The organism is Paenibacillus sp. NPDC055715 (assembly GCF_053617595.1).
The window spans coordinates 1-57,065 of the sequence record NZ_JBSHGA010000017.1 but is presented as its reverse complement, the minus strand read 5'-3'; the positions used below and the strand labels follow the sequence as shown (position 1 = coordinate 57,065).

Here is a 57,065-nt window from a genome sequence, read left to right as displayed (position 1 = left end):
TGATACATTGGCCTTTACGCGCTGATGATTAGGGATCGTAAAGGATGGCTTTTTTGTTGTATAAAAAGCCTGTTTTTTTCACACGTTATCAGATGTGGAGGTGCTGGCATGAATCGAGAAATGACAGTAGATCAGCAAAAGCTGGTAGAAGCCTGGCAGGAACAACTGGCGAGACTTTTGAATTCAGGGGATAAATCACAGGTACAAGCAGATGAAGCAGACAACCGCACTATACGCATCCATATCGAGGTAGAGGGCAGACAAATGTACTCCTTTGATTTTGCATGTACTTATGTAGATTCTCGGGAAGTGAAGGTTAGCTTGGTCGATGTGGAACGGGACGAACAGTCTGTGGATGAACGAACAGATATCATTCAACAGCTGGTGTCCGACTATACTCGGCATATTCATCAGTGTGCTCAGTCGTTGCAGTCATTGACACATTCGTAGTCATGAAGGTATGAGGGGGGAAGCTACATGACAAAAGCCAAAAACGGACTGGATAAAAACCTGTCTAACATTGTGGATGATTTGGAGCAGCGTCCGGTTAACAGTCATCAGGCACAACAAGTACAGCAGGACCGTAATGACCGCCGTCATCAGGATGCACTTAACCATGATAGAACAGAAGACCCGTACCATCAATAGTCCTACTTTAAATGGTAATAAACAGATTTGCTGATGGATCAAAATTTAGTCTGAGAACGGAGGATGCATAAATGAGCAAGCCTAAAGCCATTCCTGTTCCCGAGGCACAGGACGCCGGTGGAGGAAATGAAAAGCGTGAGCGCAATCATCAACAGGAGCCGCTGTCCGGTTCCAAAAAGGTAAAACAACGGAATCACGTAGACCATCACAACAGAGAAGGATCATAAACGGTTAGACTTGTTGCCTAAAAAATATAGTGAAGTACAGGACACCCTGGGTTAAATAGCCGGGGTGTCTTCGTGCTTATTGTAAGAAAATTTTCCAATAAGTGTTTCATTACCCGCGGGTATGCGGTAAAATAAAGGGGTGTATTTTTTTGTTAGCATTATAGAAGGGGTTAATTATGAGGGGAGAGAATCTAACAATGAGTAAAAAGTTATCCGTCTTGGTACTCACTATGGTGTTGCTTTTGACGGTAGCCCTGGTAGGTTGTAGCAAGAAGTTAGAACCGAAGGAAGCTGTTACGAACGGTACGGCTAATGCAATGAAATTGACTTCTTATGAATCCAAAAGTCAATTTACGGTTAAGGATCTGGCGATCACATCTGCTTCCGTTCCAAGCCAGCAAAGTTCAATGGTAACCAGTATGCTGAAAAATGCGGACATTACGCTGGATAGTGTATATCAAAAAGAACCTTTACAATCTGAAATGACGCTGGGCATTCATTTGAAAGGTGACCTTTCCACCAGCTTCACGATTCCAATGGTTATGACCAAGGATAAATTGTACGTTAAAATTCCAAACATTCCATTTTACCCGCTTCCACAGGACGTTGTGGGTAAATTCCTGATTGTTGATCCGCAGGAGCTGGCTAAAAAGTCCGGACAAGAATTTAACCCTGCATCAATGGATCAGGAAAAATCGCAGAAATTTGCGAATGAAGTGATTGCTGCTATTCTGGGTGAGTATGATCAAGCTACGTACTTCTTTGATATTGATCCTAAAGACGCTAAATTGCCACAAGGCGTTAAAGCTAAACAAGTAGTACAATTTAAAGTGACAAATGACAACGTGAAGCCAGCTGTCGATACTTTTGTTACTAAGGCAATCCCTAAAGCGATTGATGTGATGTCAAAAGATGAGTACATCAGCTTGTTTCACTTGAAAAAAGAAGATCTCACCGCAGCAAAACTTGCGGTGGAAACCAACACCAGCGATTTCAGAAAAAAGCTGGATGAGTTGAAAAATTACTTGACTGTGAAACAGTTCGACATTAACACAGCCTTGAACAAGGATGATATTCCTGTGTATCAAGATCTGAATGCGAATGTAGAGATGAATGATCCGTCCACAAAAGACAATGTGAAATTGTCTGTAACTGGCTACACGCAATACAGCAAAATCAATGAAAAAGCAACATTTAAAGTGGGTATCCCAACAGGCGACCAAGTCCTGACGACCGAACAACTTCAACAAAAAATGCAAACTGTTGCTCCTTAAGTAAAGGAATGACGTGATCGTAAAGGCATTATCCGGATGATGTGATGTAATGCGACAAAAACCGCTTGCCTTAGAGCTAGGCGGTTTTTGTCATATATAGCTCTGAACAGATTGTGTAGCGGTTCAGGTCTGCCACACGTTATCCTTGGCTAAAAGCCCGAACATCTGATGATCCTGCCACGTCCCTTGAATTTGTACCGGCTTGCGGGCAATACCTTCAGGCTGAAAGCCGCACTTTTGCAGCACACGCTGTGAGCGCTCATTATGCAGCAAGGTACCGGCTTGAAGACGGTGAAGCGATAGGGCGCGGAAGGCAAATTGTATGGCCAGCTTCAAAGCTGCGGTCATATGCCCTTTGCCTTGTTCGTGTTGATCCATCATGTAGCCGATATCGGCAAATTGTCCCATACTACGCACAAGATTAAAAATAGGATATACCCGATGAGACGCTCGTCCTCCAAGAGAAAGATACTGAACGAATATCCCCGATCCTCCTCTGCTTGGCGCAATTTCTGACGGATATATTCCTGCTGTTCTTCCAGAGTGAAAAATGAATCGCCGTGAAGTGGCTCGTACGGCGCATAACACTCCCTATTTGTAAGCCTGAGGGTTCCACTATCCGCCAGGCTAAATGGCCGTAACAATATACCTTGAGGCGTGTTATACAAGCTCATAGGCATGGGCTGATCTCTTTCCATGGAAATTAGCAATGAGACGACGTAAATAACGGCTGCACCAGTGGTTGTGTATAGTAAGCGATCCTAACTCCCATCCTCAGGATGAAGATGGTGGGGAAGACAACTTGGCAGCGGCTCTTTTCTGCCGGAGCTGACGGAAAAAATCTGTCAGCATCGAGGCGCATTCCTCTTGAAGAACGCCGCTGATCACCTCAGTGCAATGATTGAATCGAGGCTCCTGTAGTAAATTCATCAGTGTACCCGCACAGCCTGCTTTCGGATCGGTGGTGCCATAGATCAAATAGGGAACCCGTGATTGTACAATGGCTCCGGCGCACATGGGACACGGCTCCAGAGTGACATACAGCCTGCAATCCAGCAGGCGCCAGGCCCCCAGATGCTCGCTGGCCTGACGAATGGCGACCATTTCGGCATGTGCTGTCGGGTCAGCGTCCGTCTCGCGCAAGTTGTAACCGCGTCCTATGATTTCATTATCTTTTACGATGACAGCTCCGATGGGCACTTCACCCAACGCTTCTGCCTTGTACGCTTCTTGAATAGCTTTTTCCATCCAATAAGCGTGATCTATTGTGGTCACTGGTAAAAATGCTCCTTTCAAATGCGAATTATCCAACGAACAAACATTCCGTTGTTAACATGATGTGAATAATTTTGTGGATAACACGACACTTGTCCACAGATTTATACACAGTCTATAATAAAAGCTGTGTATTTGTGGACGACTTGTGGATGATTATCTTATTATATTGTAGGCAAACGTTCGCATATTGACAACTGTATACAAGTTGCGTGTATTTATGTTTATCCGTGAAATGTAAATGCTGGTATCACAGGCGCTATTACGGTATCATTGAATTAGCAATTGCCAGTAATCGCCAGCATACGGCAAGAGGTGAGAAATCAATGTGTCGATAAAAATCAAAATTACGATTATTTTGACGGGGTCCGTTCTGTTTATCCTTTTGTTAAATATTGCACTCAACTATTACACGACCCACGAAAATTTAAGAAGTGACAGCAAAACGAAAATGGTTCTGACGGCCAAGATTATTGGAGGAGCTATTGAACAAACTCAACAAAGCTGGGTGGCCGTCGACAAGCAGCTTGGATATAATTTGTGGCTCTCTGCCACACTGGCTGCCAACCAGCTTGATCCTGATATTGACCATATTACGCAGGAACAACTCGAACAGCTGACCAAGCGCAGCGGGGATATTGATATTTCCTTGTTAGTGCGTGATGGGAAGAGGTACAAAGTTGCCAAATCGTCCAATCCGAGGGAGATCATGTCTGGCGTTCCGTTGACAGGCTATTGGAAAAAAGAAGTTGATCAATTATATGAGCATGGACAGGCTGGAATGGTGCATGGTCAAAGTCTGGATCATTTTTGGACAGGAGCATTTGATTATACAGGCTCAGATGCCACCTATATTAACAAATGGGGATTTTATTATGACCAGAAGCGCAACTATATGATCCGAATCTCCTTTCAGGACGGTAAAGTGCAAAATTTTATGCCGATCCTCAGCCCCGATGAAATCGTAAAGCAAACCCAACAAGTGGATTACCGCATCATGGAGATAACAGGAATTAACCCCACAACCTTCGGTGGCGCTACGATGGACAACCATGGAAACGACCGGAAATATCATTACATGTACAATAAACCTATCCGATTCGGCACTTATCAACTAGCGAGGGTACAGGAGGATCGTTTGGCTGTTTCCAAGGCCATTTTCTCCGGGGAGAGTATTGTACAGGACTGCTATATTCAAGGCGAACGGGTCCTCGTCAGTTACATACCATTTTATCTGGCAAACCGTGATGCCTATGTCATTCGTATTGTTATGAATTATGATACGATCTCTTCTGTTATTTATAAGCAATTAATCAGTCTGATTGCCATCTCTATTGTCTTACTAGAGGTTGTGATTATTGGCAGCTATGTGCTGGCAAGTCTGTTTGTCCGTCCAATTCAGTCGATATTGGGAAAAGTGAACGAGATGGCTGACGGCCATTTTGACACACGGCTACAGATTAAGGGTGGTCATGAGCTTGCACAGCTAGGTGAGCGCATCAACGCGATGGCCTACAACCTTGGGATGTACACACGGAGACTCGAACAGATGTATGAGGAGAACCGTTCTGTCAAAGAGCATTTGGAGTCTGTCATTAATCAGACCGCTGATGCGATCCATGTGACCGATCAGGAAGAGCGTATCATCCGGGTCAATCATGCTTTTGAGGCTCTATATGGCTGGACCCAAAAAGAATTGGTCGGGCGTAAGCTCCATTTCGTACCGATAGAGCAAGAGAAAGAGTACGAATTTCAGAAGGAAAGATTGCTTCAGGGAGAGAGTATGGTGTCAATTGAGTCCATCAGAACGCGTAAGGACGGAAGTACGGTAGAGATTAGTATGAGTACATCGCCCATTCTGGATGAAGAAGGCGAGATTGTGGGGTTCACCAGTGTCTCGCGGGATATTACAAGCCGCAACCGGATGGAGGAATTGCTGCGCAGATCGGAGAAACTGACGACGGTAGGACAACTGGCGGCAGGGGTGGCGCACGAAATTCGTAATCCGCTGACCACGCTGCGCGGGTTTCTCCAGTTACAGCAGCAAAATAAAGTGCTGAATCTGAAGCATAATGATATTATGCTTTCCGAGCTGGATCGTATCAATCTGATCGTCAGCGAGTTTTTAATATTGGCGAAGCCGCAGGCTGTACATTTTCAGAAGAAAGATGTGCGCTATATTGTGAGTGATGTCATCTCCTTGCTCGATAGTCAGGCGCATCTGCTGGGCATTGTGTTCAATCTTCAAGTAACGGAGGAGCCTGCCCTCGTATATGCCGAAGAAAATCAGTTAAAACAGGTATTCATTAATTTGCTTAAGAATAGTATGGAGGCCATGAGCAAGGGAGGGACGATAACGATTCATTTGTTCTTGGAGGGAGAAAGCGTTAAAATCTTCATACGGGATCAAGGGATGGGCATTCCGGCAGAAATGCTGTCCAAGCTGGGGGAACCTTTTTTCACAAACAAAGAAACAGGTACAGGACTCGGACTTATGGTCAGCCAGCGTATTATACAGAGTCATAAAGGCACACTGGACATTGAAAGCATAGAGGGAGAGGGAACGACAGCCCTTGTGCAGCTTCCAACTGCCGAGCCTGAACAACTGGATGGGCAGCAGAAAGAAGCGTGACAGTAGAAATGGAGGGTACACAGGTTGCGCATTAACAAGTTTATCAGCGAAACCGGTTTTTGCTCGCGCCGGGAGGCGGACAAGCTGGTAGAGAGCGGCCGCGTGACGATTAACGGCGAGGTGGCGATGCTGGGCAGTCAAGCGGAGGAGGGCGATGATGTCCGTGTGAACGGCAAGCCACTCCGCGAGAAGTCCGGTCACGTATATATTGCTTTGAACAAGCCGGTGGGTATTACAAGCACGACAGAGAGCCACATTCGAGGGAATGTTGTTGACTTTGTGGGGCACCCGCAGCGGATTTTTCCAATCGGACGCCTGGATAAAGATTCGGAAGGCCTCATTTTACTTACCAATGACGGAGACATTGTGAATAAGATTTTACGGGCAGAAGGAAAGCATGAGAAGGAATATATCGTAACGGTGGATCGACCCGTCACACCATCTTTCGTGCAGGGGATGTCCACAGGTGTAAAAATACTCGGTCAGCGGACGCTCCCCTGCGAAGTGACGCGTGTATCTGAGTACGTATTCCGCGTCATATTGACGGAAGGGAAAAACCGTCAGATCCGGCGCATGTGTGCTGCCTTCGGCTATGAAGTGAAGAAGCTGCAACGTCTGCGGATTATGAATATTCTTTTGGGGTCGCTTCAGAGAGGCGCCTGGCGGGACCTGACAGAGACGGAGAAGCAGGAACTAGGTGAGATGCTGAATTATAGGCTCAGCTAAACCTGAGGGCTTCTCATGGCTGATAGAAGGCAGGGCAATGAAAAGGCACCGGCTGCATAAAAAATGCGGCGGTGCCTTTGTTTATTTAGATATGCATAATCAACCTTCATTCGAGCTTGAGGTAGGACTGATAACTTGTGTGCCGTTCTGATATTTGCGTAGTACGGAAATTTCGACACGTCGGTTTTTGGAGCGTCCTTGATCATACTGATTGCTTGCTAGTGGACGATACTCACCATAACCGATGGATACAAATTTGGTTGGATCAAGCTGCGGATTGAGCAGCAAAATGCGCAAGAAATTCAGAGATCGTTTGGCACTCAAATCAAAGTTGGACGGATACTGACTATTGGAAATCGGGACATTATCTGTATGGCCGGATATGATGACATCATATCCGGGAAATTGCTGTAGCATGCTGGAGATGGACTTAGCCAGCTTTCGTGCTTCCGGTTTTACCTCAGCCTGACCCGATGAAAACAAGGCGTTATCACTAATGGTGATCATGAGCTGGGATTGGTTCAGCTTTGTATTGAGTAACGTAGACAGGCCATTACTTTCAATATACTGATCCATTTGCTTTTTGAGCTTCTTCAAATCTTCTTCTTCCCGCTGGGCAAGTTGCTTTTGCAGCTCCGCCGTAGAGGTTGCTTTCGATTTTACCGGTTCTGATACCTGTTCCTTGTTCTTACCCATATCATTGGCTGAAGTGGTCGGATTAGCTGAAGAGTGCTCCAGAATCCCTGAGCCCCCGTTAAAGGTTGAACTCATGGATTGCGCCATTTCCTCGAATTTTCTGGCGTCGAGCGAACTCATCCCGAATAAGACGATGAAAAGAGCTAGCAGAAGGGTCATCAAGTCGGAATATGGCAACAGCCAGCTTTCGTCGGCATGCTCCTCGTGCGGTTCATGTCTTTTTTTACTCACCGGAATCCCCATCCTTCTCGGCCAGGGTAGCCCGTTCGGTCGGAGTCAGGAATATCATCAGCTTCTGGCTGATCGCAATGGTGGATATGCCTGATTGAATCGAGAGCAGGCCTTCGACCATCATCAATTTAAGTTCTACTTCTTTTTTGGATAACCGTTTCAGCTTATTGGACATTGGATGCCACAGGACATAACCTGTAAAAATACCGAGCAACGTTGCAATAAAGGCTGCCGCGATGGCATGAGACAGCTTTTCCATGTTACTAAGGTCGGCTAGAGCGGCGATCAGGCCTACAACTGCGCCGAGTACCCCGAGCGTCGGAGCGTACATACCAGCTTGAGAGAAAACCAGCGCACCCGAGCGGTGTCGATCCTCGGTAGCGTTAATGTCCTCCATCAGAACATCCCGTACGAATTCCTGATCATTACCATCAATAATCATACGCATACCCCCACGCATAAAGGGGTCGTCGATCTCCTCTACCTTGGATTCCAGAGCAAGCAGACCTTCGCGACGGGTAATGGATGCCCATTCGGTAAACGTGCCGATGAGCTCTTTACGTTCCAAAAGCTTTTGTTCCGTGAAAATAATCTTGAACAGTTTTGGAATCCGTTTAATTTCTGCCATCGGGAAGGCCATAAAAATACTTGCTGCCGTTCCGACAAAAATAATCATGTAAGCAGCGGGGTTGTTGACCAAGTTGACCACTGGCGCGCCTTTGAGAATCATCCCGACGACCAATGATATAATCCCGAGTACAAGTCCGATAATGGTTGAAATTTGCATGATACACCTCATCCATGAGAATAGATTTTGAATCCTTTCATGCCGCTGGGAGCCGTCCTTGCCCCAGGCACGTCATTACAAGACGGATTATAGTATTTATCGACAAAACTCTCTTTTTTGTTAAGTACGAATTTCCGGTATAATAAGGTGATTATGTAATGAATGGTGGAATAATTGGAGGAAATGGCATGGGAGTGAAGCACGGACGGGAGTATGAACAAATTTTGAACGATTTGACAGAGGCTTTGGGGAGCATTCCGGATAGCTATGAATTTTTCGAAATGGAAGCAGAAGATTGGGACAGGCTGGATCCGGCAGGGCGTCAGGAAGTCAATGAAGCTCTGGCGGAAGACCTGTTTTATGCGCTGGGTACAGAGCCCGTTATCGCTGTGGGCAGCGGCGTTGTCATCAATGAACCGGAGCAGCACCGTATCTATGTACTCATTGGAGATGAGGAGCTGATGTCGGTACCTTTGATTTGAACAGGCCGTCTTATGGATTTATCAACGGGGAGGAGTCGTATCATGCCTTTTACACAAGAAGAGATTGAAGCACATCTGGAAAAGCTGGAGGGTTGGGAACTGGAGGAAGGACGCTGGATTGTCCGGAAATATAATTTTTTCAGTTTTATGAAAGGGATTGCATTCGTAGATGAAGTTGCTGCTATATCAGAAGCATTTAATCATCATCCATTTATTACAATTGATTACAAGACCGTGACCCTGCGCTTAACCTCCTGGGATGACGGTGGCATTATGGCCGTGGATATTAAGGAAGCCCAACAATATAATGAAGCTTTTGAGAAAATGCGTAGCAGTCATTGAGCCGATCATGGTCTGCCGTATGATAAAAGCGCCTTCGATATACAACAATGCAGTTGTATGCTGAAGGCGCTTTATCATAGAACACGAGGCTGGTGGTCGGGATGATATACCATACAATGAAATGACTTCTTGCCATCGGGAGTCTGACGTTCATAGGTATCCGTAAGCTCAAATTCGGCTGCCTTGTAAGCCCGGATGGCGCGCCTATTCCAGGTCAGCACCTCCAGATCAATTTCATTCTCCGGGTTGCGTCGTTTGGCTTCCTCGGCAATGGCACGGACAAAATCGGCGCCTCTGCCATGTCCACACAATTCGGGGTGCATTCCCAGACCTAGCCGGGTCACGCCAATCATCGGGAAATATTGAGCAAATCCGGTTAGTGTGTTCTCGTCATCCAGTACGGCAACATATTGCTCTTGGCGAAGCGTGGGGCTTCCAAATTCGACTTCAAGCGCCTTCATTTGTTCCCAAGGTAGCCAGCTGTATATGTTGTAGGGTGGATCATAGCGCCATTCACAGATTGCAGCCGCCTGATGCTCGTCCATCGGGACGATCCGGTAGTTAGATACTGAGGCCGGCATGTCTTCCCATCTCCTTTTATAGGTACCTAAACTATTAACAACAGATTGTAGACAAGTTATTGGGGATTGGCAAGCGTGTTTATTTCATACCCAATTCGGGCATACATTCAAATAAGAAGGACTTACTGCTCATATGCTCCCCCAGCCGTGACGGTAAAACCGACGATGTTCGCAAAAATTGAAACCTTCTGAGGTGTCAGTTCGTCAGTAACGATAACGTTTCTGATGTTGTGGACATAAAAAAACCGCAATTCGATTCCAGCCAGAATCAAATTGCGGCTCAGGGTTAGCTTGCTGTTCGTTAGTTATTCTACGTTATCGTCATCAGGAGTTTCAGAAGCTACGGCGTGGTAAGCGTCTGTGCTCATAATTCTTCTTGCACCGATATAACGGTTAGCATAATAATTTTCATTCAGTGAGCTAACTACTACACCACGTGAAGATGAGGAGTGGGCAAATTTCCCTTCACCTATGAAGATACCTACATGGGAAATGCCTCTCCCTGTGGTGTTAAAGAACACCAAGTCTCCAGGTCTCATTTCATCGTGGGATACGGAAGATCCCATTTTAAATTGTGATCCGGATTGATGGGGCAGATTAATCCCCAATTTTTGATATACATACATTGTGAAGCCGGAGCAATCAAACCCGTCGAGTGTAGTGCCTCCGCTTCTGTAGTTCGTTCCTTTGGCATCTTGGATGACCTGGTCCATCTTGGAGTCTGCAAATGCACTGCCGCCACCGAATGTAAAAGATGTAAAGGCAATGGCAAGTCCCATGGCTGCGATCGTTAGCTTCTTCTTCAAAAAAAATATACCCCTTCCAATGCCTGCGAGGTTAGCTTAAGGATTCGGTAGAAGGTTCCCCTATGACCACTCTGTTGCGAGATCAATTCACCCAAACTGGTTCCCCCGCTTCCCAGGTGCCAGGAATTAGGCTTAACTTAAGATGTGCACCTTGGAGAGCAGTATTCACGATAACGATGTTTTTAAGGCAAAGATTACAATAAAGATTACAAAGTTGTTACTATCAGTTCACTGCAATTATTGTAACAAAGCCGGCTGGATTTGGCAAATGTTTCATTGCAAAAAGTTACAACAAAATCTGCTCCCTTTATCGCGGGAACAGATTTTGTTAAGAGTATTCAGTTATATGCCGTTTGCCTGGATATGAATGGAGATGGATAGTTGCCTGTCGACAGCCAGAGATTGTTCGGGAGGAACGGAGTGAAGGTTCAACCTCTGCCGGAGATATCGGTATGCCATAGTCGGTACTGTGAACTGATGTGCCATAGCCTGACCAAACTGGTAACAAAATGATACGTTTGCTGGAGAATGAGTGCCAGCATGCCCGTCCAAATCATCGCCACCGTGCCGAACAGACCAAGGACGAGCAGCATGCCTGCGCCGAGCAGAAGCGAAATACCGATGGCCGGGAGGATTTGGCGAAAGAAGGCGAGCAGCGACGACAGTATGGCGTGACCACCTACGGTGCCTAGCTGCATGTACAGGATGCACTGACAGATGAACCAGCCATAAGCGATCCAACCGATGGCATAAGGCAGTACATGTAGGAGATAGGCGGGAGATTGCAGCGCCCCTGCTACGATAGGGTAGAGCTTTGGCACCACCCAGAAAGCAGGGAGCAGCAGGAGTCCAAGCTCGATGACGTAATAGATCATTGATGACAAGCCATGACGTTTCATCCCACGGAAGAAGGACAGACTTTGCGGCTCGGTCGCATGGGTATGCAGACTTTGGTATATTCCCGCCCGGATGAAGGGGGTAATCAGTGTACGCAGCACCGTTGTCCCCAGTAGTATCCACAGGTACATATGGACCTCTCGGTTGTCCGTCAGGGCAATCTGGCTCTCCATCCAAAACAAGGTCTGTCCCAGTTCATTTTGACCCTGATCGGGGTAGCGCAGCAGTAGGGGAGTAACGGCGGATTGTACCAGCCGATAGAGGAAAACGCCCCATAGCAGTCGATACAGAAACAGAATGATGACAATATAAAATTGTATGCGCACAAGCGCCCAGCCTTCTTTTATTACAGTACGCATCTATAGGCACCTCACCATGACAGACTTCCAAGCAGTGTCTCCAGCAGCTTGGTTACACTTATGCTCCAACGGGTCTGGTTTTTTTCGTTCAGTTCGGCCTTCAGGCTGTTGTTGATATGCTTGTTCTCCAGCGCAATCGTGTACAGCGGATCAACAACCACATGGGAGACCGCAGATGCACTTTTGAGTCGATAGGTGATGCTTTTGCCAGTGCCGTCCCATGCCTTGAATATCGTTGTGCCGTCCTTGAAGGTGAATTGAACAGGGACCTTGGGATAATCCGCCCCTTTTTTGCTGAGTGTAATGGTTGCTTCGTATCCGTTGGCCAGCTTGCGGTTCGTAATGCGGTCCACTGAAAAATCCGCCATCTGGCCGTCGTATACATATTGTTCAAAATAATGGCTCCACGAACGTCCGGTGACTCTTTCGACGATACGCTGAAAATCCTGTGAGAATGGATGCTTGAATCGGTAGGTCTGGACGTAGGTACGCATAATGCGGTCCATTTTTTTCGCGCCGACCTGGCGTTCAATGCCACGTAGTACCAGCTTGCCCCGAGAATAAGCATTTTGTGCATATTTAGCAGCCGAGCCGTACTTCCAGGACTCACGGTTTAACGGCTGAGGGGATGATACCTGTCCAGACTGTAACGGCAAGTTAGGGATGAGCCCATATTCCTGCTCCATGAGTCGTTCCTCTGCATAAGAGGTAAAGCCTTCATCCAGCCATGGTTCCTCGAATTCGTTGTTGGCCACCATTCCATAAAAATATTGATGCCCAATCTCATGAACCACCGTCCGTTCCAGACTATAGCCGGGATTCAGATTATCCGCCGCTGCGGCCGTAATGAGTGTGGGATACTCCATGCCGCCCGCGCCGCTGCCTGCTTTGGGTGGTACAACGATGGACAGGGTTGAATATGGATAAGGCCCGTACCACTTGCTGTAATAGGAAAGGGCGGCCTTGGCTGCGCTCATATAGCGCCCCTTGAGCTCCTTGTGCGATGGGTCGAGATACAGCTTGATTTTGACACCCGGCACCTCGGCAGAAGAAAATGGCTCTTCTACGGCTACAAAATTCGGTGAAGCGGCCCATGCAAAGTCGTGCACGTCATCGGCATAGAATTGATATATTTTTTGTCCATTTTGCCGGACTGCTCCACGGGTGGGAAATCCGGTTGCGGCCACGATGTGTGTTTCGGGCACTCGAATCCGCACACTGTAAATTCCGAAATCTGCGTAAAACTCGGAGTTTCCATGATACTGATGCAGATTCCAGCCTTCCTCGGCGCGTCCGCGCTGTCCGGCGGTTTCGTAGACGCTGAGTTTGGGAAACCACTGACCTGCCATGACGAAATCATCTGTTGCGCCCATACGTGCGAAGATGGCGGGTAGCTTTACCTCAAACTTCATATATAATGTAATGCTTTCACCGCCTCGGACCGGCTTGGGGAGACGTACCTTCATGAGCGAGCGGTCGTTCACGTTACCGTCATCCGGCTGCACGTATTGAGTCCGGTGCATGAGGGATAAACCGTCTTCCGTTTTAAGTTCAGTTAGTGTCATGGAGCCAAAGCCGTTCTTGGGCATGGTGTCGCCGCGCAGCTTGCCCCCGGATTCCTTCATGAAGGTGGTTTCCATGGAAGAGAAGGCATTGGGGTACAGATGCAGGTACAGATCGTTCACGGTTTTGGTGCCCGGATGCTTCCATGTAAGCGTCTCGGTGCCCCTCAAAACCTGTCCTTCTTCCAGGGACACGTCAATGTGGTATTCCACCACACGCTTACTAAGAATTTCTGAAGCGGGCTGTGGAGGACTTTTGGGCACGTCAGGCGGGATGTTTGCCCCCAAGGGCTTGCCTATGTTTGGCGCAAGCGTAGACTCTGACTGGGGCTGCCAGGCAAACCATAACGTCCCTGCGAGGAGACCGAGGGCTAGTGTAGACAATAAAACGATTTTGGTGCGTGCTGTGGTCATACAATGGATACCTCCCGTTGACAAGCATCTACAGCATGTATATGTTTGCTTTCGGGAGATTATTAGTTAAAATATTTATAGTGTAGAATGAGTGTGAAGACGGAAAATGGAGGCTTAGTGACGCATGAGTGAAAATCAGCCGGACGGCAAAAAACAGATTGCACTGAACATTGTCAGTGGCAAGAGTAAACATAAGGGCTTCGGCGCAGGCTCAATCGACTTGAACAGTATGTCCCCGGTCATTATTGATCGCGGTGAGGCAAAAATTGATATCGGTGCTATGCATGCCAAAAGTAAGGTAGAACGCGGGATTAAGTTTTCTACCAATAAAGAGGATGTACCGAACGGACGCCAGGTATGGCTGGTATGGGTAGCCGTGGATCGCACGCCCGAAGGACGTGTGTACGGTGGCGCAACGGCCTGCGAGATGCGGATTGACGATGAAGCCAAACGCGGCTGGAAAATCCTCGCCGATCACGTCAACCGCATGGATTACGCGCTCAAGCGCCGTTTCATGCTGGACGATCTCGGTAGCGAGGATAGAGCAGCGCTCAAAAGCCTGCTGATCTCGCATAACGAGGAATGGTGGGACGCTTCGCCTGAGGAATTGAAGCAGGCGCTGGAAGGGTAATAACTTTGGTTAAACGGTTAAAAGACGGCTGCTGAATGGATCAGTAGTCGTCTTTTTGTGCCTAGCAGCTTCTTCTATTCACATATTTCAGATATGCGTTGATTACAATTATCTTCGTAAAGCCCTCCATGAAAACAAATCACTTTTTTAATATCGTATGTTAACAAATTTCTAAGAGATTCTTTCGCCATATTGAAATCACAGCAGTATTGCGGGTCTGGCGCCAGTAGCTCGCCGCTTACTACGCGCAGAGCATCTCCTGCAATCAGGATTTGGCTTGGCTTATGGTAAAAACTTAGGTGTCCCGGTGTATGACCAGGAGTATCTATAGCCACGATCCCTCCACAGAAGGGCAATTCCTCTCCAGCAACGATGATGGAATTGACTACAGCTCTTGGGGGATTTTCAAGCGTACGCTGAAATGCATTTTTCCACTCTAACGGAACAGATTCAGGCATAGAGTTTACAGCTTGAGCTATCGCCTCGGGCGTCAGTTTTATAAGTTGCTTCTCACCCTGTATGTAGGGCTTTTCAATAGAGCTGGCAAGCACTTGAATTGCGGCTGGGCAAGCTTGTATCACATCTGGTAAGCTGCCGATATGATCAAGATCTTGATGTGTAATTAATATCAATGTAAGTTTATCAATTGTAAATCCGATTTTTGAAATAGCCTCTTGTAAAAGCGGTAGTTGCCCGGGGTAAGCTGTGTCTACTAGAATGACGTTATCTGTGTCCCAAATCAAAGTGGGGTAAATGCTCTCCGTCTTTCCCATAATAGTAGGAGAAAGCTGAAGCATGTATATTCCCTTGTCCAAATGCATCGAATCCCTCCAAAAAGAGTTGATGTAATCCAAGGGAGATCGTATCATGAAAACAAAATTTGTAAACCTATATTATAACACAAAAATAATTATTTGTAAATATGTAGCATTTTAAATTTGTGTGACAATATCAGTAATATAAACCTTTTAGCTAACCAGCCAAGATTTGGTTTAAGCAAACACCATCTTTTAATGCCAACCGGGTGATTTGTTGGAGTATATAAGAGTAACGAAATCATAATTCAAATCAAAAACGTGATTTTTCTTTATGTGGCAGGAAAAATCGCATTTTTGTGCTTCTTAATTTTGGTAGGAATAAGTTGTTGAACTGTGTGGTTATTTGACTGATAGCGCCTTGACATCATAGAAAGGCATTCACTATAATTCAGGTAGAAATCTGTTCCAATTAGGTTTTAATTTTCTCCTTTGTGGAACCGGTTCCTATGAAGAGGAAAGTTAAGTCTTATTCACTGTTTATGAATGTAATCTGTAAATAAGGTGGTGTTAGTAGAATGTTTAAATGGTTGAAAAAGAAAGCAAATCCACGTGTTGAAGAATTCGACATTGTAGCGCCGATTAAAGGACAAATTGTTTCCCTTGAAGAGGTTCCAGATCCTGCGTTCTCTACGAAGGCAATGGGAGACGGTATCGCCATTCATCCGTCTGAAGGAAAGGTTACGGCTCCTTTTACGGGCAAAGTGGTTCATGTGATGGAGAAAAGTAAGCACGCCCTGATACTTGAGCATGAATGCGGTGTACAAGTTTTGATACATGTCGGGATTAATACGGTCTCTCTCAAAGGACAGGGCTTTAACCCTTATGTCCAAACAGGAGACAACGTTAAAATAGGGCAATTATTGATGGAATTTGATATGGATTCTATCCAACAGGCCGAATTGCCTCTAATTACTCCGGTCATCATTCCAGACGGGCAAGAGATGATCAGCCATGTGGAAATATTGGAAGATGCGTCTGTTTCTCCAGATGCACCTGTGTTAAGAGTCCATTTGAAAGGCTAGTCAGCATTTAAGTACCTGTTACGCAGGATTATCGGATGAATTTACAGGGTCTAACAGAAGAATGTTTGGGATCAGGCTAACCGGGGTTTCTGGTTGGTCTTTTCTTTTTTATGAGCAATACCATTCGACAGGACAGTAAGTATATGTAACTTGTAAGCTCTGGCTAAACATATTGGTTCAGCAGGTCATGGAGTTTATTTTTTATTTGTTCACGTACTACTTGGGGTTGCTTTACGTTTGCTTCCATGCCAAGCCCTAGAAAAAAATGTACCGCCCATGTCGTAAATGATGAACTCATTTTTGTACGAATCGTGCCTGAGCCATTTTCATGCAATTCGATGGACGGTGCTAACCACAAGTCTGACTGACATCGTCTTATACCTCCGGGTGTTAAATCTACTTCCAATTCCAGCATATCACTTTCATCCATGCGCATAACCCATTGCTCAATATGATCCCCGTTCATATCAATTTGCTTACTTTGATCCCCTTCATCAGAGAAATCTTTCACTCGGTCCATGCGAAACACTCGATAATCCTCTGCAAGAAAACAATAAGCCTGGCAATACCATAATCCGTTCATGGTATAAATACCGAGTGGCTGGATCATCCTTTCTCGACGCGTGGCTGCTTCGTAAACAATCGTAACGACGCGTTGTTCCAGCGCACCTTCCAGTAAATTTCTCAAAAAAGGCACTTCTATGTCATGTGGAGGTATCCAGAAGATGAGCCGTTGCTGCATTTGCTCCATTTTTTGCTTAAGTTCACTAGATAGATAATGAAAAAACTTGTGCAGGGCCATGTCCACTTCGTTTGTGAAGGGGAGGGATTTGTAATTGCGTAATGATTGGCAGGCAAAAAACAAAGCCATCGTTTCATGCTCTGTGAAACTGATTGGTGGTAGGACCTTCTCGCGCAGCACACGATAGCCACCTCCAGGCCCTGTCTGTGAATATAGGGGAACTCCGAGTTCACTTAGCTCCATCAGATCACGAATCATGGTTCGACGTGAAACGCCACATTCGTCGGCTAACTCCTGTATGGTAAATTTTTTACGTTCATTTACTAACATGATGAGCTGAACGAGCCGTTGTGCTTTGTGCATAATTTGCTCCTTCTTTTAAAAGAAAATAAATAATAGTGACAATAGTTGGCACTATTATTACGTATGCTTAACCTCGAAGTCAAGGTACACACATCTGGAATAACAGTGAGTCAGACTTATTTCGCATTAAATGACTGTGATATAAGGTGTGAGGATGTTTTTTGAATGAAGAGGATGAGGAGAGTTTTAAGATGAAGAATGAGCAATATGTCATGGAGTTAGTACTATTCAAGTTAAAGGAGGGGACGGATAAGGACTCTTTTCGTAAAGCTGCCAATGAATTGAGTGGCGTGCTACAAACCCAATTGCCGGGATTTAAAGAGCGTCAACTGCTACATACCTCTGACGAAACACAATGGACAGACATTGTATATTGGTCTGATATGCAAATGGCAGTGGCGGCGATGGAAAAGCTCAAATCTGTGCCTGCTTTCCAAACGTTTGCCTCTATGATTGATTTTAAAGACATTCATTTACTACATCTGATTCCAGTGAATCTGGAAACGTAAAGAAAAGAGAATGGAGAATGTGAATAATATGAACAGCGTATCTGTAATAGGTTTGGGCTCTATGGGCGTTGCAATCGCTCAATCGTTACTTCAAAGTGGTTATAGAGTTACGGTATGGAATCGGACAAGTGAGAAGGCTGAACTGATTGTGAAGGCAGGCGCGGTTTTGGCCCCTAATGCAGCAGCAGCAATAAGCGCGAGCGCAGTGTCCATTATCTGTGTATCTGATTATGCAGCTTCGTATGATATTCTGGACACGGACGAAGTGAAAGTGGATATGGCAGGACGGATTCTCATCCAGTTAAGCACTGGAAGCCCACAGCAGGCGCGAGATTACGAAGCGTGGACTCAAAAGCATCATGCTGAATATATAGACGGAGCTATAGTAGCTTCTCCTACCCAGATGGGACAGCCAGAAGCTACGATTTTTTCATCCGGTTCTCCTGCTGCATTTCAGAAGTGTGAGCCGCTACTTAAAAGCTTGGCTGGAAATGTATTGTACTTGGGAGGGCAGGTTAGCGCAGCTTCTACGACTGACTTAGCATTTCTTTCGTATCTATTTGGTTCGTATCTCGGTTTTTTCCACGCTGCACGTATTCTTGAATCAGATGATCTTCGTGTGGATACCTTTGGGGCCATGATTGCCCAGATATCTCCCGTTATTGGCGGGGTAATAAAGTATGAGAGTGAGTTAATTCAGAGCGGAGCTTACGATAAGCCACAGAGTTCTGTGAATATGAGTATGGTTACCGTGGATCTTCTCATGGAACAGGCTCGTGAAGCAGGGATGAATAATGAATTCCCCGTATTTGCCCAAGGTCTCTTTAAAAAGGCTTTGGATGCAGGGTACGGTGAAGAGGAAGTGTGTGCTCTAATCAAGGTGATGCGTTAGGATCAGGAACAGTCGGGAGTTAGGTTCAACAATAGACCACTATCATAGGTAGCGGTCTATTGCCTTTTGTATAAAATCTAATGTAACCAATGGTCTGGAATGCTTAGAGAAGGGGGTAATTTGGTTTTACAATTGCCTTTAGCCGAATTTAATTGTGCTTGTGTAAGAAAAATACTTCCTTCGAGATTAGCTCCACTTAAATCAGCGTCTCTGAAATCTGCACCGATCAGGTCGGTCATTCTCATATCAGCTTCTCGGAGGTCAGCAGCAATTAGTAAAACGCCTCTCAAGTTGGCACCTCTAAGATTAGCGCCTCTTAAATTTGCACCCATAAGGTCTCTACCCCTAATTTTTTCACTATATTTACTGTGTTCCATGTTTTTCTTAACTTTTTCACGCACTAACTCACTTGTTTGTAGGAGTAAATCATTAACAAGTGCCCTATGGGTTGGTACATGAAGATTTATGAGGGATTTTGGAGTTTGATCCGTAAGTTGCTCGGTTTTCGCCATAGCTTTTTGTAAGTCTGCATAGATGGGTTGAGCTTCTTCTAAGCTCAGGGCTTCATTTAAGTAATAAAGCATTTCGTAAAGCTGTTGCATGATGGGAAATACATTGAATATTTCCTCAGCTATTGCTGGGTTGTCTCGCCAACTTTTTCCGTTGTACATCACTTGAGAAATCTTTTGACCTGCCCCAAAGCAATCATATACAGTACAGCCTCGTAAGCCGTTATTTCTTAGATTCTTATGAATCCCACAACGATAATCCGCTTGCAAGTTTTGACAAGGAGTCCCTCCAGCCTTGTTAAAAGCAAAATCAGCTGATTTTGCATAAGGTAAAGCTACACAACATAAACCAAAACATGTTTCACAATCTGCACTGAATTTTTTTTGAATATTGCTGTTATTGCTTGATTTATTAGACAATTTTACACATCCTTCTACTAACAAATATAAAATTTGATATTATCATCAAAAAAAGATGGAATATTATTTTAATTGGACCCGTATGATTTTTATTCAATATAACATGCTGTAATTTGTCTGGAACGGAATCGCGAATTTGTTGAAAGTATGGATCACATCGGGGCGGTCTATTTCTTTTTCATGTAAGATAGCCATGAAGGTTTGACCTTTTAGAGCGAATACAGCATGTAACACGGTTCCATCCTCTTGATAAACGGAAATCCGCTGCTTGCGATTGGTTCGTCTATAGGAGGTACGTATATCGTTCATTACAACGTAACCAATCCATCAGGCTTGGCGGCAGATAAAGTCACACGTCAGGCCGTTGTTAAGCCGATCCCTATGTATTACAAAAGCCCCCCGTTAAAGGAAGGCTTTTGCATTTTGACGCTGAGTATGGCAACTCAGCGTTAATTGTAAATGTAACTAGACATACAGTCAATACCTACTAAGGTCAAACGTTGGTGATAAATTGATCATATGCCACAGCTAATTCAGAGTCATAGTGAAGTATCCATTACCGGACTGGCTTTTGATAATGGCTTTTGAGTAAAAACGCTCGTCTCTATCCGAATCTTAATCCTTCGATTGCAGATGATATACGTCCAAATAAGACTATTATAGATGAAGGCAAAAGGAATGGCGGTGGTATGGGTATTCGCCCAGTCCACGGGCTGATGTCCCGCATAGGATACATCAGCCTAGAACACAAGGAGTGAAACACATGTCTTTACTGCCACAAGTCCCTTTCGGAACGCAACCAGGGACTCCAGGTTCATTCACGCCGTCAGGTCCTTCGATTCCACAATTTCCTGGTACAACACAGGGGGCGTTCCCATCGCCAAACCCTTTGTCACCACAGGGACCTTTTGGCCCGCCAACAGGGCCAGGGTCGTTTTCGCCGCCGCCGGGATCATTCGGTCCGCAAGGACCCTTTGGCCCTCAGGGGCCGGGAACCCAAGGTCCGTTGGGACCGCAAGGGGGGCCACAAGGCGTTCAGGCGCCGACTGCCCCACCCCCGCAATTTACACCACCGAAGCCGCTGGTGTCGGCCTATGCTATTGATCCCTTAGCCATTTCCGGCTGTTTGTTCCGCAACACGTTTATATGGCTGACGAATGGAGAGCGCTTCTGGATGTATCCGGTCTTTGTAGGTAGAACATCAGTGGCGGGATTTCGGTGGAACGGACGTTTTTGGACATATTTTGGGATAGACACCAACCGCATTGAGTCGTTTAGCTGCTATTGGTAAGCACGATATCGGCAGAAACGCAGGTTTAACCGGATGAATGCAGGTGAAAGCTGTAAGAGAACTAACTAGGTAGATGTAAAAAAGGAAGCAAAAAGACTGAAGGAGCGCTGATAGCATTCCTTCAGTCTTTTTTTGTGGTCATTCTATCCACCATCGCTTGAAATTGCCCCACCATGACTTCTTCTCTGCCTGCCGCTCCGCTTGGCCATTTGGCGTGACTTCCGGCGGTTTGCCCTGCCCCGACAGTGTTTCCTTCGGTTCTGTCCCGCTTACGAACACTTCCAGCCGCTTGTCGGGACTGTCCGGCGCAGCCAGCTTGCCGCTGGCCGGATCAATGTAGGCGCTGACGACGCCGTCAGGAATGGGAAAAATTTTGGGCGGCACATTCTCCAGCGCTTTCTCCGTATACTGCGCAAAAATCGGTGCCGCCCGCCGGGCATCCTGCGTGCTGATGGCCTTGCCCTTGTCGTAGCCGACCCAGACGGCGGTGGAAAGCTCGGGTGTGAAGCCGACCATCCACGCATCGGTGTTGGTCGTGCCGCTCTTGCCGGCAACCGGGCGCTTGATCAGCTTCGCGACCCGGTTGCCGGTGCCGCCTTCCTCGAACACGCCTTCCATGAGGCGTGTGAGGACGTAGGCGGAGGCGGGCTTCACCACCTGCTCGGGCGCGGCCTGCGGCGCTTCATAGAGCGACCGCCCGGCCGCATCGGTGATGCGCAGCACCGCCACCGGGGCGACCTTTTGCCCGCCGCTGCCGATGACCGAGAAGGCCGAGGCCATCTCGAACGGGCTAACGGGCGACACGCCCAGCGCCAGTGACGGCACGGGCTTCAGCTCGCTTGTGATGCCCATTTTGCGGGCGAGATCCATGACCTTATCCGTCCCCACCTTCAAAATGGTGCTTACGGCATAAATATTATCGGACGCCGCAATCGCGCGTCGCAGATCAATTTCACCCAAATATTTATCTCCAAAATTTTTGGGCTTATAGGTTTTGCGGTTGTTGTCGTAGTGAAACAACGTCGGTCGGCTTTCGAACTTGGACGTACTCGTCAATTCGCCGGAATCCAGTGCGCTCAGATACATAATCGGCTTGAAGGACGATCCGGGCTGCCGGGTTGTGGCGAGCGCGTGGTTGTACTGGTTGGCGACATAGTTGGCTCCGCCGACCATCGCCTTGACCTGTCCGCTACGCGGGTCGATGGAGATCAGTGCCGTCTCCAGACCGTTACTGCTCTTCATGCCTTCGCTTACTGCCGCCACGGCTGCCTGCTGCATGTGCATGTCCAGCGTGGTATAAATGCTCAGACCGCCATGCTCCAGCACGCCCTCGCTAATCCCAAGCTGTTGAATCACGAGCTGGCGAACGTAGTCACGGAACCAGGGGGCGGCTTCAACTGTCCGGCGCTGGCTCTCGGGCCGCAGGGCAAGCATTTCCCCGTAGGCCTTGGTGGCTTCAGCCTGAGTGATTTTGCCTGTGAGTGCCATGGAGTCCAGTACAACCTTTTGCCGATCCTTCGCGTTTTTCATATGACTATACGGCGAATAGTAGGTCGGTCCTTTTGGAATACCTGCCAGCAGGGCGCTTTCAGCCAGATCCAAATCTTTTGCGGGTTTGCCAAAATACATCTGGGAAGCCGCTTCAATGCCGTAGGCACCGTGACCATAGTAAATTTCATTCAAATACATTTGCAGCAGCTCGTCCTTGGTGTACTTCATTTCCAACTGTGCCGTGTAGATGGCTTCCTTGGCCTTGCGTGTCCATGTTTTTTCATGGGATAGATACAAATTACGTGCAAGCTGTTGTGTCAGCGTGCTGGCCCCTTGCGACATGTCCCAATGGGTCACATTGACGAGAATCGCCCGGCCCAGACCTTTGAAATCAAAGCCGAAATGATCATAAAACTTCCGGTCTTCCACAGCCAGCGTAGCCGCAATCAGATCGGGTGAAATGTGCTCCAGCTGGACAGGAATGGATTCCTTGCCTCCGGAAGAGAAGGTGGCAATGACTTGGCCCTGGCTATCGAGCAGCCGCGAATTTCGGTCCGTATCCGCGAGCGGGAGACTGGTGGTATATAAATAGGCGAGCAGAACGCAGGCGGCGATGACCGTCAGAATGGTGAGTGACAGCAGTCCCTGAAACCATCGAAGCCAGAGCGATTTGCGCTTGGGGGATTGTCCAGTTGTACCGGCCATCATGCCACCTCCTTCCTTGGTTCATGTTCTCAGTATTGTCAATCCGAAAGCGTCTATTCATCAAGTGCGCGTACGTGTACATTTTATACGAGATCGAGTCTGAAAAAGGCTTTTGCAGGCTATTTATGTATCGCTTATACTGCAAAAAAGTGTGATAGCGCAGTGTGTTTGGTTACAATAAATATAGCAAACTCGGCGTTAATGTGTTATAGATTCGTGTTATAGATACAATGAAGTCGCTGTTTATATTGCCACGACCAGAAAAGCAAGGGCGCGACCTGGACGATAAAAGGATTGTCGGACACATACTTTGATGAGAAAGAAGGTTGAAATCGACGGTAAGGTGATCGAATATTCCAGCGTTGAAGGAAGATGGCATCTTTGTGGCCTGTTTTCGGGTGAAAAAGAGCGCTACAGGCGCTTTTTTGGTTTAAAAAAAAGGGATAAACGAGTGTGAGAGCATACGGGGCAAGAGATTTCCTTTTAAAATAAAAGAAGGAAATTTAAGGATTATGTAGAATATACATAAAAACCAAACATTAGACAGAATTGAAATATCAACTAGGGAAGGTTTGGTTATGTAAACCCATAAATATGATGTGCGAAAGAGGAGGGAACCTTTGTGATCAGACGCTCTTTTTATTATCTGTGGGGGTCTCAGACGATCTCCAACGTAGCGGATATCATCTACATGTTGAGTGTAGTGGTATTGGTGTTCACCTCAAGCAACTCTTTAATGACGACCATTTTAATTCCGTTGTTCCGCCTGTCTGCGCAGGTGCTTAGTGGGTTGGTGGCTCCCGTGGTTCTCAGTCGCTTCCGGCTGACGAGGATTTTGCTGTTTTCTCAATTTGGGCAGTTTGTCATTTTTACACTGCTGCTGCTCTATCTGTGGATCACGCCTGAGCAGAGGTCATTTCTGTTCATTATTGTAATGGTGTTCGGCATGTCATTTCTGGATGGCTGGACCAACCCGGCACGCAATGCGCTTGTACCCCGATTGGCAACCGGCGAAGGACTAATGCGTGCGAACGGCATGATGGCGGTCAGTGATCAAGTGGTTAAATGTGCAGGCTGGGCGTTGAGCGGGATGATTGTGGCATGGCTCGGTTCCCTGAATACGCTGGTGATCGCATCCTGTTGTTATTTGGTGACTGTAACGGTTACATCCTTCATTCGTGACCCGCTGGATCAAAAGGAATTAAGCCCCGAATCTTCAGAATCCTCGACCCATCGGGCAGAAACAGCAACAGCAAAAGAAAAAGGCTCTCACTGGAAGGAGCTTGGGGAAGGTTGGCAAATCATTTGGCATAACCGCCGTATTCGGTCTCTGATGATCGTGGACAGTGTGGACAGCATTGGAGGAATCTCCTGGCTGGGTGTATTTATTTTGGCATATGTTACTCAGGTACTGCATCAGGATGCAAGCTGGTGGGGCTTTATGAATGCTTCCTTTTTCTCCGGTATGATTCTGGGCGGGCTGCTCGTCGTGGGCTTGGTCAAGCGGCTGCAAAAGAACAGCTTTCTGTACATGCTCGGAGCGTTGCTTGTGTATGTGCTGATTACGGTGGTGTTTGCGCTCAATACGATCCCGGTCGCTGCGCTTGTTCTTTTTGCTGTATCCGGTTTACCCGTCCAAATGGCTGGTATTATTCGCCGCACCTTGCTGCAAACGAGCGCCCCGGCAGCTCAGCTTCCCAAAGTGATGGCGAGTATTGATGTGCTTACGAATCTCGCTTTTGGCCTGTCTTTACTGTTCCTGGGCTGGTATGCAGACCGCTTTGGTATGGTGCAGGTATACCTGCTGGCTGCGGCTATGACCACCATTGCCGTCTTGATTGGTTGGTTCTATCGCCGCGATTTTCAGGAAAGTGAGCAAGTGGACCAACCAACCGCTCCGGGCGCAGGAATTTGAAGCTGAGGCATTTGTTGATGAGACCCCTACAATAACCTTTTTAGTTGAGATACACGGCCTTGTGACACCCCAAGCCATTTTGCATATTCATTCTGTGTTGCATTAGGATATCTGTGCGCAAGTTCTTTTAGGCTTTCGATCAATTTTTGTGATGACTGATATGTTCTCTTTTTTCTATGCGTATGTTCCTTAACAACAGGTACCGGTATTGGACTAACGCCTATGTTCTCCTTCAATTCGACCGTACAGCTTTTACATAAAAGAGAACCCCTGAAATACGTTAGATTTTCAGTTGAGCTACACAGCTTACAGGAAGCCCCAACAAATTTTTGCATACCCAAAAAGCCTGTTTCATAATCGGCAAAAAATTCCACTGGATCATCCATATCCAAGTTCATAGTTGCACGGATTTCCTTGGGAATAACGATACGGTTTAATGAGTCCAATCGGCGTAGCATACCTGTATTTTTCAAATGATAACCCCTCCTGAAATTGTATTTTTTGAGAATGATCGTTCCCTTCTCTGTATCTGCAAAAATTTCATGTAAAAAATATCCTATAATAAAGATAAAAAGCAATAAAATATAGCTATTCTTTATTGTTCCAAAAGATGGTAGTATTATGGATAGGCAAATAAATCATTATATTATAGGTTTTCCAACTATAGGGTTTGTTCAGATGAGCATCATATTACAGTTCACGCTGAAAGGGTGGTTTACCGTGGAAAACACACCTACGATAAGAGCAGAATTGGAAAAATACCTGCAACAAAAAGGGTTGAGCAAGACCGCGTTTGGACATATCTCAGGATTGAATCCGGGCACCGTCAGTGGTATTGTGACGGGGAATAAGTCCATTTCCGTGAATCAATTGGATCTGATTACGCTAGGAATGAGCTTACCACCGGATCACTTTTATGAGCGCTATTTTGAAGAGTATATTATAGATGAACCGCTGAACTGGCGAAAAATTAGGCCGTTCTTGTACCGATGTGTGGAGCTTCGTCGGCTGGATTGTTTGAAGAGAGTGGTCTATCTTTTGCTAGACTATGTGACCTACCCACCTTTACTCTTTAAAGTAGCCGAAAATGCTTTCAAAGACGGGTACAATGAATCCGCTGCTTTTCTGTATACAAAAGTGGCTGAGAGTGAGAAGCACCAGCATTCAGAACGACTTGCCGTGTGCCAGTATCGCTTGTTCACGATAAATATTGGACAAGATCAAGCTGTTAATCTTGAAGCAGCGGTCAGATTTGAATCGTTTGTCAACCGGTTGAACGAAATCGATCAACTGGATGCTTTGAAAGACTTAGCGAACGTATACAGATCAATGGGCTATTGGGACAAGACATATACGTTTGCTAAGGAAATGGGACGGCTAGGGAAAATACAATATGACATGGTTTACAACTCTGGACGTAAGGAACAAGGGCTACGAAAGAAACCGAGTGATGGACCCCTGTTTGCATACATAGCCTACGCTGATCTGCTGTGTGCAAATGCATGTGATGCAAAAGGAAATTATGCACAAGGTTTAGAGCATATTCGTGCTTATACTGATTTAAGCTGGGTAAAGGAGCAGGATTCAGATACACTCCATTGGCTCGGCTTGTTTCAACGTTGGGCGAAAATTAATACGTACGTGAATAGGCTGATGTCTGGAGATGTTAGCGTGCTGCCAGATTACGTAGAGTATATGGTGGGTGAGCAACAAATTTTTGCCGAACTCTTGAACGTCATCGAAGCTGCTAATCGGTACGATATGGATGTGGATCATATTCTCCAGCGCTTTGAGCCTCAAATTGCAGCCTATCAGGAACCATCGTCTGCTGACCTGTATACACAGCAGGTTTTACCGGAACAGTACGTACGGTTTTGGTATAAGATGGCTAAGTACAGCCTAATTAAAGGGAGATATCCATATGGTTTCAAATGTTTAGTAACCGCTTTTGAAAAAGCTGTTACAATAAACCATGCACTACTCATTTCCAATTGTTCAGGTTTGTTTGGCCGTTTCAGAGTGCATGCTGCTCCTGAAACAATGTCTTGGTACGAAAAAACGTCTCAGGAGGTGTGGGAAAAAAATGATCAAAAAGATGGCTTTGTTCTTGACGGTAACTAGCTTCTTACTGGTATTTGCACTACCAGCCCAAGCTAATCATCAATTTCATGGCACAGTCCAACTTCAGGATCACCTTGGTGGATTTTGATCCAGGTTGCAACTTATCTACCATTGACCAGCTTAAAATGCTGGTCTTTTTTTGTCTGTTTACAGATTTTTTTGGTTGAAAAAAATAACGATTCGAATTTGCTCAATCCCTCCTAAAATGAGATTCATTAGGAGGGAATGTCGATGAATACGGATGAAACGTTACAACAACAAATGGAAAATGCTCGGCAGCAGCTTCATGATCTATTTGAACAATACGGTTTGGGACATGCGTGTGTTCTTGAGCAGTCTATGTTATTGGATGAACTTATTAATCAGTACAACCGTATGTTCCAGACCAAAAAACCTACGGAAATGCCCAACTGATGTAGCCAGATCACACTGCTTTCAGTTCGCGTATACATGGAATACAGACGAAGGAATCTCCATAAGGCATCAAACTATGATTAGAGCCACACAACTTACATTGTTTTTTGTTGATTTCAATTAGGATGATGCCTTGTTCTTGTAGAGAAAACTCTAAACCATCTTGTTTTTCAATGCCCAATTCTCTCCTGACGTCTATCGGTAACACGATTCTTCCCAAATGATCTAATCTCCTAATCCATCCTGCTCTATGCAAAACTGATCCTCCCATCACATAACGAGTATGATTATAACACCATATCTATAAAATGACTTATTTGATATAAAAATACATACTCATGTCATAAAATGTAATAAATTAGTGCAAAGGAGTGTAAGTGTGAAATACAATATTAATTTATTTGGCAATAACTTTGATTGTGAATTGCATGTGCAAGATAGCGCCTTGTCCATTGCATTGGATGAGGACAACAAAGCTGGCAATCACCGCCACTCACCTACTCACTAGAATTATTGAAGAGGAGTATCAAAGAGTCAAAGGGACTGGGCAGGACTCGAAAGGAGTCCTGTTTTTACGCTTTAAACAGTCTAGTCAGGCAATTATGTAGGTGAAGACTCTCGGTGATAGAAAAAGAATGGTAGCGATATTGATTGGTATTTCTTTCGACCTGATCCATATAAAAAAGATGACTCCTGATGAATACAGGAACCATCTACTAACAGCATAATCTAGCTCTTTTCTTTTATGTGTCCACAAATAGGGTTACAGTCCACTTTCAGACCGCGCCCTTTTTTTGTTTTTTGGAGAAGGGATGTATTTTTTTATTTTTTAAAATCAGTCGCTTCCATAGGCACCTTTCCTTTTATTAGGAACCATTTTTTGTTTTTGTAATTTTGAATCATTCCAATATCAAAAATGATTGAATTTACATTGTTTTTTGAAAGGATGTCTCTGGAAATATCAGCCTCTAATGTATACTTAACGGAGTTATCGTCTATCTTTTGATGAGAAAACTTTATATTAGATGCATACTTTCTAATTTGGGATGGGAATATATATTCTATTTTGGAGTTCCTATCTTGAGGAAGTATGATATCTGTCAGCAAGTGTCCATCTTTGAATTTTAAATGGAAATTATTAATTTCAAGGATTTCTTTATCAAATTCATTTAGACTGTCTTCCTTAAAATTTTCGAAATAGTATTGACCGGAATTTAACCGTACAGTGTTTCCATCCTTGAGAACCACTTCGACAGCATCAAATTCACGAATAAAATTGATAGCTACAGTCAATTCATTTTCATGGATCTGAACAATTTTTACATTATCTGATACAACTTCATTCTTTAACAATAAAGAAGCCTTTTTAATATTTAAACCTTCTACTTTATAGGGGAAACTAATTTTAATTTTTTGAGGGCTATCATCATGAGAATTGAAAATGAAATAACTATTCTCTCGTACACTTACTTGTTGTATATACTTCAACTGAGTGTTTTTACTTTTATTTGATTCATTTATAACCTTTTCTTGATTATTGTTTGTACATCCAAATAAAAACATAGAATTAGTCAGCAGCAACATGATGATTAGAATAAAACGTAGTCTCAATATGTAGTCACCTCTTTTTGTAATTGGTAAACCCTCCTCATATCGAGGAGGGTTATGTAATCGGTTTATTTTAAATTAGCTTGCGTTATCATAACTTGAAGCTGTGTATTTAGTATCGCCGAACCATCCCGTATTTGTATACTCATAATTTCTTTTTATACCTCTTGCAGCGCTTTTTAGTTCAGCAGTATGCCAAGGTTTAATGGTCACGTCAATGGAAACTTTCTTTCTGTATTCCTGACCGATCTTTAAACTCATCTCACCTTCTGCAACTGCTGAAAAACCATATTTAATAGTTCCAGTTACTTCGCCAGTCATTTTTGATTCCGTTTCCAAATTCATTTTTACACTTTGATTACTTCCATTGTTAAATCTGTCGTAATCATTACCTGTATAATAATTACTTGAATTCACAAATGTCCATTTATTAGTGCCCATCGGTTGAACTAGATTATTCTCTCTGTTTAGAGTTAGGGTATCTTCTTTTTGCTCTTTATCCAATTTTTTAATGTCCTCAGAAGAATAATATGGAACACCATCAATATACAACTGATCTCCTACATTACTTTCGACTGGGTGTTTGAAATTCCCTTCTAATTCGCTCTGATCTGAGGCAGCCTGTGCAGTCAACGCTGATAGATTTAGCATTAAACCCAAAATAAGTGCTGATTTTATTAATTTATTTAAATTATTTCACTCCTTATATTTTTTATATTTTATTCAAATGAATCATATAATTTATACATAAATGGGACAATTCTACACAGGACCTAAGTTTAATGATTTTCTGTTTCACAAATTCCCACTCAGTAGTTCTCTATAAGAAACATAATGTCGTAAGCTCTTGAATAATTAAGAGCTTACGACATTATGTTTAGATCTCCCTAATTCTCAGCAGTAATGGTCTTTAACGATTGGCGGTATTTAAGCGGGCTAGTGCCCCTCCAGCGCCTGAACTGTCTGCTGAAACGAGCCAAGCTGAAGTATCCAAGCAGAGAAGCCACCTTGTTCAGCGACAGATTGGGCTGCTGGATCAGCACTTTCGCCTCGTGCAGCTTCGTCTCCGATAGGTAGTGACGCGGCGGATAGCCGTATACCTTACGGAATACCTCCTGTGCGTATCCGGGACTAATACCGAGGGAGGCTGCCACATCCTCAATACGGAACGTCGGCTTGGTAGATTCATCATCCCGATAAGGCTTGAACCTTGATTGAATGGCCTCCATAATGGCTTTGGCATACTGAACGGATGAGGGCGAAAGTGTAGGCTCAGGGAATACAGTTGTTGAAATTAAAAATGGAGTAGCACGAGCTGTTTGGCAATTTAGAGATGGTCAAAGTATCGAAAATATTGTTGAAAAAGCAGGGATCAGACCTGCGTATGAATATGTAAGTTGGATTCCAGATATTCAGATGTACAATGATGGAAAAGGACAAATCGGTATTTCTTATAAGGATGATAAGGGGCAGCAACAAAGTTTTAAGGCTAGTTCTCAATCTTATTCCTAACGAGACTAAAAAATAATAACATCTTTAAAAAAGACGATCCTTCCTACTGGGGTATGACCAGACCAACTTAAAATGCTGATCTTTTTTTGTCTGTTTTACGATTTTTTTGGTTGAAAAAAATAACGATTCGAATTTGCTCATTCCATCCTAAAATGAGATTCATTAGGAGGGGGTGTCGATGAATACGGATGAAACGTTACACCAATAAATGGAAAATGCTCGGCAGCAGCTTCATGATCTGTTTGGGCAATACGGTTTGGGACATGCATGTGTTCTTGAGCAGTCTATGTTATTGGATGAACTTATTAATCAGTACAATCGTATCTTTAGACCCAAAAAACCTACGGAAATGCCCAACTGATGTAGCCAGATCACACTGCTTTCAGTTCGCGTATACATGGAATGCAGACGAAGGAATCTCCATAAGGCATCAAACTATGATTAGAGCCACACAACTTACATTGTTTTTTGTTGATTTCAATTAGGATGATGCCTTGTTCTTGTAGAGAAAACTCTAAACCATCTTGTTTTTCAATGCCCAATTCTCTCCTGACGTCTATCGGTAACACGATTCTTCCCAAATGATCTAATCTCCTAATCCATCCTGCTCTATGCAAAACTGATCCCCCCATCACATAACGAGTATGATTATAACACCATATCTATAAAATGACTTATTTGATATAAAAATACATACTCATGTCATAAAATGTAATAAATTAATCGAAAAACAAGCTCTATGTATCACGGCACACGCAGGCTGACCGCGCCAAAAGGCAGTGATCAGTGCTTCTCCAATTTTGATAGCCGGCGGCAGGGCGATAGAGAGAACCGACCTGCTAACACTGGAATTTTAACCATAAAAAAAAGAAGATGGAAATTAATCATGCGGGTGTACAATGTCAGAGTTGTTGCCGTCACTTAGGTAACGAGTAAGAGAGGAGCTAAGAGATTGAGAGCGAAGAAAGTAAAAGATTTATCCAACCAGGAGTTAGTAGATGAATATGGCTATATTGCTGCAAAAGAAGCTACATGGATACCGGGTCCAAACGGGAGAGGAATCAAACAATTTGAACAGACTATGCAGCAAAGCCAACTGCTACGGATCGAACTCTTGAGCCGATTGGGTGAGTCGAAGGAATCCGATTTCTCATATACTTGGGAACAGGAAACATGGGCAGATGATGCCAAACGGTCTAGCAAGTTACAAGAGCACCTGAATCATTGGGCAACCGATAAAAAGTGCGTGCTCACGCTCACGGATGCCCTTGAGGAAGCTATTTATTTGTTGGGTACATTTGATGAAACGGGGGGACAGAGGGAAACAGCTCGTAAGGAAATGCGCCTGATCCGGTCTTTTATACGTAAATATAAGCGTCTTTTGTCCTAAAATGAGATAGGCTTTCTAAGCCTTGATTTTCAACTGTTCTACTTGCTAATTACAAAGCTTTATATACGAAATATGGAGCTGGTCAATTTGCATGGTACCAAGTGATAATGAAACGCAAGAGAGAATCATCCACGAGAAAAAAATATGGAACATTAATATTTTGGCCAACACGGGAAACAGAAGCAAATAGAGCAGAAGCCGTGCTGCAATCTTTTGACGGAACCATGCTCACCTACAAAATGCGGTCTATGGGCAGCTATTCTGGGCGCTCATTGTCTATGTCCTGCTCAAACGACGTGGCCCAAACATGCTATTCTTTCCTTTGCCCGATTTTCTCGTCTATTTCTTCTGCAAAAACTACCGGTGGAATGGCTGATTCAGATCCAGCATGTTCTTCTCAACCGTGGTTCTAATCCTATTAATTAAATCACTTATTATGGATATTCAACAGGCGTGCCGTCCTAGGCTGGGGGGCTTTTTTGGGTTCTGAAAAGCGAAGGCCGCCGATTCCGGAGAAGAATCAAGCGGCCTTCTGTGTAAGCGAAACAGAGGACTTGCCTCACGCTAATGTTGTATCATAATGGAATAGTTCTGGCGCGGACGTCATCGGCAGCTCTCGCGGTTGTTCACTTTTCCGAATGGCGTAAAGTATCGCGCCGTCCGTATAGAGCTGTCATAAAACTCTACTTCCTTCTCCCATATAATGGTTTTATATTCTTACCCCACTTACCTAATTTGCCAGGTGACTTAAAAAAGCCCAGCTTACTTTTAAATTTTGGTGTTCTTTTTTTCGACACTAGAGTACGTCTTGACTTAGATGTACCTTGGGTACTATCTACAAGCTCTAATGTGTAGTTTTCGGAATTGCCAACATTGATCTCATCGAACCCTACACTTCTACAGCCCTGGCATCTTTCTATCCAGCACATTGTGAAAGCCGTTGTAGGAACATAGGTGTAGAAATTACCATCCCACGAATTACCAAAACTGTCATATCCATAGATATAAAACGATTGGTTTGCGGCTGATCCAGTCACAAGAAGTGAACGCCTACCAGGGGCTATACGGTACCAACCCTTCTTAACATAGGTGATAGGGCTACAACCAGAATCATAGTACCCGACAGCAACGAATATGGGGTTAGGCGTACTGTTTCGAACATAAAAACCCATTGTTATCACTCCATTCTTTAAAGGTATGATAGTAATATATGAAAATTTTTTGAAAAAGAAATAGACATATGGATGATTGAAAAGTCCAAAAAAAGAGAACTCAATAACGGATTTACTGGAGTTCGCCTTTTGTCAATTCATACCTCTGTGGTGTAGGGAAAAATGACCGAAAACGCAGAACAGCGATTCTCCCGTTATTGGAAAATCGCTGTTCTGCTGTCTTTTTGCGGTTTTTTAAAAAACCGGACTGTCGCATTCGTAGGAAAATCCACTTATGAGACAGCCTCTTATCCCCTCAACCTGCTATGCTAGGCCGTAGTGAACTGACTGTTATAGAGCGAGGCATAATGCCCCCCGCTTGCAAGCAGACCCTCATGGGTTCCGCTTTCGACCACATCGCCGTTTTGCATGTATAAAATCAGATCCGCTTCGCGGATGGTCGATAGTCGGTGGGCGATTACAAAGCTGGTGCGTCCGGCAATCATTTTCATAAACGCCTTTTGAATACGCGCTTCTGTCAGGGTGTCAATGCTGCTGGTCGCTTCATCTAGAATGAGCATAGGTGGATCAACGAGGATTACCCGCGCGATGGTGAGCAGTTGCTTTTGACCTTGCGACAGGCTGTCGCCTGAACCGCTGATGACCGTATCGTAGCCATGAGGCAGGCGCTTGATGAAGCTATGTGCATTGGCAGCCGTCGCAGCCGCGATCACTTCTTCTTCCGTCGCTTCCGGCTTTCCGTAAGCGATATTGTCCCGAATCGTACCGCTGAACAGCCATGTATCCTGAAGCACCATGCCAAAGTTAGTCCGCAGGCTGTCCCGGCTCATGTCATTGATATTCACCCCGTCGATGGATATCGACCCACTATCTACATCATAGAATCGCATGAGCAGGTTGACGAGTGTTGTTTTGCCTGCTCCGGTCTGCCCGACAATCGCAACACGGGTGCCCGGTTTAACCTCCAGACTAAAGTCCGTAATGAGCGTGCGTTCCGGGTTATAGGAGAATTTGACATGATCAAAAAGAATCGTGCCTTTGCTGCGTTCCCAATGTACGGTGTTTGATTGTTCCGGCTGTTCAGGCGGCGAGTCCAAAATAGCAAATATGCGCTGGGCGGAAGCTGTAGCCGACTGGAACTGGGTCAGCACACCCGTAATTTCGTTAAAAGGCTTGGCAAACAGATTCGCATAGATCAGAAAGCTCGACAATCCCCCTACCGAGATGACGCCCAGAATGATGGAGATACAGCCGATCATCGCCGTGACCGAGAAAGTCATGTTGTTCACCAGCCGCGTGGAGGGATTGGACAATGATCCGTAAAACTGTGATTTAACCCCGGCTTGATACAACTGTTCGTTTTTGGCGGCAAATTCCTCGAACGAGCGGTTTTCATAGTGAAAGGCTGTTACTATCCGCTGTCCGCCGATCATTTCCTCTACATAACCATTCAGACTTCCTAAAATTTGGGCCTGTTCGCGGAACATGCGTTGGGATCGTGTGGTAATAAACCATGCCACGCCATACGTAACCGGGGCTGACACCAGTACGACCAATGCCATCATCGGACTGATATACAGCATGAGTACAATCGAGCCTATAATCGTAATCATCCCGGTAGTCAAGGTAGAGAAACCTTGCAACAGTCCATCCGACACAGCATCCATATCGTTCACAAAACGGCTGATGCTGTCACCTTGCGGGTGATTGTCGTGGAAGCTTAACGGGAGGATATTAAAATGATCAAATAACTCCCGTCGCATATCATTGACCGTCTGAAAAGCAATACGGTTCGTCCAATAGGTGAGCAGCCAGCTACACAAGCTGCCTACGGCGTACACCATGCCTAATCCGGCTAGAATCTGCGCGATCCCCCTAAAATCGACTGCACCTTTAACCACCATATGGTCGATGGCCTGACCGATCATATAGGGACCGATCAGATTGGAAAGCACGCTGAGAATCGCACTGACGATGACCCAAAACGCGGTTGTTTTATATTGACCCACATGGGTTAGCAATCTTCTCCAGGTTTCCTTGCCGCTCATTGGTCTACCTCCTGCGTTGAGAGCTGGGAATGATTAATTTCCTGATATACATCTGAGCTGCTCATCAACTGTTCGTGTGTGCCGACACCGACAATCCGCCCTTCATCAAACACAATAATTTTATCAGCATGCTGTACGCTGCTCACCCGTTGCGAGACAAGCAGGACGGTCATGCTGCCGCTATTTTCCCGTAGCGATGTACGCAAGGCGGCATCGGTTGCGAGATCAAGTGCACTTGAGGAATCATCCAAAATGAGGATTTGCGGATTCCCAACAATAGCTCTGGCAATAGTGAGACGTTGCTTTTGGCCTCCCGACAGATTAAGGCCCCCTCGGGCAATCGGAGCATCGTATTTTTCGGGCAGATTGGCAATGAACTCATCGGCTTGCGCAATGGCTGCGGCCCGAGCGACTTCCTCATCGGTGGCGTGTTCATGACCCCAACGAATATTATCCGCTATGGTGCCGGTGAACAGCAGCGCCTTCTGTGGAACAATCCCAATTTTTTGCCGCAATGGCTCAAGCTTATATTGGCGAACGTCGATGCCATCGACCTGAACACGCCCCTCCACCGCATCATAGAACCGGGGAATGAGATTTACAAATGTAGATTTCCCCGAACCCGTCCCTCCGATGATGCCGACCGTTTCACCAGGGTTGATGTCTACGGTAACATCGCTAAGCGCCAATTGTCCCGTTTGGTTGTATCCAAAGGAGACGTGATCAAAAGCAATGGTCGGTACGGTGTCCTGTTCATTTGATTCAGACCGATCAGTAGTCGTAGTCACATCGGAAATCGAAGCTTGTGTGTCCAGAACCTCCTGAATCCGTGCTGCCGAGGTTGCGGCCTTGGTGAACAGAATGATTAAGTTGGTCACCACGATCAGAGCCAGCAAGATCTGCGTGATATAATTAATAAAAGCAATAATCTCCCCTTGCGTAAGAGATCCATATTGAATATGAATGCCGCCGACCCACAGGATCGCAATAGTGGCTCCGTTGACCACCAGCAGTGTGACCGGGCTGAGCAAAGCGGAAATGCGCCCAACACGGATGGCAGTTTGGGTCAGGTCATCCGAAGCCGTATTGAACTTGACTCGTTCGGTTCCTCTTTTGGCAAAGGCCCGTATGACCCTTACCCCTGTAAGATTTTCGCTTAGTACAAGAGCGATGTTGTCCAGCCTTTTCTGATACTGGCGGTACAGCGGCGAAGCCTTCGTGATCACCAGATACAGGATCAAAGCCAGAATCGGCGTAGCTGCCAACAGCACCAAAGCAAGGCGGAAGTCCAAGATCATCGACATGATAATAGCCCCAATACAAATAAAAGGAGCGCGAATGACCAGACGAATCAGCATCGCCACAGCCGTCTGGAGCTGATTCACATCGTTCGTGATCCGATTAATGAGTGAGGGCGTACCAAACTTATCCAGATCGGCATAAGAGAACGATGAAATGTGCTTAAACATCGTATTGCGTAACGTGGTTCCGAATCCCTGTGAGGCCCGGGCTGCGTAGAACTGGCACACCATTGAACTGCCAAAGCCCAGCACGGTCATAAGCAGCATCAAAAGACCCATCTGCCAAACATAATGGGTATCTCCTTCGCCAACGCCATGATTGATCATTAGTGCTACCATGGTAGGCAGCAACAATTCGAAAACCGCCTCAATCAGTTTAAACAGAGGCCCAAGAATACTTTCCTTTTTATAAGGCTTCAAAAAAGCAACAAATTTCAGCAAATAAACCATCACCTAACCTGAATAATGTATAACGACCGTTGACTCAACCTGATCACTGAATATGATTATGGCATATGCTGAACCATATGTCCGTTTCTTCTTCCGGCGTAGCCCTGATGAAAGACAGGCTTTCCGAATTCCACAAAACCTATGCGGGCGTAAAGTTTGAAATTCATGAGGGAAACACGAAGCTTTAGCCAAGCCCCCGATGGAGTCACTCCACGGTAGTTGTTTTTTGTGGATGAAAGCATCTTTTTGTAAAATCTCATTTGAATTGCAAACGGGAACTGGATATAGTAGTACAGTAGGATAGCAATAGAATGGAGTTTGAACACATGCCACACAATGCAAAGGTCCAAATTCGTCTTCATAGTCATCACGACGGAGAAGATTTGGTGCAGGAGCTTCCCGGAGAAGCCATCATGCGTGGGAAGCATCTATATATAAGGTACGATGAGCCGCAAGAGGGGCCTGAGGGCGGAACGACACGGAATACAGTCAAAATCGGACCGGATGAGTTGAAGCTGATCCGTCACGGCGAGGTCCAGTCGGAGCAGTCATTTGCGCTGGGGCGAAGATTGCCGGGATTTTACCGCTCGCCTTATTTAAGCCTGAACATGTCTGCGCATACGCAGAAGCTCGATATTCGAATGGACGGACTTACCGGACATGTGAGCTGGACTTATGATCTGTACGTATTTGAGGATTTCTCGGGGCATTTTGCCATCAGTTTGCATATACAGGAGGAGCAACAATCATGACAAGTAATCCACTGGAACTCATTAATCAAAAGGTGACCTCAGCGATCGAGGCAGCAGTACTGGCTACCGGAATCGTGAGCCGCGAAGAGCTGCCGACGATCACGCTGGAGGTGCCGAAGGACAAGTCGCACGGTGATTTGGCTACCAACGCTGCGATGCAGCTCACCCGCGTTGCGAAGAAAAACCCGCGTCAAATTGCAGAAGATTTGATCGCGAATATGGACTTGGCTGCCGCTTCGATTGAAAGTGCGGAAATTGCCGGACCGGGCTTTATTAACTTCCGTCTGAACAAGAGCTACCTCTATGCTGTTATTCAGCAAGTGCAGGAGCAGGGAGTAGATTACGGACGTGTGCAGGAAGGTGCCGGCAAAAAGGTGCAAATCGAGTTTGTCAGTGCGAACCCGACAGGTAGCCTGCACTTGGGCCATGCGCGCGGTGCGGCAGTAGGGGATGCCCTCTGCAACGTGCTTGATTTTGCCGGATACAAAGTAACGCGTGAATACTACATTAATGATGCGGGTAACCAAATTTACAACATGAGCCGCTCGATTGAGGCGCGTTATTTGCAAGAGCTGGGACAGCCTGCGGAGATGCCGGAGGACGGGTATCACGGTGAGGACATCATCGGGTTTGCCAAGGAGCTGGTGGCTGAGAAGGGCGATTCCCTACTGTCTTTGACACCGGGCGACCGCGCCGCCTATTTCCGTGACTACGGCCTGGAAAAGGAACTGAACAAGATCAAGCGTGATCTGGAGCTGTTCCGTGTACCTTTTGACTCCTGGTTCAGTGAAACATCGTTGTATGAAAACGGTGAAGTGCTTAAAGCGCTGAGTGAGCTGCGTGACCGTGAGGAGATCTACGAGAAGGACGGAGCTACATGGCTGAACACAACCAAGTACGGCGACGATAAAGACCGTGTCTTGATCAAAAATGACGGTACATACACGTACCTGACCCCGGATATCGCTTACCATCGCGACAAATACGCCCGTGGGTATGACACGATCATCAACATTTGGGGAGCGGATCACCACGGCTACATTCCACGGATGAAAGCAGCTATGGAAGCACTGGGCAATGACCCGGATAAGCTCAAAGTGCTGATTGCCCAAATGGTCAGCCTGTTCCAAAACGGGGAAAAGGTGAAAATGTCCAAACGTACCGGCAAGGCCGTGACGATGGAAGACCTGATGGAAGAAGTGGGCGTGGACGCGATCCGTTACTTCTTCACGATGCGCAGCATGGATTCGCATTTGGATTTTGACATGGATTTGGCGATTTCCACTTCCAATGAAAATCCGGTATTCTATGTACAGTATGCCCACGCGCGGGCGTGCAGCGTATACCGTCAAGCTGAGGAGCAGGGCATTGCCGTACTGCCGTTGGCAGAGGTTGATCTGTCCAAACTGACGGCTGAGCATGAATACGACCTGTTGCGCAAAATAGGCGAGTTGCCGGAGGAAATATCGGTAGCGGCTGCGAACTTTGCGCCACACCGGATGATTCGTTACGTCTACGAGCTGGCATCGTTGTTCCACAGCTACTATAAGGCAGAACGCGTTATCACTGAGGATGCCGCTCAAACGCAGGCCCGTTTGGCGCTGTTTGGCGCGGTACGCACTACCATTGCCAACGTGCTGAAGCTGGTAGGCGTGTCTGCACCGGAACGCATGTAAGCCAACCACTTTAACGATAAAAGGAACCGTCCGTACCATCCCCAGCAGGGTGGCACGTGCGGTTCCTTTTTTTTGTTCGAGCAGCTTAGTAGCGTTCCAGCACCAAATTTGTTTTCAGGGAATCTGCAGGAACCAGCCATCCTTTGGATTGCAGCAGATGGATCAGCTTGGTGCGATTGCTGGAGGCAACGCTGTAGTCCGAGGTTTTGAAGGAGATTTCAATGATGGTATCTGTACCTGATCCGTTCGCACTGCGGATAGGCCAGACTTCAATGTCAGCATCCAATCCTTGAAAGCTACCTTCATATTTGCTGACCTGTACAGGGCCGCGCACTCTGGAGTCAGCCAGGGTTTGTTTGCCCCAATTGCTGCTTTTCCAGTTTTGCAGCTTGCCCGGAAGATTGTTCAGTAGTTGCTTTAACGCCTGACCCGGAGAAGGAAGAGTTAATCCTTTGGAAGCGCTCGTTTTTTTATCATTGGAAAAGCTCAGTGTCTGTTTGCTATAACCCCAATCCACCTCAGCATCGTAGTTATCGTCGGATGCGCTGAAGCCTTCTTTATTCGCTTGGGTGAGAGCCGCGTTGATATCTCCGTTCGTGACCGTGTACCGTTTTTTGTAGGTTAATTCATAATTCTTTTTATCCTCTTTTTTGCGAAATCTTACGTTCCAGCCCTCGTTGTTCAATTGCAGTTGATCCGTGTCAAAATATTCGATGCTCAATCGTTGCGCATCTTCACTAATTTGAAACTCGTTGGCTACGCTGCTTTTCAAAGAACCGTCCGCATTGAGGACCTGAGCTGTATTCAGCAGCAGCTTTACCTCATAGCTTGGTGTGGCATTGGCAGCAGCCTGTGCAGACTCGACACCATTCCACCCCGTTACAAGCAGCACTGCACTCAGGGTTAGTACCGATAAAGCTTTGGTGATACGAAGACCAGTTTTCATCCAATCATCTCCTGTTCGTCCGAATGGGGGTACACGCTACACTTTACGGGTGTATTGTCAGTCGTATGTCAAGGCAAGCTGGTATTTAGTTTAAATAATAACATAATTTCTATATTAAAGGTAAGATTTAATCTTAGTTCCATGCTAAATATTCAGCAAATTGACGGATTAGCGCCGAGCGGTGGCGGTCCTTATTGTTGACCATATAAATGTACTGCTCCCCACGCTGGCCCGGGAATGGGCCATATGACCAGCATCCCGCGTTCGACCTCGGACTGCACAGCTATGCGGGAGACGAAAGAGACATTTTCTCCCAGCATGACCGCCTGCTTGATCGCCTCCAGCGAATCCAGCTCCAGATAAGAGGGAAGGCGGCGTCCGCTATGCTCCAGCCATTGGTCGTTCATTTGGCGTGTGCTGGAATCTTTGCCGTGCAGCACGAAGAAGAAAGAAGCGATGCGCTCGGGTGTTAAATCGGTTTCGCTTGCGAGCGGGTGATCAGGTGCGCAGATCAGTACCAGTTCACACTCGCCAGGATCAAGTGGATCAGCAGGACAAGCCGGACCGACCGATCAGAAGCTGGTTGTCTACAGCGCAGGCCCGGACAGGCTGGTGAAAAAGCTGGTAGCGGGGTATGAGGCGCAAAGCGGAGTGAAGGTCGAGCTGTTCCAGGGGACGACAGGTAAAATTTGGATCGGATGGGAGCCGAGAAGGCGATATGGATAATGCCTATGGCATGGATATAGACCCGCAGGCTGTGAAGCTGGAGCGGCTGCGGGCCGGGATGGAACAGATATTGTCTTCTGGTGGTCATGTGCTGCACAGTGGCCGGATCTTTGTGCCTCGTGATGCTGCGGAGCGATTGCGGCTGCTGGAACAGAATGCTGCGGTTATGATCGTAACCGGGGATGGCATGATGGATTCGCCACGGGCACGCTGGTACTATCAGTATCTATTAGATCATCCGCCGAGTGCGGGGGATGGCGAAGGTAGCGGAAAAAGTAATCATAACGGTGTACTTTTGACGGGACATGCTTCAAGCGGTTCTTTTGGTAAACATCTGCTGGATTGTACAAATCAAAAAACGGGTCAGAAAACAGACCGAACACGAAAGCTCTGTAAAAGCCATTCACTCTTTGGAGCCGGGTGCGACGTTAAACGCTTAGATGTAATTCATTTATTTCATCCGTTATTTCGTACCCTCCTGCATCAGTCGGAAGGCATCGACTTCTCCAAGTTTCGTTGATATAGAGTTGCGCCCCGTGCTTTTAAGAAGGCGCAGCGGTGTAGCGGTACGCTTGAGTAGTGCTTTGATTTCTCCAGGCTCCATCTCCGGTCTCAGTGAAAGGAGCAGGGCAATGCTTCCGGTCACATGGGAAGTAGCCATAGACGTACCGCTCATTTCGTGATGCTTACCGTGTATCCATGAGGAAATGATCTTTTCACCCGGCGCGTACACGTCTACGAATTGTCCACGGTTGCTGAAAGACGCGATGCGTCTGTATTTATCGGTAGCTCCGACTGAAATGGTTTGGGAATAGCGTGCCGGGTAGTCAATACTCCGGCGCTTACCCTCGTTTCCCGAGGAAGCTACGATCACGATACCGTTTTGATACGCTTTGTTCACCATATCAAGCAGCGCCTTGCTGCGTGATTTCATGCCGAAGCTCATATTGATGATATCGACACGATTCAATACACACCAGTCGATGCCGAGAATAATATCCGAGACGTAGGCGGCCCCGTTATGGTCAAACGCTTTTACAGGATGAATCAGCGCCTGTGGTGCTACACCGACCATGCCCTCATCATAGTTAGATGCTGCGATGGTGCCGGCAATGTGAGTGCCATGACCGTTATCGTCATAGGGCAGCATAGTCCGGTTAAGCAAATTGATGCCTCTGGCGAGAGAATGCCGAAGATCAGGATGTTGGAAATCCGCTCCCGTGTCGATCACACCAATCCTGACTCGGTTTCCTGTAGAGAAAGGCCAAGCCTTGTATGCCCGTACCTGCTTCACCCCCCACGGCATGGGCAGGTTTTTCTCCCTCCTCGGCATGTGAACCGCTCCTCCATGTACCCTCATGCGCGTATCTTCTTCAACGGTAAGACCGTTGTGATATTTGCCCAGCCTGTCTCCCCCTGGAAGCGGGGCGATCAGAGCGCGAATCAGTCGAGCCGATTGTACTTGCCGCAATCCCGCAAGCTCGGGTTTCAGCTTCCTGAGATAGGACAGGCATTCCCGGTATTGATGAGGCTTATCGAACGTAATGATCTGTTTGTGCCTTCCACTGCCGGATGGCTCCGAAATTCCCTCGTGCAAACGCTGCAAAAAACCCGGATAGTCCATTTGAGACAGTCCCCCTCCGATGAGCCATGCTGAGGTATTGTATGAGCAAGCGTCAGCGGCGGCATGGGAAACCTGCCTCTTTTTTATGGAAATAGGCCTGCTTGTCGTGTCAAAGTGATCGTGGACACATACGATACATAGGAGGGCATAAGCTCTTGTGCAACAACTTTGGGGGACTTCTCCCGGAGCGGGTACAGTCGAAAGGCGGGGGGGACCCCGTCTTTTTAACGTGCGCCGCCTTGTTCAAGGCATACTACTGCAAATTGTACGGATACCCATGATTAACTTGCAATTTGCTTCCAAATAGGTTTTACTTAGTTTTGATAATGGATATGTTAGTATTGCATGTATCGTGTATGCTCTGAAACATGTTCTTGTGAATTACGCGTGAGAGGAAGTGTCCCTAGGTGAGTACCCCACTCAACTTGAAGATTGACCCGGAGAAAGTAAACGAGACTCCAATGGTGGATTTGGCATTTATGGTATTGAAAGCGGCCAATACTCCATATTATTACCGTGACCTGATGAATGAAGTTGCCAAATTGCGCGGCATGTCCGACGAAGAAATTAATGACGTTATCGCCCAGCTATATACTGAAATCAACATTGACGGGCGTTTCGCCTGTGTCGGTACGAATCTGTGGGGCTTGAAGCGTTGGTATCCAGTGGATAAATCCGAAGACACTCTGACAGGCGCCAAGCGTCCTCGTATTATTAATGACGAAGACGATGACGACGAAGAGGACTATCGTGAGGAAGAAGAAGCTTACAGCGCCGATGACGACTTCGATGCAGACAGTGAAGACGAGGATGGCGAAGAAGAGCTGTTCGACGGTGAAGATGATGATAGTGATGAAGACGTGGTTATAGACGATGAAGACCTCAGTGATGAGGAAGATACAGAAGATGAAAATGACGACGAGTCGACGGAAGAAGACGATGATTCGCTTCGTTAAGATCAGGCTGTAAGGGGAGATGTATTCTCCCCTTTTTCATGACCATTTTCTTGAAACTGCCTTCTGATTTGAAGCTTTCAGATGGATTCCCTCTAATTTTGTTCAATGGGCAAATGAACACAGATAACTCCCTTGACAGCGGATTGGACACGGGGTAAACTATTGCTTGGGCTTATGATTGATTCACTTATATGTTTGCTTTTTGTATAAAAGTGCCCCGTACTACGGGAGTGCTTTTTTTTTTTTATAGGGTGTTTGCACTCATGAAAGAGGGCTAAGGGCGGCGGGCATGGAAAATGATTCCGCTGCCTTCTTCATGGATGATAATCCGTGTAAACGGGTTACGATAACATCATAATGTCGCCTGAATTTTGGACTTTATTTAGGAGGGTTTTAAACAGTGACAAAGTATATTTTTGTGACAGGCGGGGTTGTGTCTTCCTTGGGCAAAGGGATTACGGCAGCTTCACTGGGAAGGCTTTTGAAGAACAGGGGACTGAAGGTAACGATTCAAAAATTCGATCCTTACCTTAATGTCGATCCGGGGACCATGAGTCCTTACCAGCACGGTGAAGTGTTTGTAACGGATGACGGTGCGGAAACGGATCTCGACTTGGGACACTATGAGCGCTTTATTGATATTAATCTGTCCAAGAACAGCAATGTCACGACAGGCAAAGTATACTCCAGCGTAATCAGCAAAGAGCGTCGCGGGGAGTATTTGGGTGGTACGGTGCAGGTCATTCCTCATATTACGAACGAAATCAAGGAGCGTGTATATCGTGCTGGCCGTGAAGCAGGTTCGGACGTAATTATCACAGAAATCGGCGGTACTGTGGGCGATATCGAGAGCTTGCCATTTTTGGAAGCGATCCGTCAGCTCAAAAGTGAGGTTGGACGTGAGAATGTAATGTACATTCACGTAACCCTCATTCCTTATATTAAAGCTGCTGGTGAGGTTAAAACCAAACCAACTCAGCACAGTGTAAAAGAACTACGCAGCATCGGCATTCAGCCGAATGTCATTGTTTGCCGTACAGAGCATGAACTTTCCTCCGATATGAAGGCCAAAATCGCGCTGTTCTGCGATATTGATGCTAACGCAGTAGTAGAATGCCGCGATGCGTCGACTTTGTACGAGGTTCCATTGAACCTTCGTGAAGAAGGCTTGGACGAGATTGTAGTCAATCACCTCAAGCTGACAACACCTGCACCGGATATGACGGAGTGGGAAGGGCTTGTTGAACGGATCAGAAAGCTGGATAAAACGGTTGAAATCGCCATTGTTGGTAAATACGTTGCACTGCATGATGCTTATTTAAGTGTGGTCGAATCCCTTTCGCACGCTGGATTTGATGCCAATGCGGATGTGAAAATCCGTTGGGTGAACGCAGAGGAAGTAACGGACGAGAACGTAGCGGACATGCTGGGCGGCATTGGCGGTATTCTCGTACCAGGTGGTTTCGGCGATCGCGGAATTGAAGGTAAAATCAGCACCATTCGTTATGCGCGCGAACAGAAAATCCCGTTCTTCGGTATTTGTCTTGGTATGCAGGTATCTGTCATTGAGGTTGCCCGTTCCTTGGCTGGTCTCGAAGGAGCCAACAGCTCGGAAATCAATCCCGCTACGGATTACCCGGTCATCGACTTGCTGCCTGACCAAAAGGACATCGAAGATATGGGTGGCACGATGCGTCTCGGATTGTATCCGTGCAAACTGACGGAGGGTTCGCTGGCTTCGGCTTGTTACAACGATGAGCTGGTATATGAGAGACACCGTCATCGGTATGAATTCAATAACGAATATCGTGAAGTTATTGAAAAAGCAGGTCTTCGCATTACTGGTACTTCACCGGACGGACGTTTGGTGGAAATTGTGGAACTGCCTGAGCATCCATGGTTCCTGGCGGTACAATTCCATCCGGAATTCACTTCCCGTCCGAACCGTCCACAGCCGTTGTTCCGTGAATTTGTTAAGGCGGCATTGCAGCTTCAAGGCTAATGCTGCGGCCTGTAAGACCTCCTCAGGGAGGTCTTTTTTCTATTCCACGCTTCCTGATTATGAAAGAATATTCCACAATTATGTACAAGAGAAGGATTTTCTTTTTGCAGGAGCGAATATAGTTTAGGGTATGGGACGGATATTGTACGTCATCGGACGCTGTTATGGCAATAGCTGCATGATCCTCGTTTTAAGATCTTAGGAGGTTAAAACATTGGAAAAGAAAAAAGTGTTAATCGTCGATGACCAGAATGGAATACGAATTTTGCTGATGGAAGTGTTCGGAAGTGAGGGTTACGAGACCTTTCAGGCAGCAAACGGAAAAATTGCACTTGAAATTGTTGAAAAGGAACCGCCTGATCTGGTTCTGCTCGATATGAAAATTCCGGGTATGGACGGACTTGAAATCTTGAAGCATCTAAAAACCATGAATCCCGATATCAAGGTTATTATGATGACAGCTTATGGAGAGCTGGACATGATTAAAGAGGCGACGGAACTGGGAGCACTCATGCACTTTACGAAGCCCTTTGATATTGATGAAATACGAATCGCCGTAAACAAGCAACTCAGGGGCGATGAAGCGAGTCACTTTGGTTGAAAACTCTGTTAACACAACAGGGTTTTTTGTTTGTGTTTATGGGAAATACTTAAATTAAATCCTTTCCTTATACAATTCTATGAAAAAACGGCGTCCTGGGCGTGATTTTCGTATGTGTTGATGTGCAAAAGCTTGTTTAGTATTTAACATGGGTTGTGGTATAATAAGCCCGTATGTGATGTCGGCTAAAATATAGATAAACCCAAAGACCCTTAGGAGGACTCTAACCATGCCATTAGTATCTATGACAGACATGTTGAACAAAGCACTTGAAGGAAAATACGCGGTAGGTCAGTACAACATTAACAACCTGGAGTGGACTCAAGCTATTCTGGGCGCTGCTGAAGAAGAAAAATCCCCGGTAATCCTGGGCGTATCTGAAGGCGCAGCGCGTCACATGGGGGGTTTCTACACTGTTGTTAAAATGGTAGAAGGTCTTATGCATGACATGAAAATTACAGTCCCGGTTGCGATCCATTTGGACCACGGTTCCAGCTTTGAAAAATGTAAAGAAGCTATCGACGCTGGTTTCACATCCGTTATGATTGATGATTCCCACAGCCCAATCGACACCAACATTGCAACAACGATGAAAGTGGTTGAATATGCTCATTCCAAAGGCGTTTCCGTTGAAGCTGAAGTTGGAATGGTTGGCGGTCAAGAGGATGATGTTGTAGGTGACGTAATGTACGCTAAGCTTGACGACTGTCTGCGTATCGTTAACGAAACAGGTATCGACACACTGGCTCCAGCACTGGGTTCCGTTCATGGACCTTACAAAGGTGAGCCGAACCTTGGCTTCAAAGAAATGGAAGAGATTTGCAATGCAATCAAACTTCCACTCGTTCTGCATGGTGGCACTGGTATCCCAACGCATGACATCAAAAAAGCAATCTCGCTGGGAACTTCCAAGATCAATGTAAACACTGAGAACCAAATCGCGTTCGCGAAAGTGGTTCGTGAAGTGCTTGCTGAGAAACCGAATGCTTATGACCCACGTACATTTATCGCTCCAGGTCGTGAAGCGATTAAACAAGCCGTTATCGGTAAAATCCGTGAGTTCGGTTCCAACAACCAAGCGTAAGAATAAGGTGGTTTACCGTGCATCTGCATGGTCAATGTATCTCTTGATTGTAATTGTAATTGTAGTTCTGCACAGGAGATTTGAATCTGTTCAGTTGAATAGTTTGACCTGGAAAGCACACCGCTTAGCCGGTGTCTTTCCATTTTAACCACCAAAAAGTTGAAAGTTTATTATTTGACCGACTGCAAAACAAGTAGGGGGACCCTCAAGCTTATGGAAAAATTGATGATCACCGGTGGACGGCCGCTTCAAGGCACAGTTTCCATCAGCGGTGCCAAAAACAGTGCCATCGCCTTGATTCCCGCCGCCATTTTGGCAGAGTCGGAAGTCATTTTGGACAATTTGCCGCTGTTGAGTGATGTGGCGGTGTATTCCGAAATACTGGAGGAACTTGGTGCAACTGTTGCCTGGGAAGGCAGCCAGATGAGAATAGATCCATCCTCCATTAAATCCATTCCTATGCCGAATGGACCTGTTAAGAAATTACGAGCATCCTATTATATGATGGGAGCCATGCTAGGCCGCTTCAAGGAAGCGATCATCGGCTTGCCAGGAGGGTGTAATTTTGAACCTCGGCCCATTGATCAGCATATCAAAGGTTTTGAAGCACTGGGTGCTACGGTTACGAATGAGCACGGTGCTATTCATTTGCATGCCAAAGAGCTGCGCGGTACCAAGATTTATTTGGATGTCAGCAGTGTAGGAGCTACGATTAACATTATGCTGGCGGCTGCACGTGCCAAAGGCGCCACAATTATCGAAAATGCGGCTAAAGAGCCTGAGATTATAGATGTAGCAACCTTGCTAAACTCCATGGGAGCCATTATTAAGGGTGCCGGAACGGAAACGATCCGGATTGAAGGTGTGTCCGAGCTACATGGCTGCCGTCACTCCATCATACCTGACCGCATACAAGCGGGCACATATATGATTGCTGCTGCGGCCACTCGTGGTAATGTTTTGATTGACAACGTAATTCCCAAGCACATGGAGGCCCTGACTGCAAAAATGCAGGAAATGGGTATCGGTATAGAGGAATATGATGAAAGCATTCGTGTACTGGGCTCGCTTTCATATGAGCATGTTGATGTTAAAGCCTTAATTTACCCCGGGTTTGCCACGGACTTGCAATCTCCTATGACCAGTTTGCTTACTCAGGCGCAAGGGGTTAGTGTACTGAGCGATTTTGTTTATAGCAATCGTTTTAAACACGTCCCAGAACTTTTGCGAATGGGGGCTAAAATCCGCGTGGAAGGTCGTACGGCTATTATTGAGGGCGGCAAGCTAAATGCGGCTAGAGTCAAAGCGGCCGATCTGCGTGCTGGTGCAGCGCTTGTCATCGCCGGACTTACGGTAAGTGAAGGCGTAACCGAGGTGTCAGGTGTCGAATACATCGACCGTGGTTATGATCATCTTGTCTCCAATCTTCGTCTTTTGGGCGCGGACGTATGGCGACAGGCAGAATAACAAACTTCGTACATTTTTTGAACTCTCGGAACGGATGAACAATAGAATGGATAGGTTCTATGCAGCCGCTGCATGATACAAGATATAGGTTCACACCTAACAATCTTTTATCGGAAAACTGAAATAATTCGGTATAATCCAAGCAGATGGCTGCATAAATTTATTTTTTTTGGTTAAAATTATGTTAATGACGTTTACGATATCATTGTCTATCATTTAGTTTTGAATGGACTTAATAATTGAATAGGTGGTTATTATATGGATCTGCAAATTTCCGATCTGGAAGAAATGAAGCTGACCGATCTGTACAAGCTGGCCAAGCAATACCAGATCCCGTACTACGGAACGCTTAAGAAGAAAGAATTAGTTTTTGCCATCCTGCGTGCACAAGCCGAGAAGAGCGGATTGATGTTTATGCAGGGGGTTCTGGAAATACTTCCTGAAGGTTACGGCTTTCTGAGGCCGATCAATTATCTCCCGAGTACCGAAGATATTTACATCTCTGCTTCACAAATCCGCAAGTTTGACTTGAGAACAGGCGATCTAGTATCCGGTAAATGCCGGACTCCGAAAGAGAATGAACGATATTTTGGATTGCTTCAAGTTAACGCCGTCAATGGAAGAAGTCCTGAACAAGCTGCTGAGCGGTTACACTTTCCTGCACTGACTGCACTTTACCCACAAACCAAGTTAGTTCTTGAAACTACCCCCAATAATTTGTCTACGAGAATAATGGATATACTGGCCCCTGTCGGACTTGGACAGCGTGGACTCATTGTGGCACCTCCCAAAGCTGGTAAGACACTTCTCCTCAAAGAAATTGCCAATAGCATTTCTACCAACAATCCCGAGATTGAGCTGTTTGTCTTGTTGATTGATGAACGTCCGGAAGAAGTGACCGACATGCAGCGTTCTGTTAAAGGTGAAGTTGTTGCTTCCACTTTTGATGAACTGCCTGAGAATCATATCAAGGTAGTGGAATTGGTTCTAGAGCGTGCCCTTCGCCTCGTAGAGCATAAAAAAGACGTGGTTATCCTGCTGGATAGCATTACTCGTCTTGCACGTGCCTACAACTTGGTTATTCCAGCTTCCGGTCGTACGCTTAGTGGGGGGATTGATCCAGGAGCATTCCACCGTCCGAAACGTTTTTTTGGTGCGGCGCGGAATGTGGAAGAGGGCGGAAGTCTTACCATTTTAGCCACAGCGCTCATTGATACGGGATCGCGGATGGATGACATTATCTATGAAGAGTTTAAAAGCACAGGCAACATGGAGCTTCATTTGGACCGCAAGCTTGCGGAACGCCGCATATTCCCGGCTATTGATATTCGTCGCTCCGGTACCCGGCGTGAGGAAATGTTGTTAGGTAAGGAAGAATTGGATACCATTTGGGCCATTCGTAAAAATATGACGGAAAGCCACGATTTTGTGGAAGGTTTCCTAAAAAAATTGCGGAACAGCAGCAACAACGCAGAGTTTTTGGCCTCGTTTGATACAACGGCACCGTCCAGTGGATCACAAAGCAGCTCAAGCACTCCGCAACGGAGAACCACGCGTTCCACTGCAGCATCGGTTCCTGCTTCAACCAACTAAAACCAGCAGCATAGCTGTCTTGAATAACAATGATCGGCCTATGGCTAATCGTAATTTCCACGATAGGTATTTATCTGTTCCCTCAAGCAGGCAGCCGTCACGGTTCAGTTTGTTTCAGGCGTGCGCTTGACGGAACGAAAGGAGCCCCACAATGTATTTGGTGTATGCCGACGAACAAGGCAATGTATATGATCATGCTTCTTTGTATGGGCTTGCCCGCAGTGCGGACATGATTGTCGAAATCATGGAAGATGAGCTTATTCCGCTACCGGAAGGAGCTACGCTGGTGAGTCTGCCCAACACACGCCCGGTCGGTATGAATCCTGAATCCGGGGAAATGGTTTCCTTGCCAGGTGATATGCAGGCAGTGGGGGCCTTGTTACCTCAAGGCTTTACACGCTTGTGCCTGCCAGGGTATGTGAAGACCGATAAGGAGTACAAGCTCCCCTTGTTCGGCTATTCGGCCGTGGTCTGGAAAGATGGAGCCTTCTATGTAACGGCAGAGCGGAGTGATAATCCGTCCAAATGGAATCCGGAAAACTGTGATCGTCACGAGGTAAAACAGGGCGTGCAGCGGATGACAGAGCGGTACCCGGAAAATCGGCTTTACCAACATTTGTCCAACTGTGCCTTAGGCTATGAGTGCCTTACCTCCTCGAACACGTTCCTGAATCGCTGGGAGGGTGGAGTTCCAGTATCTTACTCTTGTAATGCCGGATGCTTTGGCTGCATATCGGAACAGCCGGATGACAGTGGTTTTGTATCCCCTCAGACGAGAATGAACTTCCGCCCTCATGTCGATGAGATTGTGGAAGTCATGTTGGAGCATTTGAAAACACCGGAGTCCATTATTAGTTTTGGTCAAGGGTGTGAAGGTGAGCCTTCTACTCAGGCCAAGTTGATTATAGAATCGATCAAAGAGGTCCGTTCCGTTACAGATATGGGATACATCAATATTAATACGAATGCAGGATTGAACGATCATATCCGGGGAATCGTAGATGCTGGACTTGATCTGATGCGGGTCAGCACGATTAGCGCGCTGGACGATCATTACAATGCGTATTACAAGCCGCGTGGTTACACATTAGCCAATGTGGAAAAATCACTTCGTTATGCTTCCGAGCAGGGTGTATATACGTCGATTAACTATTTGATTTTTCCGGGCGTGACAGACCGTGAGGAAGAAATCGAAGCGATGATTGAATTTGCCAAACGCACAAAGCTCAAGCTTATTCAGATGCGCAACCTGAATATTGATCCTGAAAGCTATCTGGAGCTGATTCCACCTGCCCAGGGAGAGATTCTTGGCATGAAGCAAATGCTTGAGATTTACCGGGAGGAACTGCCCGGTGTTGTTATCGGGTCTTACACCCACGTACCGCCTCAAGGGCTGGCGCGTCCCAAATTCGCCAAGGCCTAAAACGGTCAATAGTGGGTTGAACTGCACATGTTTTACACCATTTTTGGATACACAAAAGAGTTGTTGAAACGGTCATATCCAGGTGCTATAATGTGAACATGTGTTCATACAACTCTGGGCTGATAGGACGTTCAGGGCGGAAAGAGGTGAAAGTTCAATGCAACAAGCTATTCAACCGAAATTTAACGTAACTAATGTCACTTGTGCTTGCGGAAATACGTTCGAAACCGGTTCTGTGAAAGGTTCTCTGCGCGTGGAGATTTGCTCCGCTTGCCACCCATTCTTCACAGGGAAGCAGAAATTCCTTGATGCTGGCGGCCGTGTGGATCGTTTCAAAAAGAAATACGGTATCTAATCGATTACCGCAGGTTATAAAGTTATTAGAGCCTTCTGCTATTGCAGAAGGCTCTTTTTGTTGTGGATGTTTGCTTTTTGTGCGGCCTTGAGATATACTTATTTTCACCGTGCTAGATGGGGAGGTAGCGGTGCCCTGTAACTCGCAATCCGCTATAGCGAGGTTGAATTCCTGTTAGAGGTGTTGTTGATGTGAGGCTGGTCCCTGCGCACAATGTTGACGGTTGGGTCCTCCGCAATGAGTACTTGTGAACCTGGTCAGGTCCGGAAGGAAGCAGCCATAAGCGAGCTCACTCTTGTGCCGGAGGGTGGCCTAGCCCGAGTTGTTGTTCAGGATTGCCGCTCGGATCACAACGATCAATAACAGGTGCACGGTATATATTAGGAATTAGAACATCTTGGCAGTCATTGCGAAGATGTTTTTTTGTGTTTATAAATTGGAAGGTGTCCGGTTTAGATTCGGACGGGAGTATAGTATAATGAAGTGAACATTAATGTTCATGAAAGTGAATGGGAAAGAGGGTAACGCGCCTTGGAACATATAGCGTTGTACCGTGCTTGGCGGCCTCAGTCGTTCAAGGACATGGTAGGACAACAGCATATTATCCAGACATTGCAGAATGCCATCCGCGAAAATCGCACGTCCCATGCCTACCTGTTCAGCGGTCCGCGAGGAACAGGTAAGACGAGTGCGGCCAAAATTTTGGCCAAGGCAATTAACTGTGAGCATGGACCGGCGCTGGAGCCTTGCAACGAATGCGAAGCCTGTAAACGGATCACGGCCGGAGCGGTCATGGATGTACAGGAGATTGACGCAGCCTCCAACCGGGGCGTTGAAGAGATTCGTGATTTGCGCGATAAAGTCAAATATGCGCCGACGGAAGTACGGCACAAGGTTTATATCATTGATGAAGTGCACATGCTGACGACGGAAGCGTTCAATGCGCTACTTAAGACGCTGGAAGAGCCGCCGCCACACGTGATGTTCATATTGGCCACGACAGAACCACATCGGATCCCTGCGACGATTATTTCGCGTTGTCAGCGTTTTGACTTCCGCCGGGTATCGTTGGAAGAGCAGACAGAACGGCTTGATCTAATATGTCGACAGGAGAACATACAGGCTGATGCGGATGCACTGCAGTACATTGCGCGTCTTTCAGATGGTGGGATGCGAGACGCGGTTAGCGTTTTGGATCAGATATCCTCGTTTACAGACGGTCGGGTTACCTATCAGCAGGTGCTGGATATGACGGGAGGCATTGCGTCCGAGCAATTTGGTAAGCTTGCCTTGGCGTTGCTGAAAGAAGACGTGGGCACGGTGCTCCAAATGATCGAGAACTTTATGCAAGAAGGTAAAAGCGCAGATAAATGTATGGAAAATCTGCTGTACTATTTCAGGGATCTGCTTATGATTAAGATGGTGCCGCAGGCAACTAAAATGACAGAGCGAGTGCTGGAGCCAGAGCGGTTCAAGGAAGTGGCAGAGGCTTTTACCAAGGAGCAACTCTTTGGGATGATCGACACCCTTAATCGCTATCAAAGCGAGATGAAGTATGCCGTTCAGCCGCAAACCTTGTTTGAGGTGGCTCTATTGAAGCTGTGCAGCATTCCTGGAGCAACTGGAGCCGCTGCTCAGCCAACCGCACAGCATTCCGGCGCTGCCGCTGCCAATCAGGAAGATGTAGCCGTTTTGAAGCGCCAGCTTGCCGAGCTGGAGAAGAAGCTGGAACGCGCGTTGCAAGGCGGATTGGCTGCCGGGGCAGGGCAGGATGCATCGTCGGGGAGCCGTCAGGCTCCTGGGGGGCGCGCTCCCGCTCCGCGGATTTCTGCGCCAGTCAAGCTTCCTTCGCAGCTAGATCGCTATATCGCTGAGAAGTCGGGAGAGGCATTTGCGGCAGCGGGGCGTAAGTGGAGCCAAATTTTGCAGGGAGTCAAAGAAGCGAAAGTCACAGTTCATGCATGGTTTATGGACGGCGAGCCAGTTTCTGTATTAGAGGATAGTGTACTTGTGGCGTTTAAGAACAACATTCACCGTGAAACTACTGAAAAGCCTGCTAATAAGCAGGTCATTGAGAAGGTTCTGCACGAACAGTTGGGCCATCCCTATCGTCTGGTGACGATGATGCAAAAGGATTGGAATGCTGCAATTGAAGGAGTCCCCGACCAGCCTGCCGAAGAATTCCAACTGGAGCCGGAGCATGACGCGCGGGGGAAGCCCAAGGAGCCCTGGATTGATGAAGCTATTGAACTTTTCGGGGAAGATCTGGTAGTTATAAAGGATTAGAATCAAAGTGTCTGGATGTATACTTCATTAAAGGAGATGATTGAAATGAACAATATGAACCAAATGATGAAGCAAGTGAAAAAAATGCAGGAGCAAATGCTGAAAGCCCAAGAGGAGCTTGGCGGAAAAGTAATTGAAGGTACTTCCGGCGGCGGTGTTGTGACTGTAGAGGTAAACGGACATAAAAAAGTGCTTTCCATTACAATCAAACCGGAAGCTGTAGATCCTGATGATGTAGAAATGCTGCAAGATCTCGTGTTGACTGCGGTCAACGATGCTTTGTCCAAAGCAGATGAACTGGCTAACGATGATATGGGTAAATTTACAGGCGGTATGAAAATTCCAGGCTTGTTCTAGACTGTGCATAAAGGAGAAACACACTATTGTATTATCCGGAGCCGATTGCAAAGCTGATTGATGCATTTACACGCCTGCCGGGAGTGGGGCCGAAGACGGCCGCCCGTTTGGCTTTTCACGTACTGAAAATGAAGGAAGACGATGTGATTGATTTTGCCAAAGCACTGGTCAATGTGAAACGCAATCTTCACTTTTGTTCCGTCTGTGGCAATATTACGGACACGGACCCTTGTCGGATCTGCCAGGATAAGACGAGGGATGCTTCTGCCATTTGTGTTGTTCAGGATTCCAAGGATCTGGTAGCTATGGAGCGCACCAAAGAGTTTAATGGATCCTACCATGTGCTTCATGGGGCGATCTCTCCTATGGAGGGCATTGGTCCTGAGGATATCAAGCTCAAGGAATTATTGAACAGGCTCAGTGATGAACGCATCAAAGAGCTGATTTTGGCTACGAATCCGAACATTGAAGGAGAAGCGACGGCCATGTACATTTCCAGACTGGTGCGTCCTTTTGGAATCAAGGTTACTCGTATTGCTCACGGATTGCCGGTAGGCGGGGATTTGGAGTATGCCGATGAGGTTACACTGTCCAAAGCGCTAGAAGGCCGCAGAGAGCTGAACTAATAAGTACAACTATACGTTATAGATATTTTTTAGTGACGATAAATTCTATGGATTTTCTCGACACATTGGGGAGCCGTTATGGCTCCTTTTTATTTTGTGATGTATGGCTGGTATAGATGGTTCCTGTTCTAAGTTTGTCCTCTGTTAAATAAGTATGAATAAGGTAGTCTTACAGACTGTGAACATAATTCAGCTTGTGAGGAGGATGAATGGATGTGGGAACGGGTGAAGCAAAATTTTCGTCGACAAGAGCACGACAAGTCGGAAGCAGGGCATCGTCAGGAGTTGTTTGCCCAGATTCGGGCTTCGCACGCGGAATGGCTAAGAGCGCATCGGTTATTTCATGAAGCTACAGGCGAGGACGAAATCGACTATGCCATTTTTGTTTTGGAAGCTGCGGAGCGTAAATATCAGATACATTTAAAATGTGCCAAACAGCAAGGGTTGCATCGTTTCCACCTACCCGCAGATGAACCGGGGTATGCGAATGACTCAGGCCGCGTTCATAAACGGAGAGCCGAATGAGAGGTGCTGTCTGGCTTGTTCTGATTGCTTGCGTTGTGGTGCTGTCATATCTAATTCTCAAAAAACGTCTGGGTATCGGCTGGCTTACTGTGCTTGGGGCACATATGGCTCTGGCGGCAATTGCGCTGTATGTCATTAATTATTCGGGGTGGGTCACGCAGGTGTATATCCCAATTAATCCGGTGACGATGGGAGCTGTAACGGTACTGGGGTTGCCCGGAATTGCACTTTTACTGGGATTGAAAATGATATTGTTCGGACAGGCTATGTGAGTGTGTATAGAATTTAATCAAGAAACAACAATTGTTTAATATGCGGAGCATTTTGGCAAGGGTAAGCGAAAAATGCTTTTATTTTAAAATACAGTTGACGGGGAATTCAATAATGTGATATATTAATTCTCGGCCCATAAAGCCCGGGAATTTTTTTGTGAGAATAACGCTGAAATGAAATTGAAAAATAATTTTAAAAAAAGTGTTGACTTAAATCCCGAATGTGTGTTATATTAATCAAGTCGCCGCTGAGATGCGGTGGTGAAACGAAGTAAGAGAATATGAAGGTTTGATCTTTGAAAACTGAACAACGAGTGAGTAAATCGCGAAGGTTTCGGATATGCCGCAAGGCTGAACGGAGCTGGAGCAAAAAGAGATATTTTATCTCGTCAGTTTCAAAATGAGCGAATCGCTCTTTCTATAAACCAGCTTCGGCTGGTCTTTAATGGAGAGTTTGATCCTGGCTCAGGACGAACGCTGGCGGCGTGCCTAATACATGCAAGTCGAGCGGGGTTGTTTTAGAAGCTTGCT

At 46.3% G+C, this 57,065-nt stretch carries 60 protein-coding genes, 1 rRNA gene, 1 other RNA gene, 4 pseudogenes and 1 riboswitch; of the genes and pseudogenes, 42 read left to right on the top strand and 24 right to left on the bottom strand.

The window, feature by feature from the left end:
- The first annotated feature begins 108 nt into the window (after nt 1–108).
- From ACWGOO_RS20190 to ACWGOO_RS20175, 4 genes are all read left to right on the top strand, one after another.
- Complete coding sequence (locus ACWGOO_RS20190) at nt 109–450, top strand: hypothetical protein (RefSeq protein ID WP_452486335.1); 342 nt, start codon at nt 109–111, stop codon at nt 448–450.
- A gap of 27 nt (nt 451–477) precedes the next feature.
- Complete coding sequence (locus ACWGOO_RS20185) at nt 478–648, top strand: hypothetical protein (protein WP_452486333.1); 171 nt, start codon at nt 478–480, stop codon at nt 646–648.
- Between the two features lie 71 nt (nt 649–719).
- Nucleotides 720–875 carry a small acid-soluble spore protein P gene (locus tag ACWGOO_RS20180; protein WP_134911701.1) on the top strand — a complete coding sequence of 52 codons (156 nt, stop codon included), beginning with the start codon at nt 720–722 and terminating at the stop codon, nt 873–875.
- A 197-nt stretch (nt 876–1,072) separates the two neighbouring features.
- Nucleotides 1,073–2,149, top strand: a complete 1,077-nt coding sequence (locus ACWGOO_RS20175; RefSeq protein WP_452486352.1) for a hypothetical protein — start codon at nt 1,073–1,075, stop codon at nt 2,147–2,149.
- Between the two features lie 123 nt (nt 2,150–2,272).
- Here the strand turns inward: ACWGOO_RS20175 and ACWGOO_RS20170 are convergent.
- Nucleotides 2,273–2,829: pseudogene (locus tag ACWGOO_RS20170) on the bottom strand (GNAT family N-acetyltransferase).
- A gap of 94 nt (nt 2,830–2,923) precedes the next feature.
- A complete protein-coding gene (tadA, locus tag ACWGOO_RS20165) occupies nt 2,924–3,424 on the bottom strand; it encodes a tRNA adenosine(34) deaminase TadA (protein WP_452486331.1) in 501 nt (166 codons plus the stop codon).
- 328 nt (nt 3,425–3,752) lie between these two features.
- Here tadA and ACWGOO_RS20160 point away from each other — a divergent pair, with 328 nt between their 5' ends.
- Together ACWGOO_RS20160 and rluF are read left to right on the top strand one after the other, a co-directional pair.
- A complete protein-coding gene (locus ACWGOO_RS20160) occupies nt 3,753–6,056 on the top strand; it encodes a PAS domain S-box protein (protein ID WP_452486329.1) in 2,304 nt (767 codons plus the stop codon).
- Nucleotides 6,057–6,080: 24 nt separating this feature from the next.
- The gene (rluF, locus tag ACWGOO_RS20155) at nt 6,081–6,782 is read left to right on the top strand and encodes a 23S rRNA pseudouridine(2604) synthase RluF (protein ID WP_452486327.1); all 702 of its coding nucleotides are present in this window, start codon (nt 6,081–6,083) and stop codon (nt 6,780–6,782) included.
- A gap of 99 nt (nt 6,783–6,881) precedes the next feature.
- Here the strand turns inward: rluF and ACWGOO_RS20150 are convergent, their stop codons facing one another.
- Nucleotides 6,882–7,709: a flagellar motor protein MotB gene (locus tag ACWGOO_RS20150; RefSeq protein ID WP_452486325.1), complete on the bottom strand. Its 828-nt coding sequence runs from the start codon at nt 7,707–7,709 to the stop codon at nt 6,882–6,884.
- On the bottom strand, nt 7,702–8,496 hold the full coding sequence (gene motA, locus ACWGOO_RS20145; protein ID WP_452486323.1) for a flagellar motor stator protein MotA: 795 nt from the start codon (nt 8,494–8,496) through the stop codon (nt 7,702–7,704). Before motA ends, ACWGOO_RS20150 begins: the two co-directional genes overlap by 8 nt.
- Before the next feature lie 188 nt (nt 8,497–8,684).
- Here motA and ACWGOO_RS20140 point away from each other — a divergent pair, with 188 nt between their 5' ends.
- Both ACWGOO_RS20140 and ACWGOO_RS20135 read left to right on the top strand, forming a co-directional pair.
- Nucleotides 8,685–8,978 (top strand): hypothetical protein, encoded by a 294-nt coding sequence (locus ACWGOO_RS20140; RefSeq protein WP_452486351.1) that lies wholly within the window; start codon nt 8,685–8,687, stop codon nt 8,976–8,978.
- A gap of 42 nt (nt 8,979–9,020) precedes the next feature.
- Nucleotides 9,021–9,320, top strand: a complete 300-nt coding sequence (locus tag ACWGOO_RS20135; protein WP_430042539.1) for a 4a-hydroxytetrahydrobiopterin dehydratase — start codon at nt 9,021–9,023, stop codon at nt 9,318–9,320.
- A 74-nt stretch (nt 9,321–9,394) separates the two neighbouring features.
- On the opposite strand, the gene ACWGOO_RS20130 is transcribed toward ACWGOO_RS20135, so the two are convergent.
- The 4 genes from ACWGOO_RS20130 to ACWGOO_RS20115 form a co-directional block, all read right to left on the bottom strand.
- Nucleotides 9,395–9,901 carry a GNAT family N-acetyltransferase gene (locus ACWGOO_RS20130; RefSeq protein WP_452486321.1) on the bottom strand — a complete coding sequence of 169 codons (507 nt, stop codon included), beginning with the start codon at nt 9,899–9,901 and terminating at the stop codon, nt 9,395–9,397.
- A 305-nt stretch (nt 9,902–10,206) separates the two neighbouring features.
- The gene (locus ACWGOO_RS20125) at nt 10,207–10,707 is read right to left on the bottom strand and encodes a C40 family peptidase (RefSeq protein ID WP_452486319.1); all 501 of its coding nucleotides are present in this window, start codon (nt 10,705–10,707) and stop codon (nt 10,207–10,209) included.
- Nucleotides 10,708–10,712: 5 nt separating this feature from the next.
- Nucleotides 10,713–10,850: riboswitch (cyclic di-AMP (ydaO/yuaA leader) on the bottom strand.
- A gap of 285 nt (nt 10,851–11,135) precedes the next feature.
- Nucleotides 11,136–11,963, bottom strand: a complete 828-nt coding sequence (locus ACWGOO_RS20120; protein ID WP_452486317.1) for a hypothetical protein — start codon at nt 11,961–11,963, stop codon at nt 11,136–11,138.
- A gap of 11 nt (nt 11,964–11,974) precedes the next feature.
- A complete protein-coding gene (locus ACWGOO_RS20115) occupies nt 11,975–13,939 on the bottom strand; it encodes a M1 family metallopeptidase (RefSeq protein WP_452486315.1) in 1,965 nt (654 codons plus the stop codon).
- 124 nt (nt 13,940–14,063) lie between these two features.
- Here ACWGOO_RS20115 and ACWGOO_RS20110 point away from each other — a divergent pair, with 124 nt between their 5' ends.
- Complete coding sequence (locus ACWGOO_RS20110) at nt 14,064–14,570, top strand: YwhD family protein (RefSeq protein WP_452486313.1); 507 nt, start codon at nt 14,064–14,066, stop codon at nt 14,568–14,570.
- 74 nt (nt 14,571–14,644) lie between these two features.
- Here ACWGOO_RS20110 and ACWGOO_RS20105 read toward each other — a convergent pair whose 3' ends face one another.
- The gene (locus tag ACWGOO_RS20105) at nt 14,645–15,391 is read right to left on the bottom strand and encodes an MBL fold metallo-hydrolase (RefSeq protein WP_452486311.1); all 747 of its coding nucleotides are present in this window, start codon (nt 15,389–15,391) and stop codon (nt 14,645–14,647) included.
- 512 nt (nt 15,392–15,903) lie between these two features.
- Between ACWGOO_RS20105 and ACWGOO_RS20100 the strand changes: the two genes are divergently transcribed.
- Nucleotides 15,904–16,410, top strand: a complete 507-nt coding sequence (locus ACWGOO_RS20100; protein ID WP_452486309.1) for a PTS sugar transporter subunit IIA — start codon at nt 15,904–15,906, stop codon at nt 16,408–16,410.
- Between the two features lie 163 nt (nt 16,411–16,573).
- Here ACWGOO_RS20100 and ACWGOO_RS20095 read toward each other — a convergent pair whose 3' ends face one another.
- Entirely contained in the window at nt 16,574–17,515 is a 942-nt protein-coding gene (locus tag ACWGOO_RS20095; RefSeq protein ID WP_452486307.1) for a helix-turn-helix transcriptional regulator, read from the bottom strand.
- 191 nt (nt 17,516–17,706) lie between these two features.
- Here ACWGOO_RS20095 and ACWGOO_RS20090 point away from each other — a divergent pair, with 191 nt between their 5' ends.
- Nucleotides 17,707–18,024: a hypothetical protein gene (locus ACWGOO_RS20090; RefSeq protein WP_452486305.1), complete on the top strand. Its 318-nt coding sequence runs from the start codon at nt 17,707–17,709 to the stop codon at nt 18,022–18,024.
- 28 nt (nt 18,025–18,052) lie between these two features.
- Complete coding sequence (locus tag ACWGOO_RS20085; protein ID WP_044646849.1) at nt 18,053–18,916, top strand: NAD(P)-dependent oxidoreductase; 864 nt, start codon at nt 18,053–18,055, stop codon at nt 18,914–18,916.
- A gap of 77 nt (nt 18,917–18,993) precedes the next feature.
- Here the strand turns inward: ACWGOO_RS20085 and ACWGOO_RS20080 are convergent, their stop codons facing one another.
- Entirely contained in the window at nt 18,994–19,845 is an 852-nt protein-coding gene (locus tag ACWGOO_RS20080; protein WP_452486303.1) for a pentapeptide repeat-containing protein, read from the bottom strand.
- Nucleotides 19,846–20,091: 246 nt separating this feature from the next.
- Between ACWGOO_RS20080 and ACWGOO_RS20075 the strand changes: the two genes are divergently transcribed.
- A complete protein-coding gene (locus tag ACWGOO_RS20075; protein ID WP_452486301.1) occupies nt 20,092–20,298 on the top strand; it encodes a hypothetical protein in 207 nt (68 codons plus the stop codon).
- A gap of 310 nt (nt 20,299–20,608) precedes the next feature.
- Complete coding sequence (locus ACWGOO_RS20070; RefSeq protein WP_452486299.1) at nt 20,609–21,136, top strand: transporter; 528 nt, start codon at nt 20,609–20,611, stop codon at nt 21,134–21,136.
- 138 nt (nt 21,137–21,274) lie between these two features.
- Here the strand turns inward: ACWGOO_RS20070 and ACWGOO_RS20065 are convergent, their stop codons facing one another.
- Nucleotides 21,275–23,332: a transglycosylase domain-containing protein gene (locus tag ACWGOO_RS20065; protein ID WP_452486297.1), complete on the bottom strand. Its 2,058-nt coding sequence runs from the start codon at nt 23,330–23,332 to the stop codon at nt 21,275–21,277.
- A 313-nt stretch (nt 23,333–23,645) separates the two neighbouring features.
- On the opposite strand from ACWGOO_RS20065, the gene ACWGOO_RS20060 reads away from it, so the two are divergent.
- Both ACWGOO_RS20060 and ACWGOO_RS20055 read left to right on the top strand, forming a co-directional pair.
- Nucleotides 23,646–23,789, top strand: a complete 144-nt coding sequence (locus tag ACWGOO_RS20060) for a hypothetical protein (RefSeq protein WP_452486295.1) — start codon at nt 23,646–23,648, stop codon at nt 23,787–23,789.
- 165 nt (nt 23,790–23,954) lie between these two features.
- Entirely contained in the window at nt 23,955–25,247 is a 1,293-nt protein-coding gene (locus ACWGOO_RS20055) for an MFS transporter (protein ID WP_452486293.1), read from the top strand.
- Between the two features lie 26 nt (nt 25,248–25,273).
- Here the strand turns inward: ACWGOO_RS20055 and ACWGOO_RS20050 are convergent, their stop codons facing one another.
- On the bottom strand, nt 25,274–25,720 hold the full coding sequence (locus ACWGOO_RS20050) for an AbrB/MazE/SpoVT family DNA-binding domain-containing protein (protein WP_452486291.1): 447 nt from the start codon (nt 25,718–25,720) through the stop codon (nt 25,274–25,276).
- 247 nt (nt 25,721–25,967) lie between these two features.
- On the opposite strand from ACWGOO_RS20050, the gene ACWGOO_RS20045 reads away from it, so the two are divergent.
- Entirely contained in the window at nt 25,968–27,368 is a 1,401-nt protein-coding gene (locus ACWGOO_RS20045; protein ID WP_452486349.1) for a helix-turn-helix domain-containing protein, read from the top strand.
- Nucleotides 27,369–27,599: 231 nt separating this feature from the next.
- The gene (locus ACWGOO_RS20040) at nt 27,600–27,782 is read left to right on the top strand and encodes a Spo0E family sporulation regulatory protein-aspartic acid phosphatase (protein WP_452486289.1); all 183 of its coding nucleotides are present in this window, start codon (nt 27,600–27,602) and stop codon (nt 27,780–27,782) included.
- A gap of 10 nt (nt 27,783–27,792) precedes the next feature.
- Here the strand turns inward: ACWGOO_RS20040 and ACWGOO_RS20035 are convergent, their stop codons facing one another.
- From ACWGOO_RS20035 to ACWGOO_RS20020, 4 genes and pseudogenes are all read right to left on the bottom strand, one after another.
- Nucleotides 27,793–28,053: an AbrB/MazE/SpoVT family DNA-binding domain-containing protein gene (locus ACWGOO_RS20035; RefSeq protein ID WP_452486281.1), complete on the bottom strand. Its 261-nt coding sequence runs from the start codon at nt 28,051–28,053 to the stop codon at nt 27,793–27,795.
- A gap of 551 nt (nt 28,054–28,604) precedes the next feature.
- On the bottom strand, nt 28,605–29,366 hold the full coding sequence (locus tag ACWGOO_RS20030) for a hypothetical protein (protein ID WP_452486287.1): 762 nt from the start codon (nt 29,364–29,366) through the stop codon (nt 28,605–28,607).
- A gap of 102 nt (nt 29,367–29,468) precedes the next feature.
- The gene (locus tag ACWGOO_RS20025) at nt 29,469–30,050 is read right to left on the bottom strand and encodes a hypothetical protein (protein WP_452486285.1); all 582 of its coding nucleotides are present in this window, start codon (nt 30,048–30,050) and stop codon (nt 29,469–29,471) included.
- A 227-nt stretch (nt 30,051–30,277) separates the two neighbouring features.
- Nucleotides 30,278–30,688, bottom strand: a pseudogene (locus tag ACWGOO_RS20020) (helix-turn-helix domain-containing protein); the annotation flags it as partial.
- 422 nt (nt 30,689–31,110) lie between these two features.
- Between ACWGOO_RS20020 and ACWGOO_RS20015 the strand changes: the two are divergent.
- The gene (locus ACWGOO_RS20015; protein ID WP_452486283.1) at nt 31,111–31,263 is read left to right on the top strand and encodes a Spo0E family sporulation regulatory protein-aspartic acid phosphatase; all 153 of its coding nucleotides are present in this window, start codon (nt 31,111–31,113) and stop codon (nt 31,261–31,263) included.
- 10 nt (nt 31,264–31,273) lie between these two features.
- Here the strand turns inward: ACWGOO_RS20015 and ACWGOO_RS20010 are convergent, their stop codons facing one another.
- Nucleotides 31,274–31,534 carry an AbrB/MazE/SpoVT family DNA-binding domain-containing protein gene (locus tag ACWGOO_RS20010; RefSeq protein WP_452486281.1) on the bottom strand — a complete coding sequence of 87 codons (261 nt, stop codon included), beginning with the start codon at nt 31,532–31,534 and terminating at the stop codon, nt 31,274–31,276.
- A 320-nt stretch (nt 31,535–31,854) separates the two neighbouring features.
- Here ACWGOO_RS20010 and ACWGOO_RS20005 point away from each other — a divergent pair, with 320 nt between their 5' ends.
- A complete protein-coding gene (locus ACWGOO_RS20005) occupies nt 31,855–32,292 on the top strand; it encodes a hypothetical protein (RefSeq protein WP_452486280.1) in 438 nt (145 codons plus the stop codon).
- Between the two features lie 107 nt (nt 32,293–32,399).
- Nucleotides 32,400–32,705 (top strand): hypothetical protein, encoded by a 306-nt coding sequence (locus ACWGOO_RS20000; protein WP_452486278.1) that lies wholly within the window; start codon nt 32,400–32,402, stop codon nt 32,703–32,705.
- Nucleotides 32,706–32,975: 270 nt separating this feature from the next.
- On the opposite strand, the gene ACWGOO_RS19995 is transcribed toward ACWGOO_RS20000, so the two are convergent.
- The 3 genes from ACWGOO_RS19995 to ACWGOO_RS19985 form a co-directional block, all read right to left on the bottom strand.
- Complete coding sequence (locus ACWGOO_RS19995) at nt 32,976–33,464, bottom strand: DUF1036 domain-containing protein (protein WP_452486276.1); 489 nt, start codon at nt 33,462–33,464, stop codon at nt 32,976–32,978.
- A 308-nt stretch (nt 33,465–33,772) separates the two neighbouring features.
- On the bottom strand, nt 33,773–35,512 hold the full coding sequence (locus ACWGOO_RS19990) for an ABC transporter ATP-binding protein (RefSeq protein WP_452486274.1): 1,740 nt from the start codon (nt 35,510–35,512) through the stop codon (nt 33,773–33,775).
- Complete coding sequence (locus tag ACWGOO_RS19985; protein WP_452486272.1) at nt 35,509–37,254, bottom strand: ABC transporter ATP-binding protein; 1,746 nt, start codon at nt 37,252–37,254, stop codon at nt 35,509–35,511. The genes ACWGOO_RS19990 and ACWGOO_RS19985 overlap by 4 nt, the downstream gene beginning before the upstream one ends.
- Before the next feature lie 89 nt (nt 37,255–37,343).
- On the opposite strand from ACWGOO_RS19985, the pseudogene ACWGOO_RS19980 reads away from it, so the two are divergent.
- The 3 genes and pseudogenes from ACWGOO_RS19980 to argS form a co-directional block, all read left to right on the top strand.
- Nucleotides 37,344–37,442 (top strand): annotated as a pseudogene (locus ACWGOO_RS19980) (LysR family transcriptional regulator); the annotation flags it as partial.
- A 132-nt stretch (nt 37,443–37,574) separates the two neighbouring features.
- Nucleotides 37,575–38,015 carry a DUF1934 domain-containing protein gene (locus ACWGOO_RS19975; protein ID WP_452486270.1) on the top strand — a complete coding sequence of 147 codons (441 nt, stop codon included), beginning with the start codon at nt 37,575–37,577 and terminating at the stop codon, nt 38,013–38,015.
- Nucleotides 38,012–39,691 (top strand): arginine--tRNA ligase, encoded by a 1,680-nt coding sequence (gene argS / locus ACWGOO_RS19970; protein WP_452486268.1) that lies wholly within the window; start codon nt 38,012–38,014, stop codon nt 39,689–39,691. The genes ACWGOO_RS19975 and argS overlap by 4 nt, the downstream gene beginning before the upstream one ends.
- A gap of 85 nt (nt 39,692–39,776) precedes the next feature.
- Here the strand turns inward: argS and ACWGOO_RS19965 are convergent, their stop codons facing one another.
- Both ACWGOO_RS19965 and ACWGOO_RS19960 read right to left on the bottom strand, forming a co-directional pair.
- Nucleotides 39,777–40,637, bottom strand: a complete 861-nt coding sequence (locus ACWGOO_RS19965) for a hypothetical protein (protein WP_452486266.1) — start codon at nt 40,635–40,637, stop codon at nt 39,777–39,779.
- Between the two features lie 191 nt (nt 40,638–40,828).
- Complete coding sequence (locus ACWGOO_RS19960; protein WP_452486347.1) at nt 40,829–41,149, bottom strand: LysR substrate-binding domain-containing protein; 321 nt, start codon at nt 41,147–41,149, stop codon at nt 40,829–40,831.
- 25 nt (nt 41,150–41,174) lie between these two features.
- Between ACWGOO_RS19960 and ACWGOO_RS19955 the strand changes: the two are divergent.
- Both ACWGOO_RS19955 and ACWGOO_RS19950 read left to right on the top strand, forming a co-directional pair.
- Nucleotides 41,175–41,327: pseudogene (locus tag ACWGOO_RS19955) on the top strand (ABC transporter substrate-binding protein); the annotation flags it as partial.
- Nucleotides 41,328–41,355: 28 nt separating this feature from the next.
- The gene (locus ACWGOO_RS19950; protein WP_452486264.1) at nt 41,356–41,883 is read left to right on the top strand and encodes a hypothetical protein; all 528 of its coding nucleotides are present in this window, start codon (nt 41,356–41,358) and stop codon (nt 41,881–41,883) included.
- On the opposite strand, the gene ACWGOO_RS19945 is transcribed toward ACWGOO_RS19950, so the two are convergent.
- Entirely contained in the window at nt 41,827–42,987 is a 1,161-nt protein-coding gene (locus ACWGOO_RS19945) for a S8 family peptidase (RefSeq protein ID WP_452486262.1), read from the bottom strand. The two genes, ACWGOO_RS19950 and ACWGOO_RS19945, sit on opposite strands and share 57 nt — an antisense overlap.
- A gap of 157 nt (nt 42,988–43,144) precedes the next feature.
- On the opposite strand from ACWGOO_RS19945, the gene ACWGOO_RS19940 reads away from it, so the two are divergent.
- From ACWGOO_RS19940 to ACWGOO_RS19865, 16 genes are all read left to right on the top strand, one after another.
- On the top strand, nt 43,145–43,294 hold the full coding sequence (locus tag ACWGOO_RS19940) for a hypothetical protein (protein WP_452486260.1): 150 nt from the start codon (nt 43,145–43,147) through the stop codon (nt 43,292–43,294).
- A 100-nt stretch (nt 43,295–43,394) separates the two neighbouring features.
- The gene (gene rpoE / locus ACWGOO_RS19935) at nt 43,395–43,943 is read left to right on the top strand and encodes a DNA-directed RNA polymerase subunit delta (protein ID WP_452486258.1); all 549 of its coding nucleotides are present in this window, start codon (nt 43,395–43,397) and stop codon (nt 43,941–43,943) included.
- Nucleotides 43,944–44,343: 400 nt separating this feature from the next.
- Nucleotides 44,344–45,945 (top strand): CTP synthase, encoded by a 1,602-nt coding sequence (locus tag ACWGOO_RS19930; RefSeq protein ID WP_452486256.1) that lies wholly within the window; start codon nt 44,344–44,346, stop codon nt 45,943–45,945.
- A gap of 214 nt (nt 45,946–46,159) precedes the next feature.
- Nucleotides 46,160–46,546: a response regulator gene (locus ACWGOO_RS19925; RefSeq protein ID WP_452486254.1), complete on the top strand. Its 387-nt coding sequence runs from the start codon at nt 46,160–46,162 to the stop codon at nt 46,544–46,546.
- 229 nt (nt 46,547–46,775) lie between these two features.
- A complete protein-coding gene (gene fba, locus ACWGOO_RS19920; protein WP_452486252.1) occupies nt 46,776–47,630 on the top strand; it encodes a class II fructose-1,6-bisphosphate aldolase in 855 nt (284 codons plus the stop codon).
- Between the two features lie 213 nt (nt 47,631–47,843).
- Nucleotides 47,844–49,097 carry a UDP-N-acetylglucosamine 1-carboxyvinyltransferase gene (locus ACWGOO_RS19915; protein ID WP_452486250.1) on the top strand — a complete coding sequence of 418 codons (1,254 nt, stop codon included), beginning with the start codon at nt 47,844–47,846 and terminating at the stop codon, nt 49,095–49,097.
- A 258-nt stretch (nt 49,098–49,355) separates the two neighbouring features.
- Nucleotides 49,356–50,690: a transcription termination factor Rho gene (gene rho, locus ACWGOO_RS19910; protein ID WP_025683196.1), complete on the top strand. Its 1,335-nt coding sequence runs from the start codon at nt 49,356–49,358 to the stop codon at nt 50,688–50,690.
- A gap of 151 nt (nt 50,691–50,841) precedes the next feature.
- A complete protein-coding gene (locus tag ACWGOO_RS19905; RefSeq protein WP_452486248.1) occupies nt 50,842–52,113 on the top strand; it encodes a radical SAM protein in 1,272 nt (423 codons plus the stop codon).
- 157 nt (nt 52,114–52,270) lie between these two features.
- A complete protein-coding gene (rpmE, locus tag ACWGOO_RS19900) occupies nt 52,271–52,468 on the top strand; it encodes a 50S ribosomal protein L31 (RefSeq protein WP_134911660.1) in 198 nt (65 codons plus the stop codon).
- Nucleotides 52,469–52,575: 107 nt separating this feature from the next.
- Nucleotides 52,576–52,842: signal recognition particle sRNA large type (gene ffs, locus ACWGOO_RS19895), an RNA gene on the top strand.
- A 157-nt stretch (nt 52,843–52,999) separates the two neighbouring features.
- On the top strand, nt 53,000–54,754 hold the full coding sequence (dnaX, locus tag ACWGOO_RS19890; protein WP_452486246.1) for a DNA polymerase III subunit gamma/tau: 1,755 nt from the start codon (nt 53,000–53,002) through the stop codon (nt 54,752–54,754).
- A gap of 45 nt (nt 54,755–54,799) precedes the next feature.
- On the top strand, nt 54,800–55,111 hold the full coding sequence (locus ACWGOO_RS19885; RefSeq protein WP_013308226.1) for a YbaB/EbfC family nucleoid-associated protein: 312 nt from the start codon (nt 54,800–54,802) through the stop codon (nt 55,109–55,111).
- A gap of 26 nt (nt 55,112–55,137) precedes the next feature.
- On the top strand, nt 55,138–55,737 hold the full coding sequence (gene recR / locus ACWGOO_RS19880) for a recombination mediator RecR (RefSeq protein WP_452486244.1): 600 nt from the start codon (nt 55,138–55,140) through the stop codon (nt 55,735–55,737).
- A gap of 213 nt (nt 55,738–55,950) precedes the next feature.
- Nucleotides 55,951–56,262 (top strand): DUF2508 family protein, encoded by a 312-nt coding sequence (locus tag ACWGOO_RS19875; RefSeq protein ID WP_452486242.1) that lies wholly within the window; start codon nt 55,951–55,953, stop codon nt 56,260–56,262.
- Nucleotides 56,259–56,534 carry a pro-sigmaK processing inhibitor BofA family protein gene (locus ACWGOO_RS19870; RefSeq protein WP_452486240.1) on the top strand — a complete coding sequence of 92 codons (276 nt, stop codon included), beginning with the start codon at nt 56,259–56,261 and terminating at the stop codon, nt 56,532–56,534. The genes ACWGOO_RS19875 and ACWGOO_RS19870 overlap by 4 nt, the downstream gene beginning before the upstream one ends.
- Nucleotides 56,535–56,976: 442 nt before the next feature.
- Nucleotides 56,977–57,065 (top strand): 16S ribosomal RNA (locus ACWGOO_RS19865); the annotation flags it as partial.

Excerpts from the sequence above, each read along its gene's own strand:
- ACWGOO_RS19990 (WP_452486274.1), bottom strand. The coding sequence starts at position 35,512 with ATGAGCGGCAAGGAAACCTGGAGAAGATTGCTAACCCATGTGGGTCAA.
- ACWGOO_RS20015 (WP_452486283.1), top strand. The coding sequence starts at position 31,111 with ATGGAAAATGCTCGGCAGCAGCTTCATGATCTGTTTGGGCAATACGGT.
- ACWGOO_RS19945 (WP_452486262.1), bottom strand. The coding sequence starts at position 42,987 with ATGGACTATCCGGGTTTTTTGCAGCGTTTGCACGAGGGAATTTCGGAG.
- ACWGOO_RS19950 (WP_452486264.1), top strand. The coding sequence starts at position 41,356 with ATGGATAATGCCTATGGCATGGATATAGACCCGCAGGCTGTGAAGCTG.
- ACWGOO_RS20140 (WP_452486351.1), top strand. The coding sequence starts at position 8,685 with ATGGGAGTGAAGCACGGACGGGAGTATGAACAAATTTTGAACGATTTG.
- ACWGOO_RS20120 (WP_452486317.1), bottom strand. The coding sequence starts at position 11,963 with ATGCGTACTGTAATAAAAGAAGGCTGGGCGCTTGTGCGCATACAATTT.
- ACWGOO_RS20130 (WP_452486321.1), bottom strand. The coding sequence starts at position 9,901 with ATGCCGGCCTCAGTATCTAACTACCGGATCGTCCCGATGGACGAGCAT.
- ACWGOO_RS20175 (WP_452486352.1), top strand. The coding sequence starts at position 1,073 with ATGAGTAAAAAGTTATCCGTCTTGGTACTCACTATGGTGTTGCTTTTG.
- fba (WP_452486252.1), top strand. The coding sequence starts at position 46,776 with ATGCCATTAGTATCTATGACAGACATGTTGAACAAAGCACTTGAAGGA.
- ACWGOO_RS20000 (WP_452486278.1), top strand. The coding sequence starts at position 32,400 with ATGAAACGCAAGAGAGAATCATCCACGAGAAAAAAATATGGAACATTA.
- ACWGOO_RS19915 (WP_452486250.1), top strand. The coding sequence starts at position 47,844 with ATGGAAAAATTGATGATCACCGGTGGACGGCCGCTTCAAGGCACAGTT.
- ACWGOO_RS20110 (WP_452486313.1), top strand. The coding sequence starts at position 14,064 with ATGAGTGAAAATCAGCCGGACGGCAAAAAACAGATTGCACTGAACATT.
- ACWGOO_RS20035 (WP_452486281.1), bottom strand. The coding sequence starts at position 28,053 with ATGGGAGGATCAGTTTTGCATAGAGCAGGATGGATTAGGAGATTAGAT.
- ACWGOO_RS20070 (WP_452486299.1), top strand. The coding sequence starts at position 20,609 with ATGTCTTTACTGCCACAAGTCCCTTTCGGAACGCAACCAGGGACTCCA.
- ACWGOO_RS19965 (WP_452486266.1), bottom strand. The coding sequence starts at position 40,637 with ATGAAAACTGGTCTTCGTATCACCAAAGCTTTATCGGTACTAACCCTG.
- ACWGOO_RS20065 (WP_452486297.1), bottom strand. The coding sequence starts at position 23,332 with ATGGCCGGTACAACTGGACAATCCCCCAAGCGCAAATCGCTCTGGCTT.
- ACWGOO_RS19885 (WP_013308226.1), top strand. The coding sequence starts at position 54,800 with ATGAACAATATGAACCAAATGATGAAGCAAGTGAAAAAAATGCAGGAG.
- ACWGOO_RS20095 (WP_452486307.1), bottom strand. The coding sequence starts at position 17,515 with ATGCACAAAGCACAACGGCTCGTTCAGCTCATCATGTTAGTAAATGAA.
- ACWGOO_RS19995 (WP_452486276.1), bottom strand. The coding sequence starts at position 33,464 with ATGGGTTTTTATGTTCGAAACAGTACGCCTAACCCCATATTCGTTGCT.
- ACWGOO_RS20085 (WP_044646849.1), top strand. The coding sequence starts at position 18,053 with ATGAACAGCGTATCTGTAATAGGTTTGGGCTCTATGGGCGTTGCAATC.
- ACWGOO_RS20100 (WP_452486309.1), top strand. The coding sequence starts at position 15,904 with ATGTTTAAATGGTTGAAAAAGAAAGCAAATCCACGTGTTGAAGAATTC.
- ACWGOO_RS20105 (WP_452486311.1), bottom strand. The coding sequence starts at position 15,391 with ATGCATTTGGACAAGGGAATATACATGCTTCAGCTTTCTCCTACTATT.
- motA (WP_452486323.1), bottom strand. The coding sequence starts at position 8,496 with ATGCAAATTTCAACCATTATCGGACTTGTACTCGGGATTATATCATTG.
- ACWGOO_RS20030 (WP_452486287.1), bottom strand. The coding sequence starts at position 29,366 with ATGTTGCTGCTGACTAATTCTATGTTTTTATTTGGATGTACAAACAAT.
- ACWGOO_RS20060 (WP_452486295.1), top strand. The coding sequence starts at position 23,646 with ATGAGAAAGAAGGTTGAAATCGACGGTAAGGTGATCGAATATTCCAGC.
- ACWGOO_RS19905 (WP_452486248.1), top strand. The coding sequence starts at position 50,842 with ATGTATTTGGTGTATGCCGACGAACAAGGCAATGTATATGATCATGCT.
- ACWGOO_RS20190 (WP_452486335.1), top strand. The coding sequence starts at position 109 with ATGAATCGAGAAATGACAGTAGATCAGCAAAAGCTGGTAGAAGCCTGG.
- rho (WP_025683196.1), top strand. The coding sequence starts at position 49,356 with ATGGATCTGCAAATTTCCGATCTGGAAGAAATGAAGCTGACCGATCTG.
- ACWGOO_RS20135 (WP_430042539.1), top strand. The coding sequence starts at position 9,021 with ATGCCTTTTACACAAGAAGAGATTGAAGCACATCTGGAAAAGCTGGAG.
- ACWGOO_RS20010 (WP_452486281.1), bottom strand. The coding sequence starts at position 31,534 with ATGGGGGGATCAGTTTTGCATAGAGCAGGATGGATTAGGAGATTAGAT.
- ACWGOO_RS19975 (WP_452486270.1), top strand. The coding sequence starts at position 37,575 with ATGGAGTTTGAACACATGCCACACAATGCAAAGGTCCAAATTCGTCTT.
- ACWGOO_RS20185 (WP_452486333.1), top strand. The coding sequence starts at position 478 with ATGACAAAAGCCAAAAACGGACTGGATAAAAACCTGTCTAACATTGTG.
- ACWGOO_RS20180 (WP_134911701.1), top strand. The coding sequence starts at position 720 with ATGAGCAAGCCTAAAGCCATTCCTGTTCCCGAGGCACAGGACGCCGGT.
- ACWGOO_RS20090 (WP_452486305.1), top strand. The coding sequence starts at position 17,707 with ATGAAGAATGAGCAATATGTCATGGAGTTAGTACTATTCAAGTTAAAG.
- argS (WP_452486268.1), top strand. The coding sequence starts at position 38,012 with ATGACAAGTAATCCACTGGAACTCATTAATCAAAAGGTGACCTCAGCG.
- ACWGOO_RS20040 (WP_452486289.1), top strand. The coding sequence starts at position 27,600 with ATGAATACGGATGAAACGTTACAACAACAAATGGAAAATGCTCGGCAG.
- ACWGOO_RS19875 (WP_452486242.1), top strand. The coding sequence starts at position 55,951 with ATGTGGGAACGGGTGAAGCAAAATTTTCGTCGACAAGAGCACGACAAG.
- ACWGOO_RS19870 (WP_452486240.1), top strand. The coding sequence starts at position 56,259 with ATGAGAGGTGCTGTCTGGCTTGTTCTGATTGCTTGCGTTGTGGTGCTG.
- ACWGOO_RS20115 (WP_452486315.1), bottom strand. The coding sequence starts at position 13,939 with ATGACCACAGCACGCACCAAAATCGTTTTATTGTCTACACTAGCCCTC.
- rpmE (WP_134911660.1), top strand. The coding sequence starts at position 52,271 with ATGCAACAAGCTATTCAACCGAAATTTAACGTAACTAATGTCACTTGT.